42 protein-coding genes and 2 pseudogenes are annotated in these 41,379 nt (G+C 67.1%); 31 read left to right on the top strand and 13 right to left on the bottom strand.

Annotated features, from left to right (window positions below; all coding sequences use genetic code 11):
- Together LDQ05_RS11175 and LDQ05_RS11170 are read left to right on the top strand one after the other, a co-directional pair.
- Positions 1-762 (top strand): CopD family protein (locus tag LDQ05_RS11175; protein ID WP_226437030.1); only part of this gene is annotated, 762 nt, incomplete at its 5' end.
- A 224-nt stretch (positions 763-986) separates the two neighbouring features.
- Positions 987-2,648: an alpha/beta hydrolase gene (locus LDQ05_RS11170; RefSeq protein ID WP_372461080.1), complete on the top strand. Its 1,662-nt coding sequence runs from the start codon at positions 987-989 to the stop codon at positions 2,646-2,648.
- Here LDQ05_RS11170 and LDQ05_RS11165 read toward each other — a convergent pair.
- Positions 2,623-3,315: a uracil-DNA glycosylase gene (locus LDQ05_RS11165; RefSeq protein ID WP_226437029.1), complete on the bottom strand. Its 693-nt coding sequence runs from the start codon at positions 3,313-3,315 to the stop codon at positions 2,623-2,625. The genes LDQ05_RS11170 and LDQ05_RS11165 overlap by 26 nt on opposite strands.
- A 47-nt stretch (positions 3,316-3,362) precedes the next feature.
- Positions 3,363-4,115, bottom strand: a complete 753-nt coding sequence (locus tag LDQ05_RS11160; protein ID WP_226437028.1) for an ABC transporter permease — start codon at positions 4,113-4,115, stop codon at positions 3,363-3,365.
- A gap of 114 nt (positions 4,116-4,229) precedes the next feature.
- Between LDQ05_RS11160 and LDQ05_RS11155 the strand changes: the two genes are divergently transcribed.
- The 6 genes and pseudogenes from LDQ05_RS11155 (at position 4,230) to LDQ05_RS11130 (ending at position 8,697) form a co-directional block, all read left to right on the top strand.
- A complete protein-coding gene (locus LDQ05_RS11155) occupies positions 4,230-5,159 on the top strand; it encodes a metal-dependent hydrolase (RefSeq protein WP_372461079.1) in 930 nt (309 codons plus the stop codon).
- The gene (locus tag LDQ05_RS11150) at positions 5,156-6,226 is read left to right on the top strand and encodes a PDR/VanB family oxidoreductase (RefSeq protein WP_226437027.1); all 1,071 of its coding nucleotides are present in this window, start codon (positions 5,156-5,158) and stop codon (positions 6,224-6,226) included. Before LDQ05_RS11155 ends, LDQ05_RS11150 begins: the two co-directional genes overlap by 4 nt.
- A gap of 40 nt (positions 6,227-6,266) precedes the next feature.
- Positions 6,267-7,169 (top strand): alpha/beta fold hydrolase, encoded by a 903-nt coding sequence (locus tag LDQ05_RS11145; RefSeq protein ID WP_226437026.1) that lies wholly within the window; start codon positions 6,267-6,269, stop codon positions 7,167-7,169.
- A 52-nt stretch (positions 7,170-7,221) separates the two neighbouring features.
- Positions 7,222-7,371 (top strand): annotated as a pseudogene (locus LDQ05_RS11140) (RidA family protein); the annotation flags it as partial.
- Between the two features lie 97 nt (positions 7,372-7,468).
- Complete coding sequence (locus tag LDQ05_RS11135; protein WP_226437025.1) at positions 7,469-7,990, top strand: MarR family winged helix-turn-helix transcriptional regulator; 522 nt, start codon at positions 7,469-7,471, stop codon at positions 7,988-7,990.
- Between the two features lie 32 nt (positions 7,991-8,022).
- Entirely contained in the window at positions 8,023-8,697 is a 675-nt protein-coding gene (locus tag LDQ05_RS11130; protein ID WP_226437024.1) for a pyridoxamine 5'-phosphate oxidase family protein, read from the top strand.
- A gap of 191 nt (positions 8,698-8,888) precedes the next feature.
- On the opposite strand, the gene LDQ05_RS11125 is transcribed toward LDQ05_RS11130, so the two are convergent.
- Complete coding sequence (locus LDQ05_RS11125) at positions 8,889-9,704, bottom strand: GNAT family N-acetyltransferase (protein WP_226437023.1); 816 nt, start codon at positions 9,702-9,704, stop codon at positions 8,889-8,891.
- Positions 9,705-9,791: 87 nt separating this feature from the next.
- Here LDQ05_RS11125 and LDQ05_RS11120 point away from each other — a divergent pair, with 87 nt between their 5' ends.
- Together LDQ05_RS11120 and LDQ05_RS11115 are read left to right on the top strand one after the other, a co-directional pair.
- Positions 9,792-10,472 (top strand): TetR/AcrR family transcriptional regulator, encoded by a 681-nt coding sequence (locus LDQ05_RS11120; RefSeq protein ID WP_226437022.1) that lies wholly within the window; start codon positions 9,792-9,794, stop codon positions 10,470-10,472.
- On the top strand, positions 10,469-12,043 hold the full coding sequence (locus LDQ05_RS11115) for an MDR family MFS transporter (RefSeq protein WP_226437021.1): 1,575 nt from the start codon (positions 10,469-10,471) through the stop codon (positions 12,041-12,043). The genes LDQ05_RS11120 and LDQ05_RS11115 overlap by 4 nt, the downstream gene beginning before the upstream one ends.
- A 93-nt stretch (positions 12,044-12,136) precedes the next feature.
- Here the strand turns inward: LDQ05_RS11115 and LDQ05_RS11110 are convergent, their stop codons facing one another.
- The 3 genes from LDQ05_RS11110 to LDQ05_RS11100 form a co-directional block, all read right to left on the bottom strand.
- A complete protein-coding gene (locus tag LDQ05_RS11110) occupies positions 12,137-13,690 on the bottom strand; it encodes a succinic semialdehyde dehydrogenase (RefSeq protein WP_226437020.1) in 1,554 nt (517 codons plus the stop codon).
- A gap of 103 nt (positions 13,691-13,793) precedes the next feature.
- A complete protein-coding gene (locus LDQ05_RS11105; protein ID WP_226437019.1) occupies positions 13,794-14,420 on the bottom strand; it encodes an SRPBCC family protein in 627 nt (208 codons plus the stop codon).
- Positions 14,417-14,791: an ArsR/SmtB family transcription factor gene (locus tag LDQ05_RS11100; RefSeq protein WP_226437018.1), complete on the bottom strand. Its 375-nt coding sequence runs from the start codon at positions 14,789-14,791 to the stop codon at positions 14,417-14,419. The genes LDQ05_RS11105 and LDQ05_RS11100 overlap by 4 nt, the downstream gene beginning before the upstream one ends.
- Positions 14,792-14,884: 93 nt before the next feature.
- On the opposite strand from LDQ05_RS11100, the gene LDQ05_RS11095 reads away from it, so the two are divergent.
- The 4 genes from LDQ05_RS11095 to LDQ05_RS11080 all read left to right on the top strand — a co-directional run bounded on the left by LDQ05_RS11095 (position 14,885) and on the right by LDQ05_RS11080 (position 19,094).
- A complete protein-coding gene (locus LDQ05_RS11095; RefSeq protein ID WP_226437017.1) occupies positions 14,885-15,541 on the top strand; it encodes a molybdopterin-binding protein in 657 nt (218 codons plus the stop codon).
- Positions 15,542-15,628: 87 nt separating this feature from the next.
- Complete coding sequence (locus LDQ05_RS11090; protein ID WP_226437016.1) at positions 15,629-17,470, top strand: AMP-dependent synthetase/ligase; 1,842 nt, start codon at positions 15,629-15,631, stop codon at positions 17,468-17,470.
- A gap of 17 nt (positions 17,471-17,487) precedes the next feature.
- Positions 17,488-17,868, top strand: coding sequence for a DUF5313 family protein (locus tag LDQ05_RS11085; protein ID WP_226437015.1), 381 nt, complete (start codon positions 17,488-17,490; stop codon positions 17,866-17,868).
- Positions 17,865-19,094, top strand: a complete 1,230-nt coding sequence (locus LDQ05_RS11080; protein WP_226437014.1) for an Nramp family divalent metal transporter — start codon at positions 17,865-17,867, stop codon at positions 19,092-19,094. Before LDQ05_RS11085 ends, LDQ05_RS11080 begins: the two co-directional genes overlap by 4 nt.
- A gap of 1 nt (position 19,095) precedes the next feature.
- On the opposite strand, the gene LDQ05_RS11075 is transcribed toward LDQ05_RS11080, so the two are convergent.
- On the bottom strand, positions 19,096-19,845 hold the full coding sequence (locus LDQ05_RS11075; protein WP_226437013.1) for a FadR/GntR family transcriptional regulator: 750 nt from the start codon (positions 19,843-19,845) through the stop codon (positions 19,096-19,098).
- A 145-nt stretch (positions 19,846-19,990) separates the two neighbouring features.
- Here LDQ05_RS11075 and rraA point away from each other — a divergent pair, with 145 nt between their 5' ends.
- The gene (gene rraA / locus LDQ05_RS11070) at positions 19,991-20,479 is read left to right on the top strand and encodes a ribonuclease E activity regulator RraA (protein WP_226437012.1); all 489 of its coding nucleotides are present in this window, start codon (positions 19,991-19,993) and stop codon (positions 20,477-20,479) included.
- A 4-nt stretch (positions 20,480-20,483) separates the two neighbouring features.
- On the opposite strand, the gene LDQ05_RS11065 is transcribed toward rraA, so the two are convergent.
- On the bottom strand, positions 20,484-20,717 hold the full coding sequence (locus LDQ05_RS11065) for an RNA-binding S4 domain-containing protein (protein ID WP_226437032.1): 234 nt from the start codon (positions 20,715-20,717) through the stop codon (positions 20,484-20,486).
- A 33-nt stretch (positions 20,718-20,750) separates the two neighbouring features.
- Between LDQ05_RS11065 and LDQ05_RS11060 the strand changes: the two genes are divergently transcribed.
- The 3 genes from LDQ05_RS11060 (at position 20,751) to LDQ05_RS11050 (ending at position 25,017) form a co-directional block, all read left to right on the top strand.
- On the top strand, positions 20,751-22,100 hold the full coding sequence (locus LDQ05_RS11060) for a cryptochrome/photolyase family protein (protein WP_226437011.1): 1,350 nt from the start codon (positions 20,751-20,753) through the stop codon (positions 22,098-22,100).
- Positions 22,101-22,162: 62 nt separating this feature from the next.
- Positions 22,163-23,515, top strand: coding sequence for a TIGR01777 family oxidoreductase (locus LDQ05_RS11055; RefSeq protein WP_226437010.1), 1,353 nt, complete (start codon positions 22,163-22,165; stop codon positions 23,513-23,515).
- Positions 23,512-25,017, top strand: a complete 1,506-nt coding sequence (locus tag LDQ05_RS11050; RefSeq protein WP_226437009.1) for an SDR family oxidoreductase — start codon at positions 23,512-23,514, stop codon at positions 25,015-25,017. Before LDQ05_RS11055 ends, LDQ05_RS11050 begins: the two co-directional genes overlap by 4 nt.
- A gap of 23 nt (positions 25,018-25,040) precedes the next feature.
- Here LDQ05_RS11050 and LDQ05_RS11045 read toward each other — a convergent pair whose 3' ends face one another.
- Together LDQ05_RS11045 and LDQ05_RS11040 are read right to left on the bottom strand one after the other, a co-directional pair.
- Complete coding sequence (locus LDQ05_RS11045; protein WP_226437008.1) at positions 25,041-25,622, bottom strand: lipocalin family protein; 582 nt, start codon at positions 25,620-25,622, stop codon at positions 25,041-25,043.
- Positions 25,623-25,652: 30 nt separating this feature from the next.
- The gene (locus LDQ05_RS11040; RefSeq protein WP_169689175.1) at positions 25,653-26,318 is read right to left on the bottom strand and encodes a fasciclin domain-containing protein; all 666 of its coding nucleotides are present in this window, start codon (positions 26,316-26,318) and stop codon (positions 25,653-25,655) included.
- Between the two features lie 159 nt (positions 26,319-26,477).
- Between LDQ05_RS11040 and LDQ05_RS11035 the strand changes: the two genes are divergently transcribed.
- The 7 genes from LDQ05_RS11035 to LDQ05_RS11005 all read left to right on the top strand — a co-directional run bounded on the left by LDQ05_RS11035 (position 26,478) and on the right by LDQ05_RS11005 (position 32,688).
- Positions 26,478-27,110 (top strand): alpha/beta hydrolase, encoded by a 633-nt coding sequence (locus LDQ05_RS11035; RefSeq protein ID WP_226437007.1) that lies wholly within the window; start codon positions 26,478-26,480, stop codon positions 27,108-27,110.
- Positions 27,100-28,413, top strand: coding sequence for an NAD(P)/FAD-dependent oxidoreductase (locus LDQ05_RS11030; RefSeq protein ID WP_226437006.1), 1,314 nt, complete (start codon positions 27,100-27,102; stop codon positions 28,411-28,413). The genes LDQ05_RS11035 and LDQ05_RS11030 overlap by 11 nt, the downstream gene beginning before the upstream one ends.
- Entirely contained in the window at positions 28,410-29,144 is a 735-nt protein-coding gene (locus tag LDQ05_RS11025; protein ID WP_226437005.1) for a DUF1365 domain-containing protein, read from the top strand. The genes LDQ05_RS11030 and LDQ05_RS11025 overlap by 4 nt, the downstream gene beginning before the upstream one ends.
- An 11-nt stretch (positions 29,145-29,155) precedes the next feature.
- Complete coding sequence (locus LDQ05_RS11020; protein WP_226437004.1) at positions 29,156-30,463, top strand: class I SAM-dependent methyltransferase; 1,308 nt, start codon at positions 29,156-29,158, stop codon at positions 30,461-30,463.
- Positions 30,460-31,269, top strand: coding sequence for a DUF1295 domain-containing protein (locus LDQ05_RS11015; RefSeq protein WP_226437003.1), 810 nt, complete (start codon positions 30,460-30,462; stop codon positions 31,267-31,269). Before LDQ05_RS11020 ends, LDQ05_RS11015 begins: the two co-directional genes overlap by 4 nt.
- 113 nt (positions 31,270-31,382) lie before the next feature.
- Entirely contained in the window at positions 31,383-31,958 is a 576-nt protein-coding gene (locus tag LDQ05_RS11010; RefSeq protein ID WP_226437002.1) for a sigma-70 family RNA polymerase sigma factor, read from the top strand.
- The gene (locus LDQ05_RS11005; protein WP_226437001.1) at positions 31,948-32,688 is read left to right on the top strand and encodes an anti-sigma factor; all 741 of its coding nucleotides are present in this window, start codon (positions 31,948-31,950) and stop codon (positions 32,686-32,688) included. Before LDQ05_RS11010 ends, LDQ05_RS11005 begins: the two co-directional genes overlap by 11 nt.
- 18 nt (positions 32,689-32,706) lie before the next feature.
- Here the strand turns inward: LDQ05_RS11005 and LDQ05_RS11000 are convergent.
- A pseudogene (locus tag LDQ05_RS11000) lies at positions 32,707-34,113 on the bottom strand (aldehyde dehydrogenase family protein).
- Positions 34,114-34,121: 8 nt separating this feature from the next.
- A complete protein-coding gene (locus LDQ05_RS10995) occupies positions 34,122-34,958 on the bottom strand; it encodes a putative protein N(5)-glutamine methyltransferase (RefSeq protein ID WP_226437000.1) in 837 nt (278 codons plus the stop codon).
- A 108-nt stretch (positions 34,959-35,066) separates the two neighbouring features.
- Here LDQ05_RS10995 and LDQ05_RS10990 point away from each other — a divergent pair, with 108 nt between their 5' ends.
- The 6 genes from LDQ05_RS10990 (at position 35,067) to LDQ05_RS10965 (ending at position 39,985) form a co-directional block, all read left to right on the top strand.
- Positions 35,067-36,599, top strand: coding sequence for a type I restriction-modification system subunit M (locus LDQ05_RS10990; RefSeq protein WP_226437031.1), 1,533 nt, complete (start codon positions 35,067-35,069; stop codon positions 36,597-36,599).
- A complete protein-coding gene (locus LDQ05_RS10985; RefSeq protein ID WP_226436999.1) occupies positions 36,596-37,771 on the top strand; it encodes a restriction endonuclease subunit S in 1,176 nt (391 codons plus the stop codon). Before LDQ05_RS10990 ends, LDQ05_RS10985 begins: the two co-directional genes overlap by 4 nt.
- Positions 37,772-37,794: 23 nt before the next feature.
- Positions 37,795-38,706 (top strand): restriction endonuclease, encoded by a 912-nt coding sequence (locus LDQ05_RS10980; RefSeq protein ID WP_226436998.1) that lies wholly within the window; start codon positions 37,795-37,797, stop codon positions 38,704-38,706.
- Between the two features lie 13 nt (positions 38,707-38,719).
- Positions 38,720-39,298 (top strand): hypothetical protein, encoded by a 579-nt coding sequence (locus LDQ05_RS10975; RefSeq protein ID WP_226436997.1) that lies wholly within the window; start codon positions 38,720-38,722, stop codon positions 39,296-39,298.
- A gap of 190 nt (positions 39,299-39,488) precedes the next feature.
- Positions 39,489-39,749 (top strand): ribbon-helix-helix domain-containing protein, encoded by a 261-nt coding sequence (locus tag LDQ05_RS10970; RefSeq protein ID WP_226436996.1) that lies wholly within the window; start codon positions 39,489-39,491, stop codon positions 39,747-39,749.
- A complete protein-coding gene (locus LDQ05_RS10965; protein ID WP_226436995.1) occupies positions 39,746-39,985 on the top strand; it encodes a toxin in 240 nt (79 codons plus the stop codon). The genes LDQ05_RS10970 and LDQ05_RS10965 overlap by 4 nt, the downstream gene beginning before the upstream one ends.
- A gap of 932 nt (positions 39,986-40,917) precedes the next feature.
- Here LDQ05_RS10965 and LDQ05_RS10960 read toward each other — a convergent pair.
- Positions 40,918-41,379, bottom strand: a 462-nt coding sequence (locus LDQ05_RS10960) for a transposase (RefSeq protein WP_226436994.1), incomplete at its 5' end; no start/stop codon positions are given.

Genomic DNA, 41,379 nt, shown 5'->3' with positions numbered 1-41,379 from the left:
CGCGGCGACCGCCGACCGGACGTCTCGCCCACCGATCTGTGGCGGCTGGTCGCGGCCCTCGGCGGGCTGTGGTTGTCGGCCGACACCGTGCAGATCGTGCTGGAGGCCTCCGCGAGCGTCGGCGAGCCCGTCGGCGCGCTCGGCGCACGCCGGTTGGTCGACTATCTCGGCGGGGTGGGTACGGGACGGATCACGGCCGTCGCGTGGCTGTGTGTGGCGGCGTGCACGACGTTCGCGGCCGTCGCCCACCGCAGCGGCACCGACCGGTCCGCTGCGCCGGTGCTGGTGACCGCCGGCCTCGCGTTGATCGCGCGCCCCGTCACCGGCCACATGTCCCAGCAGCCGCTGGGGTCGCTGCTCGACGCCGCGCACGTCGTCGCCGCCGCCCTGTGGTTCGGCACGCTCGCCGCGCTCGCCGCGCTGCTGCGGTCGCGGGGCGCATGGGCGCGTCAGCTACCTCGGTATTCGACGCTGGCGTTGCGCTGTGTCGCGGTGGTCGCCGTGACCGGTGTCGTCGACGCGGCGGTGCGGCTCGGGTCGATGTCCGATCTCGTGACCACCGGCTACGGCCGCCTGGTCCTCACCAAGGCCGTGCTGCTGGCGGCGCTGCTGGGTCTCGCGCTGTGGTGGCGTCGCGGTTGGGTACCGGCTGCGGGCGCGCACCGTGTGAGAGCCGAGGTGTCGTTGCGCAACGCGGTGATCGAGGTGTGCGCGATGTCGGTGGTGTTCGGTGTCGCCGCTGCGCTCGCCACGAGCGCGTGACCACGACATCCGGGCTCACGGACGTCGGACCGTCGTCCCCCGGGTCCGCGGAGTGGCGCAGCCGTCCCGCACCCTGTATTGATGACTCCGGGATCGCTGCCTCCGGGTCGGAAGTCCCGTTGTCGGGATGTGCGGCGATACTCCCTCCGAAAGGCGTCATGCCATGGTGACATCTGCTCGATGCTCGAGGCGACGGTGACAGGGTGAGCCGCCCGGCTCTGCCGGTGAACACGGTGCGGACACGGTTGTCCGGTTACGGACGCCGATTTCATCCGATCGGACTCTCCGGTGCGCTGATGTTCTTCGCGTGGTCGATGACCCCGTCCTTGCTGCCTCGCGCCTGGTATCTGCAGGGTGTCGCCACCGGGATCGGTGTCGCCACCGGATACGGCATCGGATGCCTGCTGGCATGGGTGGTGCGTCGATGCGGAATCAGGCCGCAGTGGTCACCGCGGGCACGACGAATCGGTTGGTGGACACTCGCCGGCGCCGCGGTGATCGTCGTGCCCACCTTCCTGGTCCTGGGATCATGGTGGCAGCAGATCATCCGCGATCTCGTCGGCGTTCCTCACGCGTCGGGGTCGTTCTATCTTCTGGTCGTGCTGATCGCTGTCACCGTCGCGCTGCTGCTCGTCGCTGCCGGCCGGGGAGTCCGCACCGGAACGAACCGGCTCGCCCGGTTCGGTACCAGGTTCGTCCCGGTTCCGGTCGCGAGACTCTCCGCTGTCGTTCTCGCCCTGATGTTGGGTGTGTTCCTCGTCAACGGTGCCGTCTACCAGGTGTTGCTCGGCGTGGCGGAGCGATCCGCCGAGACCGCGGACGGGGGTACCGCCGACGGCGTGACCGCGCCGGTGCTACCGGAACGGTCGGGTTCGCCGGAATCGGCCGAACCGTGGGACAGTCTGGGCCGTGAAGGTCGTACGTTCGTCGCCGGTGGCCCGACGGCGGATCAGATCGAATCGGTGACCGGCGAACCAGCCCTCACCCCGATCCGGGTGTATGCCGGGCGCGAATCGGCAGACACGATCGACGGTGTCGCGGAACGAGTCGTCGCAGAACTCGAACGGACGCATGCCTTCGACCGCGAAGCCCTCGCGGTGGTCACGACCACCGGCCGGGGCTGGGTCAACAGCAACGTGGCAGGCGCCTTCGAATACGTCAACGGTGGTGATTCGGCGATCGCCGGAATGCAGTACTCGTTCCTGCCCAGTCCGCTGTCGTTCATCGCGGACCGGGAGACCCCGCAGGAGGCCGGGCAGGCGCTGTTCGAGGCGGTCCACCGGGCCTGGTCGGCACGACCGGAATCGCAGCGCCCGAAACTCGTCGTCTTCGGTGAGAGCCTCGGCTCGTACGGAGGCCAGGCGGCGTTCGCATCGGGAGCGGACATCGTCGCGCGGACCGACGGCGCATTGCTCGTGGGCACACCGAACTTCGCGCAGCCGTGGGGACGGATAACCGCGGATCGTGACCCCGGATCGCCGGAGCGCCTTCCCGTGGTCGACGAGGGCCGCAACATCCGGTTCGCGTCACGTCCGGACGACGTCGACCTGCCCGGCACATGGGAGTTCCCCCGCGTCGTGTTCTGGCAGCACGCCAGCGATCCGATCACCTGGTGGTCGTTCGACCTGCTTCTGCGCGAACCCGATTGGTTGCGCGAACCGCTCGGGCCGGATGTGGATCCGGGAATGCGGTGGATCCCGTTCGTCACGTTCTGGCAGGTGACCTTGGACATGGTCTTCTCCGCGGACGTGCCGGCCGGATTCGGGCACTCGTTCGGGCCGGAGGCCGCCGACCTGTGGGTGGACATCCTCGCGCCCGAACAGTGGGACGAGACCAGCACGGTACGTGTGCGGGACGCCCTCACGGGCATCGGTCCGCAGGACTGACGGGGGCTGTCGATCCTGCATACCCGACGGCGCGACGCAGGTCTCGGACGAGGGAGTCGAAGGCATCGTCCCGATTCGTCCACGCCCGCAGCACCGCGGACGGGTGGATCGTGACGATCACCGCCGGATCACCTGCAACGTGCAGCCATTCGGGTAGACGCAGGATCGTGCCGCGCCGACCTGCGACACGCACATCCGCGCCCAGAAGACTGTGGGCAGCGGTCGCGCCGAGGCACACCACGACGCGCGGGCGCACCACCGCGAGTTCGGCGAGCAGCCACGGCCGGCAGGCCGTGATCTGGCTGCCGGACGGCTTCTTGCGGCTGCGGCGCCGTCCGGCCCGATCGAACCGGACGTGCTTCACGGCGGTGGTGCGGTACACGTCGTGGCGGTCGATTCCGGCGGCGGCGAGGGCGTCGTCGAGGAGTCGTCCGGCGTGCCCGGCGAACGGTTCGGCGAACCCTGCCCACGACTCCGCGTCGAGATCGTCGTCGCCCGGTTGATCACCGACGAGAAGGATCCGTGCCGACGTCGGTCCCGCGCCGAACACGGCCGGTTCGGCGGCCCGGTACAGATCGCATCCGCGGCAACCGGCGACGGCCGTCGCCAACGACACGATGTCGCGGGTATCGGGCAGGTGGTTCTGCGCACCGGGATGGACGACCATGACACCAGTATCACGCCCCCCGCTCTCGGGCCGATCCGCACGACCGGTCACGTCCGCGGCACGGGACGAACCCGCAGTGCCCCCAGGCCGATCGCGAGCAGGACCGCGGTGATCGACCCCGCCGCCATGATCGATGCCAGCACCACCACCTGGAACCGACCCGCCTCCACCGGCGGCAGACCACCGAAGATCGCGCCGACGAACGCACCCGGCAAAGTGACCAGGCCCGTGGTGCGGGTCTGGTCGAGCGACGGGATCAGCGCGGCGCGTACCGCGAGCCGCGCATGGTCGAGGGTGGCGCGGCGCATCGTGGCGCCCAGCGCGAGCCACCCCTCGACCTCGAGCCAGCGGTCGTCGACGATCTCGGTGAACCGCCGACCGGTCAGCCCGGCGACGGTCATGGCACCGCCGATGACGATGCCGCCGAGCGCCAGCGCGTAGCGCGGGGTGAGCGCGACGGCACCGGTCGCGAACACGACACCGAGCGCCACGGCGACGCCCGCGAACATCGCGGCGGCAACCGTGACGAGGGTGCGACGATCAGGACCGACGCGCCGCGCGGCCGTCCACGCGGCGACCGCGAACATGACGACGAGGACGACCCCGACCCACCGGGCATCCGAGATGACACCGGTGAGCACGACACTGATCAGTGCGAGTTGGAGGGCTCCGCGGGCGATCGCGGTGACGGCGGCGAAGCGGTGCGGCACCCCGAACAGCCACGGCACGGTGGTGGCGATGCCGGCGAGGGCGACGACCCCGACCGCGGTGCGGGCGAGGTCGATCCCTTCGAGGTTCATCGACCGGTGATCCTAGCGGCGTCGGCGCCGGGCGCGCCCCGAGTCGTCCGGTTCCGATACCCGGCACACACACGGGGTTTATCTATTACCCATCGTTACGGTAATCTCCGCCACATGCGTCCATCCACTCGTTCGCGAAGCACCACCGATGCACCGGCACCGGACGGCACCGAACCCGCGTCGGTGATGCTCCAGGCCCGCGACGTCACCTTCGACTGGTCGTCGCTGCCGGCCCACTGGATCCCCGGCGACCCGTTCAGCACACACGTGCTCAACGTCCTGCACCTGCTGCTGCCGGCCGGCGAGGAATGGTTCGTCGACGTCTTCACCGAAGCACTACCGCTGATCCACGACGAGTCGCTGCGCGAGGACGTCGTCGGGTTCATCGGCCAGGAAGCGGTGCACTCGCACGCCCACCAGGGCGTACTCGACCACCTCCGGGAACGCGGACTCGACCCGACACCGTTCACCGACCAGATGCACTGGATGTTCGGGCGACTCCTCGGGCCCCGCCCGCTGACCGGTCTGCGCGCCGAGAATTACCTCGTCGAACGCCTCGCGGTCATCGCCGCGATCGAACACGTCACCGCGTTCCTCGGCGACTGGGTACTCGGCGCCGACGGCCTCGACCGCGCCGGAACCGACCCCGTGATGCTCGACCTGCTGCGCTGGCACGGCGCCGAGGAAGTCGAACACCGCAGCGTCGCATACGACGTGCTGCGCTACTTCGATCCGGGCGAGACCCGGCGCATCCGCACCCAGCTGCTCGTCGCCCCTGTCCTGCTGTGGCTGTGGATCCGGGGCGCCCGATTCCTGATGGCCACCGACCCCGAGCTCGCGCACGCTCCCGCATCGGCCCGCAGGCCGCACATGTCGGACTGGCTCGCCGCGAGTCGACGCGGCACCATGCCCGGCCCCGTCGGCATCGCCCGTCGCATGTCGCGCTACTTCCGCCGCTCGTACCATCCGAGTCAGGAGGGCTCGACCGCCCAGGCCGTGCACTATCTCGCCACGTCCCCCGCCGCGCTCGGAGCGCTCCGATGACCACCGCGACACCTGCCGATCTGCGCGGTCACGACCGTCGCGACCGCGCCATGGGGCTCCTGCGCGGCGTCGTCGACCGGTACATCGGGGTGGTCGGCGCCCTCGGCTACGACGGCGCGGCCGGGTCGACGGATCCCGGTCCGCGCGCGCTCGTCGTCGCCGAGCGCCTCGTCGTCGCCGACGACGAGGACGTCGTGCAGCTGACGCTACGGGCGCCCGGCGGCGGACCGCTTCCCGCCTGGCACGCGGGCTGCCACATCGACGTGCACCTGCCCTCGGGGCGGCGACGCCAGTACTCGCTGTGCGGAGACACCGCCGACCGGAGCTCCTACGTGATCGCGGTCCGCCGCATCCCGGAGGGAGGCGGCGGATCGCTCGAGATGCACGCACTCTCCGTGGGCGACCGGGTGGACGTCCGCGGTCCACGCAACGGCTTTCCGTTCGTCGCGCGCGGTTCGGCGCTGTTCGTCGCCGGCGGCATCGGCATCACCCCGATCCTGTCGATGATCCGCACGGCGGAGCATGTCGGCATGCAGTGGCATCTGCTGTACTCGGGACGTACACGGGCCGCGATGCCGTACGTCGACGAGATCGAGAGTCGTTTTCCGGGGCGGGTCTGTGTCCGCACCGACGACGAGCAGGGAATCCCCACCGCCGCGGATCTGCTCGCCGGTGCACCCGCGGGCGGCGCCGTCTACTGCTGCGGACCCGCACCGATGCTCGAGGCGGTGCGCACCGGTTTCGACACGACCCCCGCGACGGCTCTGCACCTCGAACGGTTCGGTGCCCCGCCGATCACGGACGGACGCGAATTCGAGGTGCAATCCGCGCGCACCGGCGAGGTGTTCACCGTTGCCGCAGACGAATCCGCGCTCGACGTGCTCCGGCAACACCGGCCCGATCTCGCGTACTCGTGTCGGCAGGGATTCTGTGGAACGTGCCGGGTGCGGGTGGTGTCCGGCACCCCCGACCACCGCGACAGCCGCCTCTCCGACGTCGACCGCGCCGACGGGATGCTCGTGTGCGTCTCACGTGCCGACGGCGGACGACTCGTCCTCGACCTCTGAACTCCGACGTCCGAGATCCGGGCACCGAAAGGGAAAGCCGTTGTCCACCACAAGTATCGTCACCCGAGGATCCGTCGACCTGCACGTCGTCGAGGAGGGCGACCCGGACGGGCCGGTCCTCGTGCTCGTGCACGGCTGGCCCGACACACACACCCTGTGGGATCGCGTGGTCCCGCACCTGGCCGACGAGTTCCGCATCGTCCGGTTCGACAACCGCGGCGCAGGTGCGTCGACGGTGCCGCGCGCCGTCTCCGATTTCCGGCTCGAGCACTTGGCCGCGGACCTGTTCGCGGTGATCGACGCCGTGAGCCCGGACGCTCCGGTGCACGTGCTGGCCCACGACTGGGGTGCGGTGCTGTCGTGGGAGGCGGTGTGCGAGACGCGGGCCGCGGGCCGGATCGCGTCGTACACGTCGGTGTCCGGGCCGAACCTGGACCATCTGGGCACGTGGATGCGAGAGCGTGTCACCGCGCTGCGCCCCGCCGGTCCGCTGGAGCAGGCGGTCGCCTCGTCGTACACGGTGTTGTTCCAGATCCCGGGCCTGCCCGTCCCCGCGTTGCGCTGGTGGTTCGCGCGGCACTGGCCCGGATTCGTCGGGTTCTTCGACCGTGCCGATCCGGCCGCGATCGCGCCGGTCGCACCGACCCTCGCCGACGACATGGTCAACGGGCTGAAGCTCTACCGGGCGAACATCCGGCGCCGACTGTTTCGGCCGCGGGAACGACACACCACGGTTCCGGTGCAACTCGTCCAGAACCTGCGCGACAAGGCGGTGCGTCCGGTCGGGTACGAGGACACCTACCGTTGGGTGAGCGACCTGCGGCGCGTGCCCCTCGATGCGGGTCATTGGTCGCCGCGGACGCATCCCGCGGAACTGGCGGAGGCCACGGCGCGGTTCGTGCGCGACGTCGAGGCGAAGAAGAGCCCCTCGCCACACAGATAATTAAGCGCTAAGATAAATCGCACCGTGCCCCGACCACAGGAGCGATCACGATGTCACCGACCTGTCGCTGCGCGAGGAAGCGAACCGCCAGTTCGAGAGGTTGTTCGCCGAACCACGCCCCGCCCGTACGTTCGTCGAGGTGAGCGCGCTCCCCTACGGCGCGACCGTCGAGATCGACGCCGTCGCCGCAGCCTCCCACTGAGACCCGGCACTCCCGCGCGCCCCGCGCAGGCCGTATCGTTGTCAATGCCTTGGCGCTCAACAACCGAGCGTGGACATTTCCGACACGAGGAGGCCGCGTGGGGCGCGACAGGGTTCCCGACCGTGACGCCGTCGACGACATCGTCGACCAGTGGACCCGCGAATGGCCGGGTCTGGACGTCACACCCCTCGAGGTGCTCGGACGCCTCCACCGCACATATCTGCGCTATCAGAGCGCCGTCGGCCGCGTCTTCGACGAGTACGGCATCAACATGGCGTCGTTCGACGTCCTCGCCGCGCTCCGGCGGTCCGGCGAGCCGTACCGGATGACGTCGGGTCAGCTCGCCGAGAGCTCCCTCGTGACCACCGGCGGCATCACACTGCGCATCGACCGGTTGGAGAAGGCCGGGCTCGTGCGCCGCGAACGCGACGCCGAGGACCGTCGTATCGTCCACGCCGAACTCACCGACGCCGGAAAGAAACTCATCGACGACGTCACCCTCGCGCACTTCGAGAACGAGACCCGCATGCTCGCGGAGCTGTCGCCCGACGACCAGTCCGACCTCGTGCACCTGTTGCGCAAGCTCGAACATTCGCTCACTCGACACCGGGGCGAGTGAAGGCACACAGCGAAGACGGAGGAGTCCGTGCGATGAGAGCACCCACCCGATACGGATCGATCGCGTTCTCGGCCGCCACCGTCGGTCGCCAGACCGCGGCCGGCAGCATCCACCGATTCGGCCCCCTCATGGCGGACGGCGACGACATCGGTCCCGTCGACGAACTCGACGGCCGCTTCACGGACCTGATCCGTTCGACGGATTCGTTCTTCATCGCCACCGTGACACCATCCGGCTGGCCGTACATCCAACATCGCGGTGGGCCACCGGGTTTCGTTCACGTACTCGACACCTCGACGATCGCGTGGGCGGACCTTCCCGGCAATCGCCAGTTGGTGACCACAGCCAACCTCGACGTCGACGACCGGGTCGCGCTGTTCTTCCTCGACCACCTCACCCGCACCAGACTCAAGGTGTTCGGGCGGGCCCGCGTCGCCGAACGCACCGACGAACCCGATCTCGTCGAGCAGCTGTCGACGGTCGGCGGAGTTCCCCTCCGCGCGCGCTGCGAACGCGCCCTCGTCGTACGCGTGGAAGCGTTCGATTCCAACTGTCGGGGATCCATTCCGGTGAAGTACGACGCCGCACGGACCGAGGAGCGGATCCGGCTGATGCGGGAGGCGTTCACCGACGAGATCGACGAACTGCGCGCCCGGAATCGGGAACTGGAGGCGGAGATCGCACGGCTGAGGTCCCCGAACGCGTAGCCGCCACCGCTATCCGGCCATCTCCTTCGCCAGCTCGTCGGCGCGGGCCCGGTACAGACGCCGCAACCGCATGACGCCGAGGTCGTGCTGGTCGAAGCCGTCGAGGAAGGTGACGGCGCCGACGGCGACGCGCGCCTCGATGTGCCACCGGGCTCATCGGACACCGTCACGTCCCTCCCTCCACTCGACACCTACACGCGGCGGTCGGAGTCGGGAACCCGGAAGCCCCGGAAGGTGACCTCGCGACGCACCCGGAACCCGAGTCGCGCATACAACTCGATCGCCCCCACATTGTCGTGCACGACATGCAGGAAGGGGTGGTCTCCACGATCCGAGATCCGATCGACCAACGCCGCCACCAGATGCGCGGCATACCCTCGACCGCGCGCCTCGGGCGCCGTGCACACCGCACTGATCTCCGTCCACCCCGGAGGACGCAACCGCTCCCCCGCCATCGCCACCAACTCACCTCCGCGACGAACCCCCAGATACAGACCCATATCGGGAGTACGCGACCAGAACGGTCCGGGGCGGGTGCGGCCGGCCAGATCGAGCATCTCACCGCGATCGGCGTCGCCGAGTTCGACCAGTTCGGCGCCGTCGAGGAGATCCGGAACCACCCGCCGGTCGACACGCGCGGGCCCGAGCAGTTGCAGACCGTCGACAGCGAAGACGGTCTCCCAGTGCGCCGGCGGCAGCACCGGACAGTCGAACATGTCGGCGAAACCACCGGGGCCGAGGAGCCGCGCGACATCCGCCCAGTCGTCGGACCCCGACGGCATCAACATGTCGGACCCCGACGGCATCAACATGTCGGACCCCGACGGCATCAACATGTCGGACCCCGACGGCGGCGCCACAGCACAGAACGTGGACACATCCGCGAGGTACGCCCGCGCACCACCGACCCGGCGCGCCAGGCGAGCGTGAGCCCCCTCGAGCGAAGCCCACACGGGGTGGTCCAGTACCGAGATCGAGCCGGAATCGGGGCAGGCGGAGGACGACATACCCGCGAGCCTCTCACGCCACCCACCCGGGATCACCACCGAGAACACCGTTTACAGTACTGAATAATTGCACTACTGTAAAAATCTGTGACCTCAGGGATCCGACCGAATTCCCCGCCACAACAGGTGGACCCCGACACCCCCGGTATCTCGCATCGGGAACGCAAACGCGCCCGGACGTGGACCGCGATCCACCTGGCCGCCGCGAACGCCGCGGCGACCCACGAACGACTCGCCGACGTCACCGTCGAATCGGTCGCAGAGGACGCCGGCGTGTCGCCACGCACCTTCTTCAACTATTTCCGTTCGAAGGAGGACGCCATCCTCGGGTTGCGTCCCGCAGTCGTCGACGAGGCCCTCGCCGCGTCGTTCACCGTCGCACCGGACGACGACCTCGTCGAGAAGGTCGCCTTCCTGCTGCTCGAGGTGTATCGCACCGTCAACGGTTCACAGATCCCGCACCCCCTGCACGACGAGCTGATGGACCGGCACCCCGAATTGGCACGACGACGAGTCCGGTACATCGACGACGTCCAGACGCTGACCGTCGGCATCGCGGCCTCGGCCCTGTCGGAATCCCCGTGGTGGACGAGCACCCGGCCCGCGCGGTCTGCGGACGACACCGCGGTCCTCCTCGTCGCGGTCGCCGGGGCGATCCTCCGCACCGCGATGCGCCCCGTCGTCACACGGGCCGGCGTCACCGAGTCGGACGCCGCGGACGCACTGCGCGCCGCGTGTTCACTGTTCCGAGAGGTCACGCATCCATGACCGCGCACGTGCAGAAGCCGTCCGACGTCACCGGGACGGATATCACGCCGGAATCCGCGGATACGACGCAACCACCCCGCGTGACGCTGATCTTCGTCGCCCTGATGCTCGCGATGCTCGCCGCGTCGCTGAGCCAGACCGTTCTCAACCCGGCGCTGCCGACGATCGTCGGCGAGTTGAACGGCGTCGACATGATGCTGTGGGTCATCACCGCATACATCCTCGCGTCGACGATCATGATGCCGATCTACGGCAAACTCAGCGACCTGTTCGGCAGGAAACCCCTTCTGATCACAGCGATCTCGGTGTTCGTCGCGGGTTCGGTGGTGAGCGCGACCGCCGGGAGCATCACCTGGCTCATCGTCGGCCGGGCCATCCAGGGTCTCGGCGGTGGCGGACTGATGATCCTGTCGCAGGCGACCATCGCCGACGTCATCCCGGCGCGCCAGCGCGGCAAGTACATGGGTGTGATGACGAGCGTGTTCGCGTTGTCGTCGGTGAGCGGGCCGCTGTTGGGCGGGTGGTTCACCGAGGGCCCGGGCTGGCGCTGGGCGTTCTGGATCAACCTGCCCATCGGCGGTCTCGCGCTGCTCGGCGCCGTGTTCTTCCTGCGACTGCCCCGCAGACACGGCGCGCGCCCACCGATCGACGTCGCCGGGATGGCCGTGCTGTCGGCCGCGACCACGCTGCTCGTGCTCGTCGGCACCCTCGGCGGGTTGCACTACGGATGGACGTCGCCGACCATCCTCGGCATGATCGCGGCGACCGTCGTCGCGGTCGTGCTGTTCGTGTGGATCGAGCGGCACGCCGCCGAACCCGTCCTGCCGCTGCACCTGTTCCGCGACCGCAACTTCGACCTGTGCACGCTCGCCGGTCTGCTGATCAGTATCGCTCTGTTCGGCGTCGCGGCATACATGCCCACCTACCTGCAGATGGTCGCGGGCAAGAGCGCCACCGCAGCCGGTCTCCTGATGCTGCCGATGATGGGCTCGCTGTTCGTGACATCGACGCTGTCGGGTCGCTGGGTGACCCGCACCGGTCGCTACAAGATGCTGCCCATCGTCGGCTCGATCCTCGTCGCGATCGGCATGACGTTGCTGTCGTCGCTGACGGTCGACACACCGATCTGGGTGCTCGGCTGCTACCTGGCGGTGCACGGCATCGGGCTCGGCCTGTCGATGCAGTTGCTCGTGCTGGTCGTGCAGAACTCGTTCCCCATCGACGAGGTGGGCACCGCGACGGCCGGAAACAACTACTTCCGGCAGATCGGTGCGACACTCGGCTCCGGCGTGGTCGGCAGTGTGTTCACCGCGCGCCTCGCGATGCTCGTCACCGAGCGCGTTCCGTCCGACGCGATTCCGGGGTCGAGCCCCAATTCACTGACCCCCGACGCAGTGCACGCCCTGGACGACGCCGCACGGATTCCGTTGCTGGAGTCGTACAACGACGCGCTCACCCCGATCTATCTGGTGATCGCCCCACTCGCGGTGGTCGCGGCGATCGCACTGTGCTTCGTCGTCGAGAAACCACTCGCGACGACGCTGGACGACAAGGCCGTCCCCGAGCCGTGAGCACCCCACCCCCGGTGTGAGCGAATGTATCGCTCACTCTCATCAATAGAGCGAGCGATACATTCGCTCAGCCGCCCCCGAAGGGGGTCGGGGTCACCGACCCGGCAGCCAGCGCATCGCCGCGATGAACGGTGCGAGCGCCTTCGCCCACACCTTCTTCGGCAGGCCGCGCGGGCCGTCGAGGTTGAGCACCCGCGTCACCGCGACCGTCTGTGCCTCCGTGTACTTGAGCAGACCGTCGGGTCCGTGCCTGCGTCCGACACCCGAGATACCCACACCGCCCATCGGGGCGGCGGTGCTGCCCCACGCCGGCGCGTAACCCTCGTCGACGTTGACCGTGCCCGTGCGGATCTGCACGGCGATCTCCTCGCCCTGCTTCTTCGTCGCCGCCCACACCGATGCGTTGAGCCCGTACTCGGTGTCGTTGGCGCGACGGATCGCCTCGTCGACGTCGTCGACGGGATACACCGACACGAGCGGGCCGAACGTCTCGTCGGCGAAGCAGTCGGCGTCCTCGGGAACATCGGTGAGCACGGTCGGTTCGAAGAACAGCGGGCCGAGATCGGGGCGGGGCTTGCCGCCGGCGACGACGGTGGCACCCTTCGACACGGCATCGGCGACATGCTTCGAGACGGTCTCGACCTGGGTCTCGTTGACGAGCGAACCCATCTCGACGTCGAAGTCGTAGCTCGCACCGAGCGCGACCTTGCGAACCCGGTCACCGAACATACGCAGGAATTCAGGTGCGATCGACCGTTCCACGTAGATCCGCTCGATGGAGATGCACAGTTGACCGGAGTTCGAGAAGCACGCGCGCATCGCGGCGTCGGTGACCTCGCGCAGGTTCGCACCCTCGGTGACGATCATGGGGTTCTTGCCGCCGAGTTCGGCGGAGAACCCGATCAGTCGGCGACCGGCCTGTTCCGCGAGGATCCGTCCGGTCTGCGACGACCCCGTGAACATCAGGTAGTCGGTGTTCTCGACGAGCGCGGTGCCCACGACCGAACCCGGCCCGGGGACGACCGCGAACACGTCGCGCGGCAGCCCCGCCTCGTACAGCAGCTCGGCGACGGCCAGCGCACAGTACGGTGTCTGACTGTCCGGCTTGAGGACGACGGCGTTGCCCGCGAGCATCGCCGGGATCGCGTCCGACACGGCGAGCGTCATCGGGTAGTTCCACGGTGAGATGACGCCCACGACCCCCTTGGGATGGTGGTGGACGGTGGTCTTCGTGAGCATCGGCAGCATCCCGGTCGCGCGTCGGGGACGCAGCAGCCCGGCGGCGGTACGCGCGTAGTAGCGCGAGGTCATCGCGATGTCGAGGACCTCCTCCTGCGCCGACGACCTCGACTTCCCGGTCTCGGCCTGCGCCATGTCCATCAGCTCGTCGCGGCGGGCGAGTACGAGGTCGTGGTAGCGCAGGAAGATCCGGGCACGGTCCTCGATCGGGGTGCGCGCCCACGCGACCTGCGCCCGGCGGGCCCGGTCGATCGCGGCGCGCGCGTCGTCGGCGGTGCCGATCGGCACGGTCGAGAGTTCGCGACCGCTGAAGGCCTCGACGACGGCACGGGTCGGGCGGTCGGACGCGTCGTCGATCGCGATGAGATCGGCGAGCCTCGCGAACGTCGCAGTGCTCGGAGCAGGCATGTCACACCCCTACCGGTGAGTAGTTCTCGGAGTTACACCAAACTACCGCGCGAACATGGTCCGTGTCACAGTCCCTGCGTGCGGGGCGGCCCCGGAGCCGGGATCAGACCCCCGCGTAGAAGGCCACCGTCCGATCGGCGCGGGCACCCGCCGTCGCGGCGTCGGTGCCGCCGGCGACGTCGGCGTCGCGCCATCCGTTGCCCGCGTCGGCGACGAAGGCCCGACCGGACGGGCCCGTCGCCCATTCCTGGAACTCGGCCGGATCCACCGCTGCGCCCGTGTCGAGGTGCAGTCCGAGTCCGAGAAGTGCTTGGTCCCAGCCGATTCCGGCGGCCCCCGGACCGTACTGTTCCCAATGGTCGTCGACGTGGGCGATGTGGGCCAGTTCGACGCGTGCACGGCCTCCGGGCTCGGGGATGACCGCCACTTCGATCCAGCTCGTGGCACCGCCGAATTCCCAGGTCGCGGTGAACGAACGCGGCGGGTCGCACGTGAGGATCTCTCCGTCGGCGTTGCCCTCGAGCCGGTAGCGACCGCCGACCCGAAGATCTCCGGTGACGGGGAGGAACCAGCGCGGAATCCGTTCCGGGTCGGTGCAGGCGTCCCAGAGGTCGTCGGCGGTGGTCGGGTAGCTCTGCGAGATCGTGACGACGGAGGCAACGCGCCCGTCGACGGTGCGACGTCCGACGATGCGGCGGACGGTCGCGGAGCGAGTGTCGGGTTCCTTCATGACGTTCTCCTGTTCTCCTCGGTGGCGGGCCCGCGGCTCTCGCGCCGGCGGCGTTCCCGCCGGCCACGTGCGATCTCGGTGGCGAGCGCATCGAACGCCGGCGCGGGCCTCGGACGCACCCGCGCCAGCCAGTTCTCCAGATCCGCGATCGGCGACGGATCGAGTGCGTACAGCCGACGATTACCGACAGGCACCACGGTCACGAATCGGTTGTCTCGCAATACTTTCAGGTGCTGCGACACAGCCGGCTGAGAGATCGCGAACTCGGCGCGCACCACGTCGACGACGTCGCCGGCGGTCCGGGAACCGTCGGCGAGCAGTTCGAGGATCCGGCGGCGTACCGGATCGGCGATCACTTCGAAGCCGTGCACGTCACCATCATATAAGCCATGTCTTATACAGGACTGACCATCGGCCCGGAAAAGTGTCGGAGATCTCGAGAGCTTCCGCATCTGCTGCTGAATATGATCGATACATCCGCATATGCCGATCAACGCAGCGCCGCACCGGCCATCTGCCGCACGAAAGGACACACCATCTCGATGCGCATCCGCCGTACCACGGCCCACGCCGTCCTCGCACTCACCGCGGCCGGCGTGCTCCTCGCCGGCTGCTCACCCGCGAGCACCGCCGAGCAGCCGGACACCACCGACACGAGCACGGTCGACGCGACCGCACCGGTGACGGAGCACCGTCCCGGCGAGGTCGCCGTCACCGGCGACATCCTCCGGCCGACCTCTCTCACCCTCGAATCACTGCGGTCCTATCCGATACGGACACAATCTGTTTCGTTCGATTCGAGCAGGGGAGCCCAGAATCACACCTACGACGGCGCCGCGCTGTTCGACATCGTGTCGGCCGCCGAACCCGCAGTCGACCCCGACACCCACAATCCGCTGCTCGCGTTCGCGATCGTCGCGAACGCCTCCGACGGGTACATCGGCACGCTCTCGTGGGGTGAGATCTCCCCCGACTTCGCGGGTACCCCGGTCCTCGTCGCGTACACGGAAGACGGAACTCCCCTCGAACAGCCGCGGCTCGTCGTCCCCGGTGACGTCAAGGGTGGCCGCTACGTCAGTGATCTGACGGAACTGCGGATCGTCGACCTCGCACCCGAGTGAGCGGGACCGAAGTCCGCTCCTCGATGGGTCCGACGACGTCGAGGAAAGGGACTGCCACCTCGCCCTTCTCTTCCTAGACTGAAGGGCATGACCCCCATGCGCGCTTCCGACGAAAAGGTCGACCACGCCAAGATCGAGAACCGAGCGCCGTCCGTGGCCCGACTGTTCATCGACCGCGTGACGCGGACACCCGACGCCGAGGCGTTCCGCTTCCCGGACGGGGCGGGCGGATGGACGAGCGTCACGTGGGAACAGACCGGCGACCGGGTACGACTGCTCGCCGCCGGCCTGCTCGCCCTCGGCCTGGACGTGGAGGATCGCGTCGCGTTGGCGTCGTCCACGCGGTACGAATGGGTGCTCGCCGATCTCGCGGTGATGTGCGCGGGCGGCGCCACCACCACCGTGTACCCCACGACCAACGCCCCCGACGTCGCCTTCATCGTCGAGAATTCCGGGAGCCGTGTCGTCATCGCCGAGGACGACACACAGGTCGCCAAACTCACCGAGCATCGGTCCGAACTCTCCGCCGTCGAGAAGGTCGTGGTGATCGACGGGCCGGGCGACGGCGACTGGGTCATCACGTTCGACGAACTCGAACAACTCGGACGGAAACTCCTGGACGACAACAGCAGTGTCGTCATGGATCGGATCCACCAGTTGGAACCGCACCACCTGGCGACCGTCATCTACACCTCGGGAACCACCGGTCGACCCAAGGGCGTGCGGTTGCCGCACTCCGCGTGGACGTACGAGGCGGCGGCCGTCGATTCCATCGGGCTCGTGGGCGCCGACGACCTGCAGTACCTGTGGCTTCCCCTGTCGCACGTGTTCGGCAAGGTGCTGCTGACCATCCCCATCCAGATCGGACACGCCACCGCCGTCGACGGGCGCGTCGACAAGATCGTCGATAACCTCGCCGTCGTGAAGCCGACGTTCATGGGCGCCGCGCCGCGCATCTTCGAGAAGGCACACGCGCGCGTCGAAGCGATGATGGAGGACGAGGGCGGCGCCAAGAAGAAGATCTTCGACTGGGCGATCGGGGTGGGGGTGCGCGTGTCGCAGGCCCAGCAGGAACACCGTTCCCCCGGCGTACTCGACTCGATCCAGCGGCAGCTCGCCGATCGGCTCGTGTTCTCGACGATCCGCGAACGCTTCGGCGGCAGGCTCCGGTTCTTCATCTCCGGCTCCGCCGCGCTCAACACCGACGTCGCGCAGTGGTTCGACGCCGTCGGCATCCCCGTCCTCGAAGGTTACGGACTCACCGAGACGTCCGCGGCGTCGGTCGTCAACCGTCCGTACGCCAATCGGATCGGGACGGTCGGCTGGCCGACACCCGGCACCGAGATCCGGATCGCCGAGGACGGTGAGGTGCTCATCAAGGGTCCGGGCGTGATGACCGGCTACCACAATCGGCCCGAGGCGACCGCCGAAGCACTCGAATCGGACGGCTGGTTCCACACCGGCGACATCGGCGACATCGACGCCGACGGCTTCCTGCGGATCACCGACCGCAAGAAGGACATGTTCAAGACGTCACAGGGCAAATACGTGGCGCCCGCGTCGATCGCGTCGATGTTCAAGGGGATCTCCCCGCAGTCCGCCGAGATCATCGTGCACGGCGAAGGCAAACCGTATTGCGTCGCGTTGGTCGCGCTGGACGCCGAGTCCACCACCGACTGGGCGCAGCACAACGGACTGGGCGGCCTGTCGTTCGCCGAGATCACCCGGCACGAACGCACCCACGACCTGATCTCGCGGCACATCGACGAACTCAACCTCCAGCTGAACCGCTGGGAGCAGATCAAGAAGTTCACGATCCTCGACCGCGAGTTGACGGTGGAACAGGGTGATCTGACGCCGAGCATGAAACTGCGACGCAAGGTGGTGGTGGACACCTTCGCCGACAGCATCGGCCGCCTCTACGAGTGAGGCCCTATTCTGAGGGCATGAGCAGCACGACGCCCGGCCCGGTCGAGAGAGTGTCCTACTTCTTCGGCCGGAGCCTGCCCGTCGAGATGCGCGACTGGGTTCGCGACGACATTCTCGGTCCGGGCGCGTCGCGCCGCTACCTCGTGCGGTGGATCACGCCGATCATCCCGTTCCTGATGCTGTTCCTGCTCATCCCCGGACCCGTGTGGATTCCACTGGCGATGATGCTGCTCCTGCTGCTGCCGCTGATCTATTTCGCGGTCGCACTCATGCCGATCTGGCAGCGTCACCGCCTCGAGCAGCACGGGATCGATCCCACCTTGCTGGGGGCGAAGGCGCGGGTCCGCGCCGAACGCGAGCGCCTCGACTACGAGCGCCGCTTCGGACGCGCCGTGTGACGCGGACACAGTCGTCCGGGCCGCGTCTGGCGACGCTCCTCGGACCGGCGTTCGTCGCCGCCGTCGCCTACGTCGACCCCGGCAACGTCGCCGCGAATCTCACCGCCGGAGCCCGGTACGGCTATCTGCTGCTGTGGGTGCTGGTGGTCGCCAACACGATGGCGATCCTCGTGCAGTACCTGTCGGCGAAACTCGGAGTCGTCACCGGCCGGTCGCTGCCGGAACTGCTCGGCGACCGGATGCGCACCCCGACGCGACGCGCATTCTGGGTGCAGGCGGAGGTCATGGCGATCGCCACGGACGTCGCCGAGGTCATCGGCGGTGCGCTCGCCCTGCACCTGCTGTTCGGACTGCCACTGTTCCTGGGTGGTCTCATCACCGGTGTCGTGTCGATGCTGATCCTGTCGGTGCACAACCGACGCGGTCAACGCACATTCGAGTTCGTGGTGGTGTCGATGCTGGCGATCATCACCGTCGGATTCCTGTGCGGATTGTTGTTCACCGACATCGCCGCGGGCGACGCCGCCGCAGGGCTCGTGCCACGGTTCGCCGGGGCCGACACCGTCCTGCTCGCCGCATCCATGCTCGGTGCGACGGTGATGCCGCACGCGATCTACCTGCATTCGGCGCTCGCCCGCGGCAGGCACGGTCGGGTGCCGCCCGGCCCGCATCTGGACCGGGTGATGCGGGCGACGCGCTGGGACGTCGCCGGTGGGCTCGCGGTCGCCGGCAGCGTCAACATCGGGATGCTGCTGCTCGCCGCGTCCGCGCTGCGCGACACCCCGGGGACCGACACCATCGAGGGCGCACACGCCGCGATCGCGGGTGCGCTCGGCCCGACCGTGGCCGGTGTGTTCGCCGTGGGGTTGCTCGCGTCCGGGTTGGCGTCGACCGCGGTCGGGTCGGCCGCGGGCGCGGAGATCATGGCGGGACTGCTGCACGTGCGGGTCCGCCCGTTCGTGCGTCGCGTGGTGGTGATGATCCCGGCGCTGATCCTGCTCGCCGTCGGAGTGGAACCGACGTTCGCGCTGGTGCTCAGTCAGGTGGTGCTGAGCATGTGCATCCCGTTCGCGATCGTGCCGCTGGTGCGGCTGACGTCCGATTCCGCGGTGATGGGCGCCCAACGCAACGCCACGGTGATCACGGTCGCGGCGTGGTCGACGGCCGCGCTCATCGTCGCCCTCAACATCGCCTTGGTGTGGTTGACGGTCACCGGGGCGGGCTGACTCAGGACAGCACCTCGATCAGCGTCGTCTCGGAATCGCCGGTCATGTACCGCTCGACACTGTCCAGGTGTCGGCGCCAGAATGTCTCGGCCGCGCCGGGTTCCCCGGATCGCAGCAGCTGTACGAGCTTGCGGTTGGCGCGCAGCGCGACGGCGGCACCCGGTCGCTCGGCCTCGGTGCGGGTGGACAGGAACAGCGCGTTGTGCGCCTCCATGATGTCGAGCAGCATGCTCGCGAGGATCGCCAGGGTCTCGTTGCCGCCGAGTTCCATGATCACCCGTGCCACCTCGGTGGTGTACGACGCGAAGGCACGCGGATCGTCGAACAATGCCTCGCCGCTCTCGACGACCTCGTGGAGACGGTCGACGCGGCCGTCGGGGTCGGCAGCGATCGACCCCACCGCCGCGACCTCGAGTTCGGTGCGGGCCCGATACACGTCGGCCAGCGCGACCCCCCGGTACTGCAGGAGCAGTCCCGTGTACCGGGCGGCGGTCGACCCGTCCGGTGCCTGCACCCGGGCACCACCGCGCGCACCGCGCAGCACGGTGATGACCCCTTCGGATTCGAGGATGCGGAAGGCCTCGCGCAGCGTCGGCCGCGACACCCCGAAGTGATCCATGAGCGCTGCCTCGTTGGGCAGCGGCTCGCCCGCTTCGAGCTCTCCCGTGATGATCTGACGACGCAGACTGGCGGCGATCAGTTCGCCGGCCTTGGGCACCCGAACGGTCGTCGAGCGGGCGTCGAGAGGCATGTCACCGTCCTGTATCGGTTCGATTCGAAATAAGGATACAAAGAATCTACCCGTTTCCGATTCGGACATTCACCCGGTCGACGGCACGGGTGGTGCTCGTCACCGCAGGTGAAAGAGCGGCCCGCCACGGCTTATCCTCTGCATCATGACCGACGCCATCGAATTCACCGCGACCGCCGACCTCGCCGACGAGATCGGACCCGACATCCGCAGCTGCGACACCCAGTTCATCCAGTTCGGTGGGCGCACCGAATTCGTCGGCCCGATCACCACCATCCGCTGCTTCCAGGACAATCTGCTGGTCAAGCAGACGCTGTCCGAGCCGGGCAACGGCGGTGTCCTGGTGGTGGACGGCGACGCGAGCATCCATACCGCCCTCGTGGGCGACATCATCGCCGGACGCGGCGTCGACAACGGCTGGTCCGGTGTGATCATCAACGGTGCCGTGCGCGACTCCGCAATCCTGCGCACCCTCGACATCGGCGTCAAAGCGCTGGGCACCAACCCGCGCAAGAGCACCCAGACCGGATCGGGCGAGAAGAACGTGCCGGTCGAGATCGGCGGGGTGACGTTCAACCCGGGCGAGATCGTCTACAGCGATCATGACGGCGTGGTAGTCCGCGCGGCAGACTGACCGTTCACGCGTCGCGGGCCACCCGCGCGCTCACTCCACCGATCTCGACGACATCACCGGTGTGCAACTGCCTGCCTCTGCGCACCTCGATCTCACCGTTGACCGAGACGAGACCGTCGGCGATCACCTCTTTGGCCTCGGCGCCGGATTCGATCAGGCTCGCCAGTTTCAGGAACTGGCCGAGCCTGATCGTGTCGTCACGGATGGGAACTTCGAACGCATCGGCCATGTTCGCCATTGTCACCCATCCCCCTCCACGCACACTGGACGGGTGAGTACCACCGAAGTCGTCTGGTTCCGCCGCGATCTGCGGCTGAGCGATCTGCCCACCCTGTCGAGCGCCGCCGACGCCGACCATGTGGTCGCGCTGTTCGTGCTCGACGACACGTTCGCTGCCACCGGGCCCCGCCACACTTTTCTGCTGCGCTGTCTGCGCGCTCTCGACGACGACCTCGGCGGGCGGTTGCTGGTCGCCCACGGCGACCCCGCCACCGTGGTACCGAAGATCGCCCGCGAGTTCGATGCGGGTGCCGTGCACATCAGTGCCGATCACGCGCCGTACGGGTCGCGCCGCGACCGAGCGGTCGAGACCGCGCTCGGTGAGGTGCCGCTGGTCCGGACCGGCTCGCCCTACGCCGTCTCACCCGGTCGCGTCCTCAAGAACGACGGCACACCGTATCGGGTGTTCACCCCGTTCCGGCGCGCCTGGCTCGACCACGGGTGGCGGTCCCCCGCGACCACCGACGTCTCCACCGTGTCGTGGCTGGATCCGGACGGGACGGACCTGCGCGTCGACATCCCGGACGACGACACCGACATCATGCTGCCCCCGGCCGGTGAGCAGGCTGCACTGCGTCGCTGGCGGGAGTTCCGCGACGACGAGCTCGAAAGATACGACACCGACCGCGACCGGCCCGATCTCGACGGCACGAGCCGACTGTCCGCCGCCCTCAAATTCGGGTGCCTGCACCCGCGCACCCTGCTCCACGATCTGCGCGGCCGTTCGGACCCCGGCGCCGTGACCTTCCGCAGCGAACTGTGCTGGCGCGACTTCTACGCCGACGTCCTCCACCACCGCCCCGACACCGCATACCGCAACTACAACCCCCGGTTCGAGAGCATCCGCTACGACACAGGACCGGACGCCGAGCGTGCCTTCGCCACGTGGCAGCAGGGCCGCACCGGATTCCCGATCGTCGACGCAGGAATGCGGCAACTACTCGCCGAAGGCTGGATACACAATCGGCTCCGGATGATCGTCGCGTCGTTCCTCACCAAGGATCTGCACCTGCCGTGGTGGTGGGGCGCGAAGCACTTCATGACACACCTCGTGGACGGCGATCTCGCATCCAACCAGCACGGATGGCAGTGGACGGCCGGCTGCGGCACCGATGCCGCACCCTATTTCCGCGTCTTCAACCCGACCTCACAGGGCGAGAAGTTCGATCCGAAGGGTGACTACGTGCGCCGCTGGGTACCCGAGTTGGGCGACATCACGGGTAAAAGTGTCCATCGGCTGCCGGACGGCCCTCCGCCCGGATATCCCGAGCCGATGGTCGATCATGCCCACGAACGACAGGTGGCGTTGGCACGATACGGAGAGATCTCCGCCCGAGACTGAACCATCCGCCGAGCGACCGGCTCCGAATGGAACACAGGCGGAACACGATCCACGGAGGCACGATGGGAATCGAGTACAGCAGCGTCGTCGACGCGACCCGCAACGACGTCTTCGGCTGGCACTCCCGGCGCGGCGCGATCCATCGCCTGCTGCCGCCGTGGCAGCCGATGAACGTCGTCTCCGAGGCCGGATCCCTCGCGGACGGACGTGCCGTCCTCGGGCTACCCGGGGGCTTGCGCTGGGTAGCGGACCACCAACGCGATGCCTACGATCCGCCGGCTCGCTTCGTCGACGAACTCGGCCGCAAGGGGGTGATGTCGCTACCGGCGGGGCTTGTCGGCTCGTGGCGCCACGAACACCGATTCGAGGAAGTCGACGGCCACCGCACCCGTGTGACCGATCGCGTCGACACCCCGATCCCGGAACGTCTGCTGCTGCAGACCTTCCGCTACCGGCACCGTCAGCTCGCCGAAGACCTCGCAAGCCACCGCTGGGCGCGCGAGCAGGGAGTGCGGCCCGCCACCGTCGCGGTGTCCGGCACGAGCGGGCTCGTCGGCACTGCACTGACCGCGTTCCTGAGTACCGGCGGCTACCGCGTGATCCACCTGGTGCGGCGAACGGCGCGCGGCGACGACGAGCGACGTTGGGATCCCGAGTCGCCTGCCGCCGACCTGTTCGAGGGCGTCGACGCCGTCGTCCACCTCGCAGGCGCGTCGATCGCCGGACGGTTCACCGACTCCCACAAGGCCGCGATACGCGAGAGCCGCATCGAACCGACGAGGCGGCTCGCCGAGCGCGCGGCCAGTACCGCGAACGGGCCGGCAACGTTCGTGTGTGCATCGGCGATCGGTCTGTACGGCTACAACCGAGGGGACGAACCACTCGACGAGCACTCCTCGGGTGGAGGAGGTTTCCTCACCGATGTGGTGACCGACTGGGAGGCTGCCACCGCACCCGCCGCCGACGCAGGACTGCGCGTGGTCAATGTGCGTACCGGGGTGGTGCAGACCCCGCGCGGCGGCACTCTGCAGCTGATGCGGCCCCTGTTCACCGCGGGTCTCGGTGGGCGCCTCGGCAGCGGAAGGCAGTGGTTGTCGTGGATCGATCTCGACGACCTGCTCGACGTCTACCATCGCGCGCTCTACGACCCGGCGTTGTCGGGACCTGTCAATGCCGTTGCGCCGGAGCCTGTCCGAAACGAGGAATACACGCGAGTTCTGGCGGATGTATTGCATCGGCCTGCGTTGGTGCCGGTCCCGGGCTTCGGCCCGAAGTTGCTGCTCGGTGAGCAAGGTGCCCGCGAACTGGCGACCGCCGACCAGTACGTCGTGCCCCGGCGTCTGCTCGATGCCGGGCACACATTCCGGAGGGCTTCCCTCGAGGACTGCCTGCGCCACCTGCTGGCGGCGTCATGACCGAAACGGGTCGCGTCGACTCGCCCGGTCGGTCGCTGCGCATCCTCGTGACGGGGGCGACCGGGTACATCGGAGGCAGGCTCGCACCTCGCCTGGTCGCAGCGGGCCATCGGGTGCGGGTTCTCGCGCGCAACCCCGACAAACTCCGCGACGTGCCATGGGCCGGCGATGTGGAGGTGCTACGCGGCGACCTCGGCGATCCCGAATCGCTCGAGCGAGCATTCCAGGATATCGACGTTGTCTATTATCTGGTGCATTCGATGGGTGGTCGCGGCGAATTCCTCGACGCAGAACGTCGCGCTGCCGAACACGTCGCCTCCGCCGCGCGCAGTGCAGATGTCGGGAGGATCGTCTATCTCGGTGGCCTGCACCCGAAGTCCGCGGAGTTGTCGACGCACCTGAGGTCGCGAGCACAGGTCGGCCGGATCCTGCTCGAGTCCGGGGTGCCCACGTTGGTGCTTCAGGCGGGCGTGGTGATCGGTTCGGGTTCGGCATCATTCGAGATGATCCGGCATCTGAGCAATCGCCTGCCCGTCATGACGACACCCCGATGGGTGAACAACCGGATCCAGCCGATCGCGATCCGGGACGTGCTCCACTATCTGGTTGCCGCAGCGACCGCCCCGCTGCCGCGCAGCCGCACCTACGACATCGGCGGACCCGATGTGCTGCGGTACGGCGAGATGATGCAGGTCTACGCAGACGTGGCGGGATTGCACCGTCGCAGGATCCTGGTGCTTCCGGTTCTCACACCGAAACTGGCCGGCCTGTGGATCGGCCTGGTCACTCCGATCCCGCCGTCCCTGGGCCGCACCCTGATCGAATCGCTGGGAAACGATGCGGTGATGGACGATCACGATGTCGACGAAGTGATCGCGCCGCCACGCGGCGGGCTCACCGGGTATCGCGACGCCGTCGCATTGGCGTTGGGGCGTATCGAACGCGGCGAAGTGGAAACCACGTGGGCGAACGCGTCGCCTGTCGGCGCGCCTGCAGACCCGTTACCGTCGGATCCGGAGTGGGCCGGGGAGGTTGTCTACACGGATGAGCGCAGCCTCGACTGCGACACAGACGTGAACGCGGTGTGGGATGTCGTCGAGGGCATCGGCGGCGAGAACGGCTGGTATTCCTTCCCACTGGCGTGGACGATCCGCGGCTGGCTCGATCGCTTCGTCGGCGGGGTGGGCCTGACCCGCGGACGGCGGAATCCACGCACCCTGCACACCGGCGACGCCCTCGACTTCTGGAGGGTCGAGCGCATCGACCGCCCGGAGTTGTTGCGGTTGCGTGCGGAAATGCTCGCGCCCGGTGGCGCATGGCTCGAATGGCGGCTCGAATCCCGCGGTACGGATCGCGCGCGGTTACACCAGCGCGCGATCTTCTTCCCCAAAGGCCTGGCGGGGCGGGTGTATTGGTACTCGCTGCTTCCGTTCCACGGAATCATCTTCGCCGGCATGCTCGAGAACATTGCCGGGACAGCACGGAAAGCCGGTGACGACTGACGTCACCGGCCTGTCCGTTCCGTTCACACCGTGCAGAGCGGCCTGATCTCCTGCATTCCTTCCGTGGTCGGCGAGGTCAGCATCAAGCACGAGTTGTATCCCTGCGCCTCCACGACCGCGCGGATCTCCTGCCAGTCCGCCACGTCCACCACCGGGGACCGCGACAGCACGAACCCGGAGAGCCGGCTCGGGTCACCGACCAGCGCCCACGAGTAGTCGTCGGCGAGGTGCGCGACGATGTAGTTGCTCGGTCCGTCGAGTGAATCCTGTGACGGGACATCGGGAAACGACACGTGCAGTGCCGCGGTGTCGTTGACCCGCGCGTTGCCCACGATGCCGCGGCGTTCACCGGTGACGGTGGTGCACGAATTCTCCACGCGGATGTTCTGTTCGTCGATCGGCGTGTAGTTCGCGGTGGTGTCGCGCACGCAATCGAGGTTGAACGGCGCCGGATTGGCGGCCAGTTGGTACCACTGGCCCAGGTAGCGGCTCACATCGAGTTGCGGGACGGGACGCAGCGGCGCCGCCTGCGCGGGTGCTGCAACCAACGTCGAGCCCGCTGCGGCGAGGAGCGCCGCAGCGAGACCGATGATTGTTTTCCTCATGGGGTCTCCCTTCTGCTTGCCGAGGCAGTACTACTGCGGCATCAGGACGCCGTCGATCAGGTAGACCGTCGCGTTCGCTGTTTCGATGCCACCGCAGATCACGTTGGCGTCGTTGACTGTCCACTCGTCACCGGAGCCTGCGACCTCGACGGCGCCGCCCTGAACGGTGGTCTGCTCGCCGGCGATATCGGCGGGCGCGATCTGACCGGGGACCACATGGTAGGTGAGGACATCGGTCAGCAGCGCCGAATCGGTCTTCAACGTCTCGATGGTCGCGGGATCGACCGCCGCGAAGGCGTCGTCCACCGGCGCGAACACCGTGAATTCGCCGCCGTTGAGAGTGTCGACGAGATTCACGTCCGGGTTGAGCTGCCCGGAGACCGCCGCGGTGAGCGTGGTGAGCATCGGGTTGTTCGATGCCGCAGTGGTCACGTTCTCCTGCGCCATACCTTCAACCGAACCGGGGCCCGTCGGCACCTGTTCTGCGTAGGCGGCGCATCCGGGCCCGACGAGGCCTGCCGGCATTGCCGCAGCCGACTCCGTGGTCTCCATCGGTGCGGTGGTTTCGGTCATGGTGCTGGTGGTCGTATCCATCGTGGTGTCGGAGCTGTCGTCCGACGTGCAGGCGGAGATGCTCAGTACCGCCGCAGCGCCGATACCGATAAGCGCCAAGCTCTTACGTGTCCGATTCGCCATCGTCTCGTTCCCTTCGGTACGTGCGGTCCTCGAACCGCGTCGATGAGGTGTGTCGGAGAGTCATTCGCCGCTGCGGGTCAGGGGGATGGGTGCGAGCGGAAGAAAAATTTTCCGGCGCCGGTGACCCATCCGGAATCGCGTCCGCACCGAAGCCCGAGCATGGATTCCACTTCACCTCGGGGACGCGCGCACGTCCTCGTACTGCCCGGTGGCAAACCCTCGAGCCATGCGGGGACACGACCGTGGCATCTGACGAGCGTGCGAATGGCCCTGCTGACCGAGGCGTTACGTTCGAGGCTGACGGGTCACGGCATCACGGTGGGCCAGGTGCAGTACGGAGTGCGCGGCTGGAACGGCGACCGGATGAGCCCCGTGCACGACGCACTGCGTGCACTCGACGCGACACTCGATCGGCGTCCCGACACCCGCATCGGCCTCGTGGGACATTCGATGGGCGGGCGGGTCGCGGCACATCTCGCCGCGCAGAACGGTGTCGAAGCAGTGGTCGCGCTGGCCCCCTGGTGGCCCGACAACGACGCCGCACTCATCCCTGCGGGACGCCGGCTCCTGGTGGCGCACGGAACCGGAGACCGCTGGACGGATCCCGCGTCGGCCGAATCCCAGACCGCGGCGGCCCTGCGGCGCGGAGTCGACGCAACATGGTGTCCGCTGCCCGGCGCGGGACATTTCATGCTGACCCGGCCCGGATGGTGGCACTCCGTCACCGCCGACTTCCTCATCGATGCCTTGACACCCGAGACGAGCTCTACCGGAGGAAACCATGACGCGTGAACCGTCCCGTTCCATCGCCGTGGTGGGCAGCGGCGTCGCCGGGCTCAGCGCCGCCCACGTATTGTCCCGGCGCGACCGTGTGACCCTGTTCGAGGCGGACTCACGCCTCGGTGGCCATGCCCACACCCATCACCTCACGCTCGAGGACGGGCAGGAAGTCGCGGTCGACACGGGCTTCATCGTGCACAACGACCGAACCTACCCCACACTGTTACGCCTGTTCGACGAGCTCGGTGTCGCCACTCAGGAGAGCGACATGTCGATGTCGATCCGCTCCGACCCGACCGGAGTCGAATATGCGGGAGCGAAGGGTCTTCCGGGGCTCTTTCCCACCTGGCGGTCGTTCACGAAGCCGCGTTACCTCCGGATGCTGGTTGAGATACTGCGTTTCCACCGCGCCGCGCTGGCCCTACTCGAATCGGGCGACGACGGGAAGGACGAGCCGCTAGAGGCTTTTCTCGAACGGAATGGCTTATCCCCGTTCTTTATCGATCATTTCATGACTCCTCTCGTCGCCGCGGTGTGGTCGTGCGACCCGGCGCTGGCCACCCGCTATCCCGCTCGCTACCTCTTCCGGTTCCTCGACCACCATGGCATGCTCACCGTCTTCGGTTCGCCCACCTGGCGCACCGTGACCGGCGGGTCGAGCACCTACGTCGACACACTCGCGAGCCGGCTCGACGAGGTGCTCGTGGACACTCCGGTGCACAGCGTCGAGCGGACGGATGACGGAGTGTGCATGATCGTCGGCGACGGAGATGTGCGGTGGTTCGACGCGGCCGTCATCGCCGTGCATCCATCTGCGGCTCTTGCGATGCTCGCCCACCCGACTCCGCAGGAGAGCCGGATACTCAGCGCGCTACCGTATTCGACGAATCATGCGCAGCTGCACACCGACACGTCGCTGCTGCCCCGTAATGAGCGCGCCCGCGCGTCGTGGAACTATCTGACGCCCGCCGACACCGGACCCGAGGGCGTGATCGTCACTTACGACATGACCAGATTGATGCGGCTGACCACGGTCACGGATCGGCGATTCCTCGTCACCCTCGGCGGTGCGCATCTCGTCGACCCCCGCAAGGTGATCGCGGAGATGACGTACGAGCATCCGCTGTACACGCCCGAATCGACTGCAGCACAGGCGCGTCTGCCCGAGATCGGAGACAGCAGAATCGTATTCGCCGGCGCATACCACGGGTGGGGATTCCACGAAGACGGCGCCCGGTCCGGCGTGGAGGCCGCTCGGCGGCTCGGCGTCGAGTGGAGTGCACCTTCCTACATCAGGGCGGAGGTGTCCCCGTGACCACGGCGTGGCTCTACCGCACCAGAATCGGACACGTTCGGCGCGCACCGATACGGCACGCATTCGAATACCGAAGCTACAGCTGGTACATCGACCTCGACGACCTTCCGGTGCTGCCGTGGTGGTTGCGTCCGTTCGCCCGGTTCGACCCCGCCGATCACTTCGACGACACCCGCCCGGACGCGACGCTCCGAGAGCGGATCGACGCGTATCTCGCGGGCGAGGGAATCGACCTCGACGGCGGACGTATCACCGCGCTGCTGAACGCGCGGGTACTCGGTCACGTCTTCGATCCGCTGACGCTGTTCTGGTGTCACGATCCCGGCGGAACACTCGTGTGCGTTGTTGCCGAGGTGCACAACACCTACGGGGGGCGGCACTGTTATCTGCTGAGGCCGGATGCCTCGGGCTACGCGGAGGCCGACAAGGTCTTCTACGTCTCCCCGTTCAATGAGGTCACCGGCAGTTACACCCTGCGGGTCGCGGAGCCAGGCCCCTTTCTCGATGTCGAGGTGTCGCTACACCGCGAGGGACAGCCGCCTTTCACGGCCACGATGCGCGGGTCCGGCAGGCCGGCGACACTCGGGGTCGTCGCCCTCTCCCAGCTCACTCATCCGCTTGCACCGCACATGGTCTCGGCTCGCATCCGGAGACAGGGCGTCGGGCTGTGGCTGCGTGGACTCCCCCTCGTCCCGCGCCCTGCAGCGCCCTCGGCCCACAGACACCTATAGGAGAGTGCCCGATGAGCACACCCGAACTCGAACTGCTCACCCCGCGTGTGAGCGTCGACCCGACGAGATGGCCCGACCTGGCGTCAGTCCCAGGGGGACTCCGCACCCGCGTCGCTGCGGTGATCGCCGACCGGTTGTTCCGCAATGCTGCTGCGCGCCTGGACGTGCGGGTGGAATACCCCGACGGAACCGTGCTCGGAGGCGGCGGTGCGGCAGGAAGCAGCAACAGCATTGATTCTCGGATTCTGCCCAGGATGATCATCCGTCGTCCGGAGTCGTTCGCCCGACGGCTCGGCCGCGGTGGACTCGTCGGTTTCGGTGAGGCCTACATGGCAGGCGACTGGACCGCGTCGGACCCCGTCGCAGTACTCACCCCGTTCGCCGCCGAGATCGGGACGCTGATCCCGTTGCCGCTCCGGCGTCTGCGCCGGTTCGTCGTCGCGGCGCAACCCACTGGGGAACGGAACACCGAGGAGAACACCCGCTCCAACATCTCCCGCCACTACGACCTGTCGAACGCCTTGTTCGAAACGTTTCTGGACGGGTCCATGACCTACTCGAGTGCGCTGTTCGACGAGCTCCCCGCACGGTGGGATGCTCTCGAGACGTCCCAGCACCGCAAGATCGACCGGTTGCTCGATGCCGCGGACGTGCGCGCTGGAACGCGGCTCCTCGAAATCGGTACCGGCTGGGGTGAACTGAGCGTGCGTGCCGCGAAGCGTGGTGCCACCGTGCGCTCTGTGACGCTCTCGACCGAACAACAGGCGCTGGCCCGCAGGCGGGTGGCGGAGGCCGGTCTGTCCGACCGCGTACAGATCGATCTCCTCGACTACCGGGCAGTGGACGGCGAATACGACGCGGTCGTCTCGGTGGAAATGATCGAGGCGGTCGGATACGACTACTGGCCCACGTACTTCCGGACACTCGACCGGCTGTTGCGGCCCGGTGGCCTCGTCGCGCTGCAGGCCATCACGATGCCGCACGACCGGATGGCCGAGACGCGCGACAGCTACACGTGGATCCACAAGTACATCTTCCCGGGCGGGTTGCTGCCGTCGACCGAATCGATCGACGTGATCACGCGCTCGCTGACGTCGCTGCGCACCGTCGATCGTCTGCGATTCGGCGACCACTACGCCGAGACCCTGCGATTGTGGCGGGAACGTTTCACCACGCACACGGACCGTGTCGCGGATCTCGGATTCGATGCCGTGTTCCGGCGAATGTGGGAGTTCTATCTCGCGTACTCGGAGGCCGGGTTCCGCTCGGGCTATCTCGACGTCCAGCAGATCGTGTTCCGGAAGGAGGGCGCGCGATGAACGCCTGGTCGGAGTTCGTGCTCATCACCGTGTCCGCGGTGGTGCTGCTCGCCGCGATCCAGGCGGTCACCTTCGCGATCGGGCACCGCATCGGCCGGTACAACGTGGTGGACGTGTCGTGGGGGCTCGGTTTCGTGGCGGTGGCTGCCGCCTCGGCACTGCTCGGCAGCGGTGACGTCTCGCGACGGATGCTCCTGCTGGCGCTTGTGACGGTGTGGGGACTTCGGTTGACATGGCACATGTACCGCAAGTCGCTCGGCAAAGGTGAAGACCCCCGCTACACGGACATGCTCGAACGCGCGGGTGACCACTCGATCGCCACGATCATCCGCAAGGTCTTCGTGACCCAGGGCGCGGCCCAATGGTTCGTGTCGCTGCCGATCCAGGTCTCGGCGGTGCTCGGGCCCACCCGCGACTTCGGCACACTGGTGCTCTGGGTCGGTGTCGCCGCGTGGATCGTCGGTGTGTTGTTCGAGGCGATCGGAGACCTGCAACTGCGCCGGTTCAAGGCCGACCCCGCGAACCGTGGCCGGATCATGGACCGCGGGCTGTGGGCGTGGACGCGTCATCCCAACTATTTCGGTGACGCCGCCGTGTGGTGGGGCGTATGGCTGATCGCGGCGAGTGTGTGGCCCGGAGCAGTCACTGTGGCCTCACCCGCGATCATGACGTACTTCCTCGTCTACGCGACAGGTGCGCGGCTGCTCGAACAGTCCATGTCGAAACGGCCCGGCTATCCCGAGTACCAGCAGCGAACGTCGTATTTCCTTCCGCGGCCCCCGCGGTCGCGCGTCCACAGGAGATGATCGGCGTGCTCGATGCGTCGCTGCCACTCGTGACCGGGCCACATCCAGGTGGGTGCAGGTTGAGCGGCCCGATTCGTCCGGCTAGTGTTTCGTCCGATGAGCGGACACGGACCATGACCGACGTCGGTGGCGGAACCGACACACTCGAAGCGTTGCTCGATCGAGTCGCGGCGGAGGATTCGGCTGCCTTCGCGCAGTTCTACGACCTGACGCGAGCTCGGGCGTACGGCATGGTGTTGCGGGTACTGCGCGATCCCGGCTACAGCGAAGAAACACTGCAGGAGGTCTACCTGCAGGTATGGCGCACGGCGCCGGGGTTCGATCGCACGCAGGGGTCTGCACTCGCGTGGCTGATCACGCTGGCGCATCGCCGGGCCGTCGACCGGGTGCGCGCCGAGCAGTCCGGCGCCGAACGGGAGTCCCGCTACGGCGCCCTGACCACGCCCACCGAGTTCGACAGCGTCAGCGACGAAGCGCTCCGCCGCGACGACACACGACAGGTCCTCGATTGTCTGGGTACGCTGACCGATCTGCAGCGCCAGTCGGTCGAGCTCGCATACTACGGCGGGCTCACGTATCGCGAAGTGTCGGAACGACTGGCCTCGACGCTGCCGACCATCAAATCGAGAATCAGGGACGGCCTGATCCGCTTGAAGAACTGTCTGGGGGTGACCAGCGATGACGAGTAGCCCTCTCGACTTCGACGACGACCATCTGCTCAACCTCGCCGCTGTGTACGCCCTGGATGCGGTCTCGGACGACGAACGCCGCGAAATCGAACTGCGAGTGGCCGAGGCCGACTCCGACGTCGCCGCAGCATTCCGGCGCGAGGTCCGCGAGGTTCGCGAGACGATGGCGCAGGTTTCGCATGCGACAGTCGCCGAGCCGCCGGCCCACGTACGTCACCGTCTGCTCGAAACCATCGGCACTGCTCCGGATACCTCTGCGCCCGATTCCCCGATCGACCTGTCGGCCCGCCGGAACCGGCGACGCTATTTCCTGCTGGCGGCAGCGGCGGCGGTGGTGATCGCCATCGCAGGTATCGGCGTGGCAACCCAGATCGGCCAGGGCACTCCCCCCACCTCGGCGCAGGTTCTCGCCGCCGAGGACGTGCGCACCACCTCGGGTTCGATCGAGGGGGGCGGTACGGCGACGGTCGTGTATTCGAAGGACGTCGACGCCGGTGTGCTGGTGATGAACAACGTCGCGCCGCCGACCGACGGCACCGTCTACCAGATGTGGCTGATCGGACCCGACGGCGCGACTGCCGCAGGCACCATGACACCCGCCGACGTCGCACCGTCGACCACGGCTGTGCTCGAAGGCATCTCGGATGCGACCGCATTGGGATTCAGTGTGGAGCCGGAAGGCGGATCAACCCAGCCGACAAGCATTTTCGCTGAGTTGCCGCTCGGCTGATCTGTCCCGGACCGAAGCTCATGTGGGCGACAGACCAGCGCTGCGCTGTCCGGACACACGGATCAGTTTCTCGTTGACGAACTCGCCCACGCCCCACTGCGCCAGCTCGCGGCCGTAGCCGGAACGGCCGACACCGCCGAAAGGCAGGCCGGCTGCGGTGACCGCATGCTCGTTGACGAACGTCATGCCGTCCTTGAGCCGCGCAGCCACCTCGTGCGCCTTGTCGACGTCCGAGGACCATACCGAGCTGGACAGTCCGTACTCGGATTCCTCGTTGGCAATGCGCACGGCCTCGTCCACCCCGTTCGCCTTGTACACGATCGCGACCGGACCGAAGATCTCGTTGCACCCCACATCTGCGGACGGATCCACATCCGTGAGCAGGGCCGGCTCCATGTACGCGCCGTCACGGTCGATCTTCTTCCCGCCCACCCGGATCGTGGCGGTCCCCTCGCGTGCCGCGGTGGCGAGGCGGTCGACGATCTCGTCGCGGGCACCGATCGAGCTGAGCGGGCCTACGTCGGCATCCGGATCGTCATAGGCACCCACCGTGAGCGCGCCGATCGCCTTTTCCAGGTAGGCGACCGTGCGGTCGTAGAATTCCGGCTGCACGATGAGCCGCTTCGGCGCATTGCACGCCTGGCCCGTTGCAAACATCCGGATGTCCACGTATCGGTCCAGTACCCACTCCAGGTTCTCGGCATCCAACACGAGGAAGGGGTCGTTTCCACCCAGCTCGAGCAGTGACTTCTTATAGTGTTCCCCGGCCGTCTTTGCCACTGCAGAACCGGCGCCTTCGGATCCGGTGAGGGAAACACCCTGGATCCGCTTGTCTGCGATGAAGGGTTCCATCTGCGAGCCGGAAGCGTAGATGTTCTGGAACACGCCACGCGGCAATCCGGCCTCGATCAGGAGGTCCTCGCACGCCTGGGAGGAGAGCGGGCAGATCCCCGCGTGCTTGAGCACCAGCGCATTTCCGAGCAGCAGGTTGGGGGCCGCCCACCGCGCGACCTGGTAGTACGGAAAGTTTCACGGCATGATTCCCAGGATCACTCCGAGCGGCCGCTTGACCACGTACGAACGGTCCGCGCCCTGCGCCGGGAGTTCCTCGGGCGCGAGCAGTTGGTGGGCGTTGTCTGCGTACCAGCGGTAGATGCCCACCACGATGTCCAGTTCGGCCGCGCCCCACGGCCGGAGCTTGCCCATCTCCCGGCCCATGTAGTCGATCAGCCGATCCTTGTGCTGTTCATAGAGATCGGCGACGGCGCGGAGAACATCCGCGCGCTGGTCGACGGAGGTCTCCTGCCAACTGCGCTGCGCTTCGGTGGCGCGATCAAGGATCGCATCTCGGTCTGTGTCGTCGATTCGTTCGAATTGCTCTTCTTCGGTACCGGTGTTCGGGTTCTGGAGTGCAAATGTGACCATACTTCGGTCTACCCGCGTCCGATCTCCTTACACTCTGGTCGCGATCTGCGGGGAACGCCGACGACCACGGTGGCATCGAATTCGTCCGACCGGTGAACGACCGTTGTCAGTCCCTCCGCAGCGAGGATCCCGGTTGCTGCCTCGACCTGCCGGAGACCGGCTTCCATCAGCAGGTGGCCCCCGGGCGCAAGCCACTCCGACGCGGACACCGCCAGGCGACGATGCATGTCGAGTCCGTCGGCACCGCCGTCCAACGCGACACGCGGCTCGTGCAGTCGTGCCTCCGACGGCATCGTCGCGATCGCCTCCGTCGGCACGTAGGGGGCATTGGCGACGATCACATCGATGCGGCCTCGCATCGTGTCGGGCAGCGCCGCATAGAGATCGCCGCAGTGGGCGTCGCCGCCGCATCGTTCGAGGTTGCGCCGCGCGCAACGGACCGCCGCGGGATCGACGTCCGCGGCGTGCAGCCGGATCGCGGGTTCGGCAGCGGCGAGCGCAGCCCCGACCGCACCGCAGCCGCAGCACATGTCGACGACGAACGAACCCGGTGCAACGACTTCGGCGGCGCAGTGCACGAGAAATTCAGTGCGACGGCGTGGGACGAAGACATCTGCGTCGACGCTGATCCGCAGACCGCAGAATTCGGCCCATCCCAGCACGTGCTCGAGAGGTCGGCCGTCGATCCGCTGCTGTACGAGGTCTTCCAGATCGGACGGGCTGCGCGCTGCATCGGTGAGCAGGCGGGCTTCGTCTTCCGCGAAGACGCATCCGGCAGACCTCAGTTGTGCGACCAGAGTCGCAGGGGGTGGCGCCGCGCTCGGACCGCCTCCGATTTCAGTCACAGCTCACACTAACCGCGCATGTGCCGACCTGGGCAATACCTTGTCGGTGGGGTGGTCTATACAGTTCTGTTGGACTCGAGCGAGCAGGACAGGCAGGTAGCGGTACCCGTGATCACCGGTGACATCAAGAACAAGGTCGATGCAGTCTGGGACGCATTCTGGACGGGCGGCATCTCCAATCCGCTGGAGGTGATGGAACAGATCACGTACCTGCTGTTCATCCGCCGGCTGGACGACGAGCAGACGCGGGCGCTGGAGAAGGCGAACCTGTTCGGCGACCCGATCGAGGGCAACCCGTTCCCGGAGGGCGACGATGAGGACGGCAGGCCGTTCAACGACCTGCGCTGGTCGGTGTTCAAGGACCGGCATGCCGACGAGATGTTCGACATCGTCGCGAACCGGGTGTTCCCGTTCATCAAGAACATGCGCGGCGAGGAGTCCACCTACGCGCATTTCATGAAGGACGCGCGGCTGAGCATCCCGAACGCGGGGATGTTGCAGCGGGTGGTGGACCGGTTGGACAAGGTGCCGATGGAGAACCGCGACACCAAGGGCGACATCTACGAGTACCTGCTCGCGAAGATCGCGGCCGCCGGGCAGAACGGCCAGTTCCGTACGCCGCGGCACATCATCGAGCTGATGGTGCACATGACGGCACCGAAGCCGGGCGACACGATTGTGGACCCGGCGTCCGGTACGTGCGGCTTCCTCGTCGGCGCGTCGGAGTACATGCGCAGCTATCACGCGGACGCCATCAACGCGGGTGCCGGCAAGCAGCAGTACCACCACGAGATGTTCCACGGCTTCGACTTCGACAACACGATGCTCCGCATCGGGTCGATGAACATGCTGCTGCACGGCATCGAGCAACCCGACATCCGTTACCGCGATTCACTTGCCGAAGCGAACACCGGTGATGCCGAAGCGTATTCGCTTATCCTCGCGAACCCGCCGTTCGCGGGCAGCCTCGACTACGAGAACACCGCGAAGGATCTGCAGCAGATCGCGAAGACGAAGAAGACGGAACTGCTGTTCCTGGCACTGTTCCTGCGCCTGCTCAAGCCGGGTGGCCGTGCGGCGGTGATCGTGCCCGACGGCGTGCTGTTCGGATCGTCCAAGGCACACAAGGAACTTCGCAGGATTCTTGTCGAGGAGCAGAAGCTCGATGCCGTCGTGAAGCTGCCGTCCGGTGTGTTCAAGCCGTATGCGGGTGTGTCGACGGCGATTCTGTTCTTCACGAAGACCAACTCCGGCGGCACCGACAATGTGTGGTTCTACGACGTGCAGGCCGACGGATTCTCGTTGGACGACAAGCGCAATCCGCTGTTGGACGAGGGCAAGCTCGGTGTGCTCGCGGAGGTGAGCGAGGACGAGCACTCGAAGAACAACCTGCCGGACGTGCTGCGGCGCTGGAACGAACGTGACGGCGGTGAGCTGGAGCGTGCGCAAACCGAGCAGAGTTTCTGCGTGCCGAAGGACGACATCGCCGCGCAGGGCTACGACCTGTCCCTGAATCGGTACAAAGAGATCGTGCATGAGGAGGTCGAGCACCGAGCGCCAACCGAGATCCTCGACGAGCTGGATCGGCTCGAGAAGGACATCGTCGACGGCATGGCGCAGCTGCGGGAGATGCTGGCGTGAGCGGGACGATCGTGCCGTTGGCCGAGGTCGCTGAGGTCAAACTCGGGCGCCAACGCTCACCAAAGAATCACGATGGCCCGAACATGCGGAAGTACCTGCGCGCCGCCAACGTGGGGTGGAGTGGGCTGCTCCTCGACGACGTGAAGGAGATGAACTTCACGAACGCCGAGTTGGCGCAGTTCCGTCTGGAACCCGGCGATATCCTTCTCAATGAGGCATCCGGATCACCGCGCGAGGTTGGAAAGCCCGCGCTCTGGCAAGGGGAACTCGACAACTGCGCATTCCAGAACACACTCCTCCGGGTTCGGCCTAGTGAGCAAGTGGACTCTCGCTACCTTCTGCATTTCTTCCGTCACGAGGCGGAGTCTGGCGAGTTTGTGCGTGGATCACGAGGAACTGGAATCAATCACCTCGGACGGGCGGCTCTCGCACGATGGTTGATTCCGCTGCCCCCGGTTGAGGAGCAGCGGCGGATCGCGGCGATCCTCGACCACGCCGACGCCCTCCGCGCCAAGCGCCGCGCAGCCCTCGCCCGCCTCGACGCGCTGACCCGTTCGATCTTCATCGACATGTTCGGCCATCCAGCGTTCAACTCGAAGGGCCTGCAGACCGTTTCACTCGGAGAATTGGGTAAGTGGCAGAGCGGAGGAACGCCGCCTCGCACCTCGAAGAGTTACTTTGAGGGAAACATCCCGTGGTTCTCGTCCGGAGAACTGAACGAGATGTATGTCTCGGTGAGCCACGAACAACTAACTGAAGCTGCCATCAAGGAGACTAGCGCGAAAGCTGTACCAGCAGGTTCTTTGCTGCTCGGCATGTACGACACAGCTGCTTTGAAGTCAAGCATCGCAACCAAGGATTGCTCTTGCAACCAGGCGATCGCGTTTGCATCGATCAACCCTGACGCTGCATCGACCCCATACGTCTACTTCGCGGTCGCTGTGGGTCGCGATGAATTCCGGCGCGTTCAGCGTGGCGTACGTCAGAAGAACCTCAATCTGTCGATGGTGAAAGGCATTCGAATACCGTCTCCACCCTTGGCTCATCAGCGAGCCTTTGAAGCGCATGTTGGTTTGGTATTGGACGAACGGGTGAAGCATCACACCGCCCTAACCGAACTCGACGCCCTCTTCTCCTCCCTCCAAGCCCGCGCCTTCCGGGGCGAGCTGTGACGGCGCCGGGCCCCGTGTCGGCGATGCCGGTGTGGTCCGGCTTTCTTACTCCAGTGCTGGAGGTGCTCGCTGACGGCGCAACGTGGCGGAAGCGAGAGTTGCACGAAGCAGTCGCAGATCATGTCGGCCTCACGGCCGAGCAGCGGGCTGAGGCGCTGGCGTCCGGACAGAGCCGCTTCGACAACAGGATCGGATGGACCTTGAGCGGACTCTTCCGTGCGCAACTCGTCGACAAACCGGCACGCGCCACGTTCACCATCACCGACACCGGCCGCGCCCTGCTCGCGCAGCACCCGGACGGAATCACCGAGAAAACGCTGAAAGCTATTCCCGCGTACCAGGACTACGTTCCCGTAGTCCGGAGTACATCGAAATCCGAACCCGGCCAGGCCAGTACTGCCGCACAGGACGAGAGTGAAGCTGACCCTCTCGAACAGATCGAGAGTGGCGTCACTCGGTTGCATTCGGAGGTCGCGACAGACTTGCTGACACGACTGCGCGGGCAGCACCCCGACTTTCTGGAGCAGTCCGTCCTCGACGTGCTCGTAGCCATGGGATACGGCGGTACCGAGGGAAAGGCCACCCGCATCGGCGGCTCCGGTGACGGCGGCGTGGACGGGGTCATCGATCAGGACCCCCTCGGACTCGAACGCATCTACGTGCAGGCCAAGCGCTACGCCGCAGACAATACAGTTGGTCGGCCGGAGATTCAGGCGTTCGTCGGTGCCCTGCACGGCGTCGGTGCCGCCCGCGGTGTATTCATCACCACCAGCTCCTTCACCTCCGGTGCCCGCGAGTACGCGCAGAACATCGGCACCCGCATCATCCTCATCGATGGTGGGCGCTTGGCGTCGTTGATGATCCGATACGGAGTGGCCGTGCAGACCCGGCAGACCTTCACCGTCGTCGAAGTGGACGAAGACTACTTCGAATGAACCGAGGACACCCGTGAAAACACTCCACCCTTCCGCCAGCGACGAGAACTTCGCCGAACTGCAACGGGACCCGTTCTTCGACCCCGGAGTCGACCTCGTCGCCGACTTCTTGGCCGACGCCTTCGACGACCCGGCCGGCGCGGAAGTGGACCGGTGGACGCTGAGCGCGCTCCCCACCACGAACAGGACCGCCCAGATGCAACGTCTCTTCACGCTGAACGTCGGGCCGATGGAAGTGCTGTACGTCGAGCGCTACCTCGAGGGAAACGACATCGTGGACTACCGCATCGCCCTGTATGTGTCGGAGTCCGCTCTCGGCGCCGCCACCTCGAAGACCGTCGAGCAATTGGAGGACAGCCTCCCACTGCTGCGTTTCCATCGCACCGGGATGGCGTCGGCGGACGGCGACGGTGTCGTCATCGACTGGTTCCTGTCCGACGATGGGGCCGACGAACAGTTCTTCGGCCTGCCTCTCGCCGCCGCGATCCGCCCCCTAGCCGAGCTGCTCGTCGGCAAGGGTCGCGGCCCGTACGCGCAGTACCACAACCGTGCGTTCGCGGCGCATGTCCTCGGGCGAGCCACCGACGCCTGACGATTGCTGCAAACGAACGCACACAACCTCAGGCAGCGCGCGCGCCGCGCTACGACCGCCGCCAGTAGTACCTCCGAGCGAGCTGGGTCGACTTACGACCGGACCAGTAGCCGTCGGTGCGGCGCTCGTGGCGTATTGGCCTTCTACGTGCGAGTTCAGGCCAGCCCCATTTCGTATTACACTATTGAGTATGGCTGGTGAGACGATCGACGGAACCCCCGTCACCGACGAGATGATCGAAGGCTGGGCCAACGAAGCCGAGGCAGGCTACGACGTCCCCACCTTACGTAAGCGTGGTCGCCCGACCATCGGAGACGGCCCCGCAACAGTGGTCCCGGTCCGCATGGACGAAGCGTTGCTGCAGGCACTGAACGCGCGGGCAGAGAAGGAGCATGTGTCCAGGTCGGAGGCGATTCGAGAAGCGATCCGCGCCTGGACTCAGGTCGCGTGAAGGCACATAAATCCGCACTCAAGCATGGAATCGACGAGACCGACAGCCTCCACGCGGCTCAGCATCACGTCTATGCAGCCGACCTCGATGACGACCATCCCACGCGAGAATTCCGACTCGGTTTCGACCGGAAGGGCCGTCTACTGGAACTAGTCGTACTGCGTTTCGACAGTGGAAACGAACTTCTTATCCACGCAATGAAGGCCCGTCCGCAGTACTTCGATCTCCTGCCTTGATTTCAATCCCCCTGCGGAGGTGCACGAAACCAGTCCACGGGGGGCTACAGTCCGGCCCGCAGTAAGCGGGGCTGCTCCTCAACTCTCGGCCGGGAACTCGATGGGGTTCTGCCCGGGCTCGGTGGCCTGGCCAGACGACGCCCTGCGGGCGGCTGTGCCCGACCGTACGGAGACCCTGCGGGTCCCTGAGCTTGCCTTCGGCCCCTTCCCCACAGCTGCCCGGTCGCCATACCCCGATAGACCATCTCGGCCAACGCTTCTGGCCCCACGTCGGAGGTGACGTGCGGCTCACGCTGAACCCGGTCGTTCGTGTCGACCCTCACGAGCGGGTGCTCCACCGCCAGCTGTGGAGACGAAGGTACTGGCGCCCAGTCGGTTTCACGCACGGGAAGGCACCCCTGCGCGCAGCGTCGAATTGCGCTGACGTCGGACCTCGGGTGATGAGCGACGAATGCCCGACGCGCCGCGGCTACCGGAACGGCCCGCGCGCACGTCGAAACGAAACACCTCGGGCCCCTCGACCGGATGGGTCGAGAGGCTCGGAAGATCAGGACGTCAGCGAAGACCCCGGCGAGGTGAGACGAAGAGGGTCGGTATCGAAGACCGAACCATGAGAAGCGCCCCCTGGGGGCGTGTGGATAGACTCCACCCTACGGTGCATGACAGTTCCGTTCTGTCGTGTGCCCAGACCCCGGTTCGGTGTTCCAGCACCAGCCGGGGTCGACCTGTATTCAGGTCGGTGCAGGGATGGTCCCACGTGTGACGATGAGCGTCAACCCGAATGGGGGTTCTCCAGATCGGAAGCACCGTCCGGATTTCCACTTCTGGTGGATTTTCATTTCTTGTCGGAGGGTCCGGCTACACTTCGAACATGCTTTCGGATGATGGCGTCGACGGGCGAGGAATTGTCAATACCTGTGGATCTCGGTTTGTCAGGCGACCTCAGACACCGGAGTATCCGGTGACGGATCCGGGGTGATGTCGACCGGCCGTTCGAGGAGCTTGCCCTTGTGGAACAACGCGCCCGCCCGCACCAACGCCACCAACTGCGGAGCGTTGACCGCCCGCCACCGCGACTGCGCCGCCTCGATCAGCTTGTAGGCCATCGCCATACCCGCCGCCCTCGAGCCCGGGCCTTTGGTCACCCTGGTCCGAAGCCGCACCGTCGCAAAAGTAGATTCGATGGGATTCGTCGTGCGTAGATGCACCCAATGTTCGGCGGGATACCGGAAGTATTCGAGCAGCACCTCGGCGTCGTCGACGATCTTCTTGACTGCCTTCGGATACTTCGCGCCGTAGTCCCGTTCGAACGCCGCGATCGCCAACTGCGCCCTGTCGATGTCCTCGGCCCCGATGATCTCCTTCATCGCCGCCAACGCACCCGGATGCGCCGA

The organism is Rhodococcus yananensis (genome assembly GCF_020515525.1).
Classification (GTDB): domain Bacteria; phylum Actinomycetota; class Actinomycetes; order Mycobacteriales; family Mycobacteriaceae; genus Rhodococcus; species Rhodococcus yananensis.
Note: the sequence above shows the minus strand (reverse complement) of the source record. Positions and strands in the feature narration are given on the sequence as shown.

Coding starts and splice junctions, on each gene's coding strand:
- LDQ05_RS11040 (WP_169689175.1), bottom strand. CDS start 26,318: ATGGCGAATCGGACACGTAAGAGCTTGGCGCTTATCGGTATCGGCGCT.
- LDQ05_RS11015 (WP_226437003.1), top strand. CDS start 30,460: ATGAACGCCTGGTCGGAGTTCGTGCTCATCACCGTGTCCGCGGTGGTG.
- LDQ05_RS10980 (WP_226436998.1), top strand. CDS start 37,795: ATGCCGGTGTGGTCCGGCTTTCTTACTCCAGTGCTGGAGGTGCTCGCT.
- LDQ05_RS11095 (WP_226437017.1), top strand. CDS start 14,885: ATGATCGATACATCCGCATATGCCGATCAACGCAGCGCCGCACCGGCC.
- LDQ05_RS11045 (WP_226437008.1), bottom strand. CDS start 25,622: ATGAGGAAAACAATCATCGGTCTCGCTGCGGCGCTCCTCGCCGCAGCG.
- LDQ05_RS11005 (WP_226437001.1), top strand. CDS start 31,948: ATGACGAGTAGCCCTCTCGACTTCGACGACGACCATCTGCTCAACCTC.
- LDQ05_RS11110 (WP_226437020.1), bottom strand. CDS start 13,690: ATGCCTGCTCCGAGCACTGCGACGTTCGCGAGGCTCGCCGATCTCATC.
- LDQ05_RS11165 (WP_226437029.1), bottom strand. CDS start 3,315: ATGGTCGTCCATCCCGGTGCGCAGAACCACCTGCCCGATACCCGCGAC.
- LDQ05_RS11105 (WP_226437019.1), bottom strand. CDS start 14,420: ATGAAGGAACCCGACACTCGCTCCGCGACCGTCCGCCGCATCGTCGGA.
- LDQ05_RS11085 (WP_226437015.1), top strand. CDS start 17,488: ATGAGCAGCACGACGCCCGGCCCGGTCGAGAGAGTGTCCTACTTCTTC.
- LDQ05_RS11090 (WP_226437016.1), top strand. CDS start 15,629: ATGACCCCCATGCGCGCTTCCGACGAAAAGGTCGACCACGCCAAGATC.
- LDQ05_RS11020 (WP_226437004.1), top strand. CDS start 29,156: ATGAGCACACCCGAACTCGAACTGCTCACCCCGCGTGTGAGCGTCGAC.
- LDQ05_RS11125 (WP_226437023.1), bottom strand. CDS start 9,704: ATGTCGTCCTCCGCCTGCCCCGATTCCGGCTCGATCTCGGTACTGGAC.
- LDQ05_RS11050 (WP_226437009.1), top strand. CDS start 23,512: ATGACCGAAACGGGTCGCGTCGACTCGCCCGGTCGGTCGCTGCGCATC.
- LDQ05_RS11130 (WP_226437024.1), top strand. CDS start 8,023: ATGAGAGCACCCACCCGATACGGATCGATCGCGTTCTCGGCCGCCACC.
- LDQ05_RS11150 (WP_226437027.1), top strand. CDS start 5,156: ATGACCACCGCGACACCTGCCGATCTGCGCGGTCACGACCGTCGCGAC.
- LDQ05_RS10970 (WP_226436996.1), top strand. CDS start 39,489: ATGGCTGGTGAGACGATCGACGGAACCCCCGTCACCGACGAGATGATC.
- LDQ05_RS11115 (WP_226437021.1), top strand. CDS start 10,469: ATGACCGCGCACGTGCAGAAGCCGTCCGACGTCACCGGGACGGATATC.
- LDQ05_RS11075 (WP_226437013.1), bottom strand. CDS start 19,845: ATGCCTCTCGACGCCCGCTCGACGACCGTTCGGGTGCCCAAGGCCGGC.
- LDQ05_RS11030 (WP_226437006.1), top strand. CDS start 27,100: ATGACGCGTGAACCGTCCCGTTCCATCGCCGTGGTGGGCAGCGGCGTC.
- LDQ05_RS11065 (WP_226437032.1), bottom strand. CDS start 20,717: ATGGCGAACATGGCCGATGCGTTCGAAGTTCCCATCCGTGACGACACG.
- LDQ05_RS11160 (WP_226437028.1), bottom strand. CDS start 4,115: ATGAACCTCGAAGGGATCGACCTCGCCCGCACCGCGGTCGGGGTCGTC.
- rraA (WP_226437012.1), top strand. CDS start 19,991: ATGACCGACGCCATCGAATTCACCGCGACCGCCGACCTCGCCGACGAG.
- LDQ05_RS11055 (WP_226437010.1), top strand. CDS start 22,163: ATGGGAATCGAGTACAGCAGCGTCGTCGACGCGACCCGCAACGACGTC.
- LDQ05_RS11010 (WP_226437002.1), top strand. CDS start 31,383: ATGACCGACGTCGGTGGCGGAACCGACACACTCGAAGCGTTGCTCGAT.
- LDQ05_RS11035 (WP_226437007.1), top strand. CDS start 26,478: ATGGATTCCACTTCACCTCGGGGACGCGCGCACGTCCTCGTACTGCCC.
- LDQ05_RS11155 (WP_372461079.1), top strand. CDS start 4,230: ATGCGTCCATCCACTCGTTCGCGAAGCACCACCGATGCACCGGCACCG.